The organism is Sediminicola arcticus, assembly GCF_040566695.1.
Taxonomy (GTDB): Bacteria; Bacteroidota; Bacteroidia; order Flavobacteriales; family Flavobacteriaceae; genus Sediminicola; species Sediminicola arcticus.
This window is the reverse complement of record NZ_JBEXAE010000005.1, coordinates 230,687-288,357: the sequence shown is the minus strand read 5'-3', so window position 1 is coordinate 288,357 and position 57,671 is coordinate 230,687. Positions and strand designations below refer to the sequence as shown.

Genomic DNA, 57,671 nt, shown 5'->3' with positions numbered 1-57,671 from the left:
TATCACTAACGGTATTGATAAGATTGGTTTTGGCAAATACTGCAACAGCCGGGGCAGTGGTATATAAAATAGCGATTAGCAATAGGGCCCAACCCGCTGATTTACGTGCATCCCTCACTCTTTTGACCGTGAAAAAACGTACAATAACATGTGGTAATCCTGCGGTCCCCACCATTAGGGCCAAGGTAATAGCGAACACATCTATGAGGGACTTGGAGCCATCTGTATATTCGGCAAAGCCTAATTCCGTAGAGAGTCCATTTAATTTATCTAACAAATACATTCCTGAGCCATCATTGACCATAGAACCCATTCCCAATTGGGGAATAGGATTACCCGTCATTTGTATGGAAATAAAAATAGCAGGAACCATAAAGGCAAAAATGAGAACGCAATATTGAGCCACCTGGGTATAGGTTATCCCCTTCATACCTCCCAAAACAGCATAGAAAAGAACAATAACCATCCCTATGATTACCCCAGTGGTAATATCAACTTTTAAAAACCTTGAAAACACTACGCCTACGCCTCGCATTTGTCCGGCTACATAGGTGAAAGATACAATCAAGGCACAAATTACAGCTACGATACGGGCGGTTTTGGAGTAATAGCGTTCCCCAATAAAATCTGGTACCGTAAACTTTCCAAATTTTCTGAGATAAGGAGCTAAAAGAAGTGCCAATAGTACGTATCCCCCTGTCCAACCCATAAGATAAACAGAGCCATCATATCCGGCAAACGAAATAATACCTGCCATAGATATAAATGAGGCGGCAGACATCCAATCTGCTGCCGTGGCCATGCCATTGGCTAATGGCGAAACATTCCCTCCAGCAACATAAAACTCTTTGGTAGATCCTGCCCTAGACCATATGGCTATGCCTATGTACAATGCAAAGGTTACCCCTACAATAATGTAGGTCCACAATTGTACACTCATATCCCCTTAATTTTATATTTGAGAAGTCTATTCTTCATTAAATCCATATTTTTTATCCAATTTGTTCATCAGTCTAACATATATAAAAATGAGTATGACAAACACATAAATAGATCCTTGCTGAGCAAACCAAAAACCGAGTTTAAAACCTCCCAATTTAATGGTATCTAAAGCCTCCTTAAATAGGATTCCGGCACCATAGGAAACCACGAACCATATAGACAATAAGAGTAATAAGTACCTAAGGTTTTCTTTCCAATATGCTTTTGCCTTAGCTTGTTTTTCTGACATTGATTCCTTGATTTATCAATTGATATTTTCAAATTATGGATTACTTCTGGATGTCATTTTAACATCTTAGTTGAAAAATTCTCAATTATAACATTTTAAAAATAGAGATTTAACCACTAGCAATCAACATTTTTATTGAATGGTTTTTGTCAAATAGAAGAGCATCCAACATTATCGGCAAACATATTTGACCAGTCCTATATTTCAAAATCGATAAAGCTCAATTTAAACTTGTTTGAGAATACGTATTTCATTCAAAATTATGACCTTGCCAAAAGCCTAAGGGTAACTTATGAACGTATATATAACAAGTAAATCCTTAAAACAATACCATATGAGAACATCAATCGTACTTATTGCAATAACATTGCTATCTTGGAATGCTTCTGCACAAAAAGAAGTTGCCCATGAGTTATATAAATTTTCTGAAGTGAAGGCCTATGACGGGATTACTGTAAAATTGATTAGCAGTGATGTAAACAAAGCTGTAATTACAGGAGATTACAAAAGCGAAGTAGCTTTTGTAAACAAATCTGGTCGCCTAAAAATACGTATGGAATTGGATAATTTTTTGGCTGGCCATAATACTACAGTAATGCTATACCATACTGAAACATTAGTACTATTGGACGTAAACGAAAAAGCGAAAATAGTTTCTGATGATGTTATAAGATCTGTTAGTTTAGAGATGAGGGCCCAAGAAGGAGGTGAACTACAACTTAAGGTAGAAGCTGAAAAAGTGGACGTAAAAGCCACTACAGGAGGAATAGTTTCCTTATCTGGTACTTCAAAAGTTCAAGACATTTCCGTCAATACGGGAGGGGTCGTTAAAAACGAGAGTTTAAAAACAGAACAGACAGAGGTATCTGTCAATGCTGGAGGGACAGCCAATGTAAATGCTACAGATATTGTTGATGCTAAAGTAAGAGCTGGTGGGACCATTAATATTTATGGTAACCCAAAAGAGGTTAAAGAAACCAAATTTGTAGGAGGAAATATCAATTCTATGAATTAAAATGGAATGATAAAAACAAAAGCGCCATGGATATCCATGGCGCTTTTGTTTGTATTCCTATTCCTATTGCTCCAAGCTCTCTGCTTCAAATCCTATGAGCTCTTGATCCTGGAACATTGGTGTAATTTCTATAGGGTTGCAACAGACCTCACAATCCTCCACATACGTTTGTGTGGAAATAGAGGTATCCAATAACATGGAAATTTCTTCCCAGCAATACGGACATTGAAAGAAGTGTTCAAACATATCTTTATAATTTTACGTTCAATAATTGACCCGTTAATTGCAGCAATTGTAGTTCAGCAAGTTTGGCATCGTACTTGGCTAGATTTTTATTAGTCTGGGCATTTAAAAGGTTAATCTGTGCCTGGCGAAATTCAATGGAGGTTATCCTTCCCAATTTAAATTGCTCCTCCGAACGTTCAAAATTATTTTGGTTGGTCACTACATTTTGTTCTTGAATATAATAAATACTCAACCTATTCTCATAAATGGCCAGAGCGTTTAATATATCTCTATTTACCTCCAACTCAATTTGCTTTTTGACCAATTCTTGATTGGCATAGGCTATTTTAGCATTTTTTAACCTTACTGAAGTTCCTCCACCATCAAAAAGATTCCAGGTTAGACTGGCACCAAGAGCAATATTATCTGCTGTGGAATTGATTCCTGGAAAAATAGCTCCAGATAAAAACGCAGAAGGAGCACTTTGGTTGCGATTCCACCCGTAAGTTCCCGTTAACCCAATAACAGGTAGGTATCCAGATCTACTCACTTTAATGTCGTAATCGTTAATGGCAAGACTTCTCTCAGATTGCAAAACAGCTACGTTGTTGTTTTTGGCTAGCTCTATAAATTCGTCCAATTGCAGCCTAGGGATAAACTGTACTACGGTATCCACCTTGAATCTATTGTTCAAATCCTGATTTAGGATAACATTTAAATCCCTTTTGGCATTGACCAAATTTTGATTTATGTTCAAAAGGTTAATACTGTCATTGGTGACATCGACCTGGGCATTTAATATATCCAATTGGGTATTTTGTCCATATTCGAAAGAATATTCAGCCCTTTTTATCCTATCCTGCGATATTTCTAAGGCTTGTTGTAAAACCTTTTGGTTTTCGGTAAGCCTGGCGATTTCAAAATAAACACTGAACAACTGTAAAATGGTGTTTTCTATAGTCTCACGGGCCTGTAACTCGCTCAACTGATACTGTTCCTTTAACCGCTTGTAATTATAAAACCTGCCCAGGCCGTCGAACAAAGTATAATTAACATTGATGGCAGAATTGTAACGTTGGCTTTCTGCATTATTCACAACAATGTCCGGTCTTGGACTTCCATCGTCCGAAAATTGACCTGGAAATTCGGTATTGGTATTGTTCTTATTATAGTTGGCTCCGGCAGTTCCTGTGACCGTAGGCAGATAGCCTGAGTTAAGAATTCCTGAATTATTTTCTGCAATTTCCACTATATTTTTGGCCACAACAATATTGAAATTATTTTCCAGGGTGGTAACCACAGCTTCCTCCTTGGACAATAGGTTCTCCTGTGCCATAATGTTCTGCCCGTAAACAACCGATACAATAAACAGTAGATAAAATTTCTTCATGGATCTATAAGCTCTTTTCGGTATTTTCTTCAGTACTACCGTTGTAATGAATTCCGTTTTCTGATTGATGGTGATTTTCCAGCATGTGCTTTTCCTGATCTTGTTCCTTGATCGCTCTTTCCACTTCCTCCTTGGTCACTTGTCCTCCTGTAGCCAACCACTTGGAGCCAACTTTGAACTTATTACTGAAAGCCAGGAATAATGGTAACATCAACAAGGTAAGTATCGTTGCAAAAGCAATTCCGTAGGCGATGGAAATGGCCATAGGCTTTAAAAATTGTGCTTGCCTACTCTTTTCCAAAAGTAAGGGAGCCAAACCGGCAATAGTGGTGATAGATGTTAAGAATATAGCCCTAAATCTAGATTTACCAGCTTCAAAAATAGCATCATCAAACTTCATCCCCTCTCTTAGGTTATTATTGAACTTGCCTATTAGCACTAACCCATCATTTACCATAATCCCTACCAAAGCAATAATACCCAACATGGAGAGGATATTAATGGGGAAATCATGAATCCAGTGTCCCCATGCCACAGCTGTTAAACTAAAAGGCACTAACAGTATTAATAAAAGTGGTTGGCTAAAACTCCTAAAAGTAAATGCAATGGTGATGTAGATCAACAATAAAACTGTTAGTCCTACAGATTTTAAAGAACCTAATAATTTTCCTGCCTCCCTATTCTGACCTTCATAAGAAGCAGATACCGTTGCATATTTTGATTGTATCTCCGGCATGATCTGGGTTCTGATCTCTGTCATAATATCCGTTGCACTTGTGGTCTTATCATCCTTCAAATCCGCAGATATTTGAATTTCCCTACGTCCATCTAAATGGTTGATAGCCACATCTCCCCTTTCTATGGTATATGTAGCAATTTCCTTTAAAGGAACTTTATTACCAGAAGGAGTGGTTATTCTCATTTCATCAAGGTCTGTAATGGACGACCTATTTTCACGATCATAGCGCACCCATACCCTAATCTCATCTTGTCCTCTTTGGAAACGTTGGGCCTGTGTACCAAAAAAACCAGCCCTCACCTGATTCATTATAGTCCGTAGATCCAATCCTAATAAATAGGCGTTTTCCTTGAGCTCTAAGCGTATTTCCTTAATACCCGCCGGATCATTATCAGCTACATCTTTTAAAAGGGCATTGTTCTCTAAAGCAGTTTTTAATTCCTTTTTGGCAGCCTTTAGTTCCTGAATATTATTCCCAATTAGGGAAACCGAAACAGGATCTCCCCCAAAATTCCCACCAGACCCATAGATTAGGCTTTCAACCCCTAATACGGGGCCAACCAATTCTTGCAACCTACTTGTTACCATACTAGATGGTATATTGTCCGGTCTTTCTTCTCCTGGCAATAGATTTATGACCAGAGAAGCCGCAGAAGATCCAGGACCCACCGTTCTGATCATATTTTCAAAAAGAACCTTATCCGTTCCTTTTAAATACCTTTCTGTAAGCTCTTGATTCACGATTTCAGCCTTTTCTTCGATCAGGCTAATAATAGAATCCGTAATTTTCTCATTGGTACCGTTGGGCATCAATAAAGAAACTTGTACCCGGTCACTCGCTATTGAAGGAAAAAATGCAGTCCTTATAACTCCTCCACCCACAGACCCCAGGGTAAGCACCAATGCCATTACAAAAAATGAAAATGTAAGAATTTTGTGCTTTAACGTAAATCTTAATGCAGGACCATATAAAACATCCCTCATCCAGACCATCATCTTATCCCCATAGTCGTTGATTATCCTTAATTTGGAGAATACTTTTGCAATCCCTTTTTTAGGTTTTTTATCCAAAGGCTGCAGCGCTTTGGAATGTGCTAAATGAGCTGGTAAAATAATCAAAGCTTCTACCAAGGAAACTATTAATGTAAGAATGACGATCACTGACACCTCGCTAAAGAATTCCCCAATTCGTCCATCTAAGAACAAGAATATGGAAAACGCAAGTATGGTGGTTATAATAGCTGAAACAATGGGAGGTATCACCTCCATAGTTCCATCTATGGCCGCTTGTATTGGGCTTTTACCCTTCTCGTAATGTTGGTAAATATTTTCCGCAATCACAATACCATCATCCACCAAAATACCTATTACGATAATCATTCCGAATAAGGAAAGTACATTTATGGTAACGTCAAAGAAGCCTGCAAAGATGAACATCCCTAAAAATGAAATGGGTAGACCAAAGGCCACCCAAAAAGCAAGTCTTGTGTTCAAGAATAATGAAAGGAAAATCAAAACCAAAATCATCCCCATAATAGCATTCTCGGTCAGCAATTCTGTCCTTTGGGTCAAGGTTACGGACTGATCACTGACCACATTGGCCTGAACGTTATTGTATTTTTGGTTGAACTCCTCAACATATTTCTTTACCAATTCGGCCGCAGAGATTAAATCCTCAGTATTGGTGCTGGTAATACTCACATTTACTGCCAAATTTCCATTGAAATAAGACGTGTTGGGCGTTTCTGAGAAGCGATCCCTAATAATGGCCACATCTTTCAATCTGACCGTCTGTCCGGATGCATCCGCCCTTACAATAAGATTAGACAGCTCATCCCCATAATAGGCTCTATTATTCGCCCTTATGAGATATTCTTCAGCGTCTGTCTTTATATTTCCTCCTGTCACCAAAATATTGGCATTAGCTACCGCTTGGGAAACTTCAGTAAAGGATACGTTATAGGCAAGAAGACTATTCTCATTAACCGCAATTTCAATCTCTTCTTGTGGATATCCTGAAATATTGATCTGGGAGATGCCCTCCATTGCGCGAATATCGTTCTCTATCTGCCGTCCTATTTGTTTTAAGGTGGCCAACGGCACATTATCACCACTTACTGAGAAACTAATGGTTTGTCTTACCTCTTCCAATTTAGACACAATCAAAGGCTCCATCCCAGTAGGAAACGAAGGCACCCTATCCACAGCATTCTTTACCTCGAGTAACATAAAATCTATATCCCTACCTTTCTCAATCTCTACATTGATGGTCCCACTATTTTCCCTAGAAGTAGAAGTCACCCTATCTACGCCTTGCAATCCTTTAAGGTTGTCCTCAATTTTAAGAACAATACCTTCCTCCACTTCTTGTGGTGAAGCTCCTGGATAAGCAATATTGATGGCTATATTCTTGGAATCCGATAATGGAAAGTAAGACGACTTCAATGAAAGCGCTCCTGCGATTCCAAAAACAACAACCGCAAGTATAAATACGCTAACCGCTACATGATACTTTATAAAATAAGCTATAAGACCCCTCATTATTCTTCTGTATTAGCCGTGTCCTTCAATACTTTTACCAACATACCGGCATAAGCTCCTATAACAGGCTTGGATAAGATGGTAGTTCCATTGGGTACTTCTTTTAAAACTACCTTTTTATCACTAAAAAATATAGGTTTTACATCTATCATATCCAAAATAGTATCTCTGACCACAAAGATTTTATCTCCTTCCAGTAACAGTCCTCTATCTATTTCAATGGCTTCAGCTTCTTCCTTGGTATTCAAATTCGCCTGTAGGTACATCCCCTCCTTCAAATCGGCATTGCGAACTTCTATAAATGCCCTAATCGTCTGGGATAGTTGATCTATATTACCATTGATCCTAGCAACTTTACCCATATATTTCTTACTGTTGTCTAAGTTCACTAATTCTACCTGCTCATCCAGTTTTAAAAGATCACTATAGCTTTTACTAACGGCAACCTCCAATTCATAAACGCTAGGATCAATAAACTCCCCAAGTTTCTGTCCAGAGCGCACTAGAGTACCTTCAGTGACTAGAGCATCGGTCACCACACCACTAAAAGGAGCGGTAATCCTATATTTTGAAAGTCTTTGTTCCTGATTTTTTACGTTGTAGTAATTAGTGAGTATACCCCTACCAGAAATAAAGTAACGTTCCTTTTCAGAATCCATTTGAGGTAACGAAGGTGTAGTTTTTTGTATGTCAAAATTTCTGAGATACGCCTCCCATTTTGGAAAAACCTCTGGATAATCTAAACGTAAATCGGGCATGATAGACGTAATCAAATTATACAGATTACTTTTAGAAGATTGCACACTAGCATAATACTCTTGCGCATCAATACTTATTATGGTCTGCCCAGCCATATACTTCTGTCCAGGTTTAAAAAGAACACTCCCAGATTTAAAGACTCCTTGAACTTCAGAAAAAAGTTCCACCCTTCTTTTGGCCATTAAATTACCATTGGCAGAAACTACAATGGGTACAATTCCATTTTCCACGGATTGCACTAATACCGTTTTTACTACTTTTTCGGGTATTGGTTTCTGTGTGTTTTTATTGGCGATGATTACGGAAGCAGCATAAAATGACACTGCAATTAAAAGCAATCCAAGTACAGACAGCACTATTTTTCTTGTATCCATTAAGTTAAGGCTATAATATAATTGTTGTATAGACAACAAAAGTACCCTTTAGTTTAAGCGCACTTAGTTAAATATTTCCTAAAAGCCGAATCCTAGCACATAAAAAAAGGATGCTTAACGCATCCTTCTTAACCAAACTAACTAAAATTATAATCAACTATTCATTCTCTTCATCCTCAAATTTAGAACCGGCCATTCTTGAATTATAAAAATCGACCGTTTTATATTTGGGCTTAATATAATCTTTATCGTAATCAAAAACCAAGAATTGATTGGAATCCATAATCTCCAAATTCTTGGAAGAATTAAATCTATTGTTCTGTATTTGAAAAATCTGCAGACTTACCAATTGGCCAAATTCCCTTGGAATTTCCCCTCCTAGTGTATTGTTGGCCAAGACCAGTTCTTTTAACTTTAACAAGTTACCCAATTCTGAAGGGATAGAGCCATCCAACGTATTCTCAAAAAGGCCCAATACTTCCAATTTGGCCAGATTGCCCAAGGAAGTTGGAATGGCACCTTTTAGGTTATTACTGGAAATATTCAACACCTTTAGATTACTCAGGCCTCCTATACTCTCAGGGATACTACCAGATAAGAAATTATTAAACAAGGTAAGCTCTTCCAAATTCTTCATTTTACCGATATCCAAAGGAAGCTCTCCTTTGATCCGATTCATTTCCAAACGCAACACTTTGAGTTCGGTTAACTGAACCAAACTTGTAGGGATTTCTCCACTGATCGCATTAAATGCTAAATTCAATTGGACTAAGTGGCTTAGTCTACCAATACTTTCCGGAAGTACCCCTTGCAGGTTGTTGCGGAACAAATTGATCTCTACCACCCTATCATTGACCACCTTTACCCCATACCAATTGGATACTGGCTCGTTTAGGTCCCATGTCTTGGTCCACTCATCTCCGTTGGTAGTGTTATACAGCGCTACCAGAGCTTCCCGATCATTTCGGCCAACTTCAGCAAAAACAACCAAGTTGGATGCCAATGCGAAAATCCCCAATAATAGAAAACTTTTTAAGTTACAGATTTCATTTGTTAACATCATAATCTAAATGTTTTAATTGTCATCGTCTTCGAACGTAGTCTCCGCTGTACCAGTGGTACTAGGGATAAATAAATCCTTGAACTTATTCTTTTCATATCTATCCGCCCTTTTATCTATATCCAACAGGGCTAATTGTGTATGATCCTGAGCTATATGATTTGATGTAAAGGCTTCAAAATTATTATTCTGCATCTGCAAAAGTTTCAGGTTGGGCATTGAAAAAATATGTTCTGGAAAATTACCAGTCAATTTATTTTCTGCCAAGGTCATTGCTTTTAAATTTGAAAGTTTGGCAATCCCATAGGGTACCTCGCCTTCTATTTCATTATCTGCCAATTCCAATCTTTCTAGAGATTCTAAATTTCCCACTTCAGCTGGTATCTTTCCACTTAGGTAATTGTAAGAAAGATATAACAACTTTAATACCTTCATCTTTCCAATACTGACAGGCAAATTACCAGACAGCCCATTATCGAACATCTCCATAATTACCAACTTTTCCAGATTACCAATATCCTCAGGTATTTCACCTTCCAATTTGTTTTTACCCAACCTGAGCACTTTTAATTTTCTTAGTTTGGTAATGGTTTCGGGTATCTCACCAGAAAGCGTATTAAAGGCTAAATTTAATTCCTCCAGAAAAAGGAGGTTACCTAAAGAAATTGGTAAGACCCCTTGAAGGTTGTTGTTGAACAAATTCAAAGAAACAATTTTACCACCTTCCACTTTCACTCCGTACCATTCGGTCACAGGTGAATTTAAGTCCCAAGTCACCTTCCAATGGGCTCCATTTGTACTAGTATATAAATCTGTAAGAACTTTTTTTTCCTGAGAACTAATATTGGCCGATACCAAAGGTCCATTTAACATAAGAATAACTAAAACGAAAAATGCTTGTTTCATGTAGTTTCAACTTTGATTGAATAACAAACCCTTGTAGTCTGAAATTCATAAGAATTATCCTACAAATAAAGTTTAAAAGTAGGCTAATAACAAAAATAATCGATGTAAGACAAGTGTCGTATCAATTTTTGTTGTGAAAGTACCAAAAGTTGTGGTGTAGCTTTATAGAATTTGTAGGGGATTAAGACTTTTCTGTCATTTCCTCCAGCTCCATGGTTATACCTTCCCAAAGATCCATAAGCTTTTTAAGCTCCTTTTTCTTTTTCTCATAGGTATCAAAAAAGTTCTTCTGGGCAATGGTAGCATCATAATTCATGAGAAGCTCGTGATCAATAGTGGCAATTTCCTTTTCAAGCACCCCAATAGTACTTTCGGCATTGCTCAATTTGTTTTTCAGAGACTTAATTTTTTTTTGGTCCTCAAAGGTCACTTCTTTATCCTTATTTTTTTCTTTGGCCTTTACGACTTTTTGCTTTTTTTCAATGGCCCTAAAGTCCTGTGCTTTTCGTTCTTCCAAGTAAAAATCTATATCCCCAAGGTATTCCCTAATGTTACCGTCTTTAAATTCATAGACGTTACCCGTTAATCCCTGTAGAAAATCCCTATCATGAGAAACCAGAATAAGGGTGCCTTCAAAACTTTGAAGTGCCTGTTTAAGCACATTTTTAGATTTGATATCCAAGTGATTGGTGGGTTCATCCATTACCAGTACGTTAAAAGGCTGTAATAACATTTTTGCGAGAGCCAATCTGTTTCGTTCTCCTCCAGACAAGACTCTGACGTATTTATCTACATCCTCACCTCTAAATAAAAAGGATCCCAAAATGTCCCTTACCTTGCTCCTATTCGTTTCATTGGCTGCATCAATCATGGTATTCAACACGGTCTTGCTGCCATCTAAATATTCGGCTTGGTTTTGGGCAAAATATCCAATCTGCACATTATGGCCCAATTTTATATGTCCCTCGTGGTCCAATTCTCCGACCATTATTTTTGCCAAAGTAGATTTACCTTGTCCATTCTGACCAACAAATGCGGTCTTGCTTCCCCTTTCTACCAAGAGATCAATTTGCTTCAGGACCTCGTTCTTTCCGTAATTTTTGGAAAGATTTTCGATTTCCACAACTACTTTTCCTGGGGTTACGGAAACAGGAAAACGCAAATTCATAACACTATTATCATCTTCATCCACCTCTATACGCTCAATCTTATCTAACTTTTTGATTAGAGATTGTGCCATGGAAGCCTTGGAAGCCTTGGCCCTAAATTTTTCGATCAGCTTTTCTGTCTGCTGAATCTGTTTTTCTTGGTTTTTCTGGGCGCTCATCTGCTGATCGCTGATTTCCTTGCGTAAGACCAGATATTCAGAATAGGGCTTGCTGTAATCATAAATCCGACCTAAAGAAATCTCAATGGTCCTATTAGTAACATTATCCAAGAACATCTTATCGTGGGAAACGATCACCACGGCACCAGTGTAACTCCTTAAAAATTGTTCCAACCAGATTATGGACTCTATATCCAAATGGTTGGTGGGCTCATCCAGCAGTAACACCTCATTGTTTTGCAATAAAAGTTTTGCCAACTCAATTCGCATACGCCATCCTCCTGAAAAGGTCTCGGTCTTCTTATTAAAATCTTCTCTTCTAAATCCAAGTCCTTGAAGAATTTTTTCTGTCTCTCCTTGGTAATTGTACCCCCCTAAAATTTCGTAGAGATGGGTAATATCATTTAGGTCTATGATTAATTGATTGTAACCTTCGCTTTCATAATCGGTGCGCTCTACCAACTGATGGTTAATAGTATCCAATTGAAATTCCAATTCCTTGATTTCCTTGAATGCCTGTTGGGCTTCCTCCAAGACAGATCTCCCAAGTTCAAAATCTATATCCTGTTTAAGAAATCCAATTCTAATATCCTTGTCCGAGGCGATAACACCCGTATCCGGTTCTAATTCTTTGGACAATAATTTGAGCAGGGTAGATTTACCAGCTCCATTTTTTCCAATAAGTCCTACCCTATCTCCAGCATTTAATCTAAAAGCTATTTCTTCAAACAAATATTCCCCAGCAAATGAAACAGAAAGATTATGTATATTCAGCATGTTTTGTGACCCTTGTTACTTAAATAAAAATCAATAAATTGTACCTTTGTACAAATTTTATGCAAATGTTAAAAAAAGGAAACAAACTCTACAGCATTTTAACAGGAAGTTGCCCTAAATGCCATCAAGAAAGCATGTATTTGGACCAAAATCCATATCATTTGGGTAATTTGTTGAAAATGAATGAGCGTTGTTCGCATTGCAACACCAAATATAAAATTGAACCCTCCTTTTTTTATGGGGCCATGTATGTGAGTTATGGTGTAGGTATTGCCTTTGCCGTTGCTGCTTTTGTTATTGCATTTTTATTTGTTGGCACTACTTTAGTCAATACGTTTATTGCTATTGTAGCTACCATGATTGGATTTATGCCTGTTATTATGAGATTGTCCCGAAATATCTGGATCAACCTATTTATGAAGTACGATCCGAGCGCCATTAAGAATTAATGAGATAATATTTTTTCGTAAATCGATCTATATCAATCTCCTTGGACAAGGGCACTCCTTTTTCTGCATAATTATAGAGATCAAGTGCCGTTTTTGGTGCAGTCATTACTCCTCTAGAGCCAAACCCGTTCAAAACATATACGTTCTCTTTTTCTGGATGTCTCCCTACCAAAGGTCGCCTATCAGCGACGGTTGGCCTAATGCCGGCAACATGATCCACAACCTCATAATCACATTTTAAAAAGGTGTTGAGCTTTTCCAGAAGTTCGGACTTTGCCTCGGCTGTGGGAATATTTGTTTTATCCTTCCATTTGTATGTGGCTCCAACCCGATAAAGATCATTACCCAACGGTATTATGAAAACGGAGGATTTAATGACCCTATCTTCTTTTAATTCGGGAGCCTTTATAGTCAATAATTCCCCTTTGGTACCATTAAGGGGTAAATAATTAAAGAAGGGATTGGAGCTTTGTCCATACCCGGTGGCAAACACCACATTTTTAGCTGTAAGTCCCTTATAACTAACTTGATCTATTCCAAAAACCAGTTGATCAAATAAAAAGGTTTCCTGTAGGATCAAATCTTTTTTAACCAGGTAGTTTTTATACTCTTGAAGTAATTTTTTGGTAGCAACTCGTCCAGTGTGAAGCACCTCCCCATAACCAAAAGGGGCATCTATAGCGCCATTCTTGTTCGGTAGGATCTTAGTAGATAAAAAATGGGACAGTTGTGGCTTATCGGCAGCTTCAAACCACATATTCTGTTCCTCAATGGATGCAAACCGTCTTAATACTGGCAACTTATAATCCAATTGGGTCTCTAACTTCTGCTCTAGCCTATTGTAGAATGGAATGGCTTGGTCCAATTGAGCCTTGGCATCCCATGCCAAGGTAAAACGTTTAAGGATTACCGGATTGTATAAGCCCCCAGCCACATTGGAAGAAGTTTGTGAGTCATCAGAAATCACCTTAAAAGATGTATTCCGTTCTTCTAAAACTTCACAAAATGAAATTCCTGCCAATCCTAATCCTACAACTAAGTAATCTACCATGTTGCAAAAATAAAAAAACGCCGCATGTAACATGCAGCGTTTTTATAATATGTATTGAATTGGAGTTTTATTTATAAACCTAATAGGACCACATGTCTTGTTCCCTGTCTCTTATTACCTCTTTTATACGTTGGGCTTCCAAAACTTGGAATAGAGCGTTGTCCGTGATGTAATCCTTAATAGCACGGTCTCCGTGAACATTATCCTCTTTATAAATTGTGGAATGGAACCTACGGGCATTAAGCAACATATCAAAAGATATGGGTTGTGCTGTGTTTCTTTGGTTGAAAACTTTGGCCTCATGCAAGATATCTCTTGCACTTGGGTACCATACCCAAAACAAAGGCACTTTAGCTTCGGCAAGATCCATAGATTCGTCGTCAATAAAGTTAACATCGGGTGCAACCGGAGCAATACCCAACAATCTATATTTTAATTCACCTTGACGCTTGTCAAAATACCAAATACCCTTTATTAGATATTCTTCAAGATCGGCAGCAGTAAGATTTCTCCTATTGATGTATTCCTGAGAAATTTGTTCACCAGCATTAAACTGCTCGTATCCAGAATCTGTCGTATCCACTTTTTGAAGGGTAGCCGCTAAATCTTCAAGGGTTCTTTTTTCAGTAAAGTAGGCATCGGCATAGATATCCTTCAATTTACCACTCTTGACATTTTTCATTAGAACATCATACAATGACCTCCTATCAGAACCAATACCAATGGTATCTAATGGATAGTACAAAGGAAAATTAACACGCTCATCCAAATCGATGACCTCCCAAACGGTTTTAGACCAAAGGATATCCCTATCATCTACATAACCATATTTTAATGGAGCATCATTATCATTCGCTTTTTGCGCGGCTGTTTTCTTGCCTACCTCATCGGGCATTTTGGCGTTCAGAATATTCGCCTGGGCCATCATTGAGATTGGTAACAGTGCAACAGCTCCGATTAATAAAACATTCTTCCAATTCATTTTTTATAATTTATGTATTCATTACACCTTACATGTAATTTGTCCTTTAGTGGTACACTGCTATACATATTCCAACAACATACCACTACAGGACGCTTTTTAAATTTACTAGTTTGTAAGTTCCACGACTACAGGAGAAACTTTCTTAAGTTTATAACTCTTGTTATTCGTAATATAAGCTTCAATATCAAATATTTGAACCGCGTCTCCACGACCTGCTCTTTTAAGGGCAGATTTGGCTCTATCATCAAGCTTGTTTCCGTTTACACTAACTGTAGGCTGACCTGGTACTTTAAATTTAAATCCGCTAACAGCAAGATTCAAATCAAAATCAAAATCATCCAACATAGCGCCAACAGTAGAGATTTCTAGGTTGTTCCTAGGCATTTTAACACTACCACTTTCTCCTCTTATAGAACCTTCTGGTCTTGGAATATCCTTGATCCTGAATTCTGTCTTGGAACCAACAACTTGTCCATCAGGTAATTTACCTGAAGCGTTGATAGTCACTGTTCTACCTGTCCCAGGATTCATAACGTACTTACTTCCGCTAGATCTTGAAAGACCAGGAGCATTTGCATTCACATTGTTATCTGGAATACCAGGAATAGAGATGGTAATAGGATTGGAAACCCCACGATAAACCACATTCATTTTATCTGCAGAGATTACAGCTGCATTAGGTTTTGTAATGGTTGCAAAAGTAGAGTTTACGGCTACTTCAGTAGGCTCACCGTCCTGCATGAACACTAAGTTTCCTTTGATCGTATGATCTCCAGCACTTCCAGCACTTACCAAAAGTTTTACTCTACCATCCTCGATAACAAAATCCGGACCTTCTTTTAATTTCCTACCATCCAAAGTTAAATTCACCTCGTTAGGTCTTGTAGTGGCATCCTTACGACCCAAAACAATGTTTCCTGTAAATTTCTCTCCTTGATAGTAAGCAGATTTCTCTTGCTCCAACAAGGTAGTATAGTTGGTCATAGATACCTCACTAGTTAACTGTCCTTGCAACATTGCCTTAAGGGCATCTTGCTCGGTAGACTTTATATCGGCCTGCAGGGCAGTTAGCTTGGTTAAAGATGCTATTAAAGGGAATCCTTCATAATGATACGCCAACCAATCTACTTTGATCCCATCCCTGTTTGTCACCTTACCTTTAGCATCGCCAGTTTCAAATCTTGTTTTTACAGCATCTTTAACTTCTTGCATGCTTGCTGGCAAAACGGTAGTAACTTGGTTACGGTAATCCGTGATTCTTTTCATGAATTCTTGACCTTCCTTGCCTAAGTTATCACCTTGAAAGAATTTTTGATCTAGATAATCTGTTTTGTCCATGACCTGATAATCTTTAGGGTCTTCTACACCCTCCGTCATTTCCTTTTTAAGATTTTCCAAGTAAGCAAAATACTCTTGGGATAATACCTTTATTTTCTTCGCATCTTGCAAAAGAGGTCCAAATTTTTCTTCGTTTTCGCCTGCTTTTGTTTCCAAGCCGCTCAAGAAGGCAAGGTTATTTTCTGTTGTTTTGGTATTGGACGCTTCTAACTTTTCGTTCATAAGACCGAAAGCTGCTAGTACTTCCTTACTCATGTTCAAGGCCAACATACAAATGAAGACCAAGTACATTAAGTTTACCATTTTCTGACGTGGTGATTGTTTTCCTCCTGCCATGTTTTCTAATTAGGTTTTAATTGATAATTTGATTTGGGTTAACTAGGTACGCTAATTAGTTTTTACTCATTGCAGAAAGCATTCCACCATAAACTCCGTTCAAAGAAGAAAGGTTAGTTGCCAATGAAGCCATTTGCTCCTTAAGGGCACTAGAATTTTGAACTACTTCCTCATTGATAGAAGCTTGTCTGCTTGCGCTATCCAATTGAACCTTGTAAAGACTGTTCAGTGATTCCATTTGAGCTGCTGCCTGTGACATTTCGTTAGAATATTTCTTGGTAGATTCCATAGCATCTACTGTAGGAGCAATACCTTTGGCTGCACCTTCGAAATTTTTGATGCTACTTCCCAAGCTGCTCATTAACTCTGCGTCAACACCTGCTTCTTTCAAAAGATCATCTAATTTTTTAGACAAAGATGTTTCAGCATCCTTTATTTCAGTAGATCCATTTGCTTTCCTAGCAGCTAATTCTCCACCAGACAATTCTGGATAGACTAAAGACCAATCGTATTCCTCTTCGATAGGTTCAAATGCACTGATCGCGAAAATTAATGCTTCTGTAATAAGTCCTACTGCCAATAAAAGGCCTCCAGTTAATGGACCGAATTCCCAGTGTAGAATTTTAAATAATGCACCAATAATTACGATAGATGCGCCAAGCCCATAGGCCATGTTAAATAATTTTTTTGTTGATTTTGACTGTGCCATAATAGTAAATTTAATTTTAGTTTAATGTTAAATAATAAGGATTTGGTTTATTGTTAATCACGCAGTGAATTTAATTAGTTAGTAGCATCCTGTTCTCCCATGTAGTCTTGTACGGTCCTAAAACCTATGTAACTACGGGCAGAATCCTGATATTCATAATCTCGGGTGCTCACTTGTAAGAAATAAGCAACATCTTTCCAGGATCCTCCTCGGATTACCTTTCTTCTGTTAGATGCAGAGACGGCATTTGGGTTCATTGTGGAAACAAACTCATATGAATTTGGATCATAACTGGAATTGGTCCATTCCGCCACGTTACCTGCCATATTGTAAAGGTTAAAATCATTAGGTTCAAAGGATTTTGCCTCTACAGTATATAAAGCTGTATCCGCGGCATAATCGCCTCTCTGAGGTTTAAAGTTGGCCATAAAACAACCAGTATCACTGATTACGTATGGACCACCCCAAGGATAAGTACCTCCTTCAATTCCTCCTCTTGCTGCATATTCCCATTCCGCTTCCGTAGGCAACCTAAATTGGTTAACAAATTGTTTGCTTCTGCTCTTTTGGTCGTCATTCTTAAACTTGGTCCTCCAGTTACAAAAGGCTTTTGCCTGTTGCCATGACACCCCAACTACGGGATAATCGCTGTATGCATCGTGCCAGAAATAGTCATTGTGCATGGGTTCATTATAAGAGTATTCAAAATCCTTAATCCATACGGTGGTATCAGGATAGATCTCTAACATTTCCTGTCTAACAAAATCTTTCCTATTACCAGTCTTGGAACGGGCCGCAGCCTCAATATCCATCCACTTGTAACTATACTTTAATTTCTTAACATCTATAATACGTTGACCATTATAGGATTCTTCCTCCTTTAAATACATAGAATCTACCATGATCTCTGTATAATATTCATCGGGATAATCATTGATATCCCAAACCAAGTCCTGGTCTGTGTTCAAGGCTCTACCTTCATACCCTGTCTCTCCCATACCTTGATAATTGTTCATCATGTATTTCTGGTAGGCCGACATTCTAGTAGTATCTGCATCCATGAATGCATAATCCCCGATTCCTCCATCTTCTGGTCCTAATCCCAACTCATCTGCTAGGATGGCCAATTTGGTTCTAGTAATAGAATCCTTTACCCAATCCACGAATTGACGGTATTCACTATTTGTGATTTCTGTATCATCCATGTAAAAGGAGGTTACAGTTACGGTCTTGGTCGGTGCATTTAGGGTTTGGGCCATGTCTTCTTCTGACTTACCCATGGTAAAGGCGCCCCTTGGAATCAATTCCATTCCATATGGTTTTTCCGGGTACCATTTTTTACCTTGGGCTCCAACTAATTCCCCTTTTGTTTTGGACCCACAACTTGCGAGTAAAAAAACAAATGCTATAGATAACAACAATAGCTTCTTCATACTTTAGGTTAAATTTCGATTTAAGATTGCAAACTGCAATTGCTTTTATTACTTTCTAAAACTGCTTTTTAAATAAATTATTGTATCGAAACAGTTTATACTTGAAAAAAAATTTGATTAATTAAAGCCTTTCTTATAGGCTTTAAACCACCTTTCGGGAATATTTTGATTACATGCTTCCAAATAGTCCTTTTCTGTGCATGGTAATAACGCAGGTGTCTTTGTTTTATTATGTGAAGTTAAAATTGATGGGACCTCTACCCACCACCTTTCGGTAAGATTACTTTTGTAGAATATTAAATCTTGGTCATCTGTAGGAACAATAAACTTGGTAAAGGAGTCTTTATTAAGGTAAGGAGATTCCTTTATTCTAAAATTAACCCCCTCTATAAAGTACCATATTATTTGTGATATCAACTGGAATGACTGTGCACTATTTTCAATTTCATAGATCCCAAAAAGGGAAACTTTATCACTGATTCCGGCATATCTTGCAATAGCGCATATCTCTCGTCCTGTAAATCCATTAGGAGAAAAATTATCCGATAAACCAATGTCGGCCGCTCTAATGGCTCGGGCATCCAAGCTAACAAGATCCGCATTTCTCAACACTGGTTCCGCCAAGGAGATATCAAATGCGATCTCTCCCAGACGATAGGCATCAAAAAAGAGACGCTCCATGAGATCTATTTCCTCTTGGGCATTGAAATAACTTTGATAGCCAATATTTGAAAAATTAAAAAGATTGTTAGGTTTGTCCGTAATGATTTTACTCATATATGAATTGGAGGATATGAGTTCTTCTGCATCTCCAAAATCGAACCGGCTGTCAATAGCTACTAGGTTGACCATACTTTTAATCCCATCAAAGGCCCTGTAAGTGGGGTAGGTGACGTCTTGGGTTGCACCTATTACAATAGGTATGATTTGCTCTTCTAGTAGACCTGCTACTATTTCTTTGACCACAAAATAAGTATCCTCTACCTCTTCTCCTTGTTCTACATCACCTAAATCCACTATGGTAGAGTTCCAATTACCTAACATGAGTTTGTACAGTTGGAGGCGAATGCCAGAAATATCTAAACGCCCCATTTTTTTCTCAAAAGCATTTCTGGATTCTTGTACCCCGAAAATAGCGATTGTGGCATTAGCCAAAACTGGTAGCCCTTTGCGTTCTGTATGCTTAAAAATGTTCTTTCCCAGTGCCTGAGGTGGAAGTAATTCACAATGAGCCAATACCTTATCCGCTACAGGAACCAAAAAATCAAATGCCATAATTATTTCTTCGCTTTAGGTTTGGCTTTAGCCTTTGTTTTTTTCTTTGGTGTCTTTTTTTCTATTAACGCCTTAGCATCTTCTAAGCTAATTTTGGTGGCGTCTACATCTTTTGAAAGCTCAACTTTAATTTTTCCTTTTAGGATATTGTGCCTACCCCATCTTGCCTTTTCTATGCGTATCCCTTCTTTAGGCCAATCTTGGACTAATTTATCAATTTCTTTCTGTTTTTTAGCCTCTATCAATTCAATAATATCCTCTTTGGAAAGGTTGTCGAAATCGTACTTCTTGTTTACGTTTATAAACATGCCGTCCCACTTTATAAATGGTCCGAAGCGTCCTGTACCCTTGGTCACTCCTTTTTCTTCAAAAATAGCTATAGGTGCATCGGCCAATTCCTTCTCTTGGATAAGCTCCGCTGCCCTTTCCATAGTGATATCCAAAGCACTTTCTCCTTGTGCCATAGAAACAAATGTTTTCCCAAATCTCACATAAGGTCCAAACCTACCTACATTGGCTTCCACTTCTTCCCCTTTATATACCCCCAATTTCCTGGGTAGTTTAAAAAGATCCATAGCCTCATCGAAAGAAATGGTATTTAACGAATGCTCTGGCAATAAACTTGCAAACAAGGGCTTTTCTTCCTCTTCTACTGTTCCAATCTGCACCATAGGTCCAAATCTTCCCAAACGAACAGAAACCTGCCTACCGGATTTAGGATCTTTTCCTAGAATACGTTCCCCGCTTGCGCGATCGGCATTTTCCTCTACATCGATGACATTGGGATGGAAATCCTTATAAAAATTACCCATCACCTTTTGCCAATCCTCTGCTCCAGCAGCAATCTCATCAAAATCCTCCTCTACCTTGGCAGTAAAGTTATAATCCAAAATATTCGCGAAATGATCTACCAAAAAATCGGTAACAATTATACCTATATCAGTAGGTACTAATTTTCCCTTATCTGAACCAACTTTTTCGGTGAGCTCTTTAGTCGTTAACTTATCGCCTTTAAGGACTAATTGCATATAGTTCCTTTCCGTGCCTTCGATGGCTCCTTTTTCTACATAACCCCTATTTTGGATTGTAGAAATGGTTGGGGCATAGGTAGATGGTCTTCCAATACCTAGTTCCTCTAACTTTTTTACCAAAGAGGCTTCACTATATCTATAAGGTGCTCTTGAAAAACGTTCTGTAGCTGATATATTGGTGTTGGCAAGTGCATCCCCTTCTTTCATTGCAGGTAACATTCCATCTTGCTCTTCCGGCATATCCTCATCATCGATCCCTTCCATATACACTTTTAGGAATCCATCAAATTTGATCACCTCCCCATTAGCACTGAACTCATCTTTATGGGTACTGGTACTAATTTTTACATTGGTACGCTCCAATTGGGCGTCGCTCATTTGTGAGGCCAGGGTACGTTTCCAAATTAGATCGTAAAGTTTGGATTGGTCGCGATCCAAAGAAGGCGACTGTATTTTCATGTCAGTAGGACGGATAGCCTCATGAGCCTCTTGAGCTCCTTTACTCTTGCCTGTGAAGTTTCTTACTGTACTGTATTCCTTACCATAATTACTAATAATGGCATCCTTTGCTTCTGTTAATGCCTCTTTGGATAGGTTAACACTATCCGTTCTCATATAAGTGATAAGTCCGGCTTCGTATAAACGTTGCGCCACTTGCATGGTCTTGCCAACGGAAAAATAAATTTTTCTTGAAGCTTCTTGTTGTAGGGTTGATGTGGTAAAAGGAGCTGCAGGTGATTTTTTAGCAGGCTTTTTATCTAGGTTAGCGACAGAAAAATTAGCGCCAATATTTTGTTTTAGAAATGTTTCAGCTCCTTCTTGTGATGAAAAAGTTTTATTCATTTTAGCAGAAAAAGCGATTCCTTCCTTCGTTTTAAAAACGGCAGAGATTTTAAATGAGGCTTCAGGGGAAAATCCATCAATATCCCTTTCACGTTCCACAATTAATCGCACGGCAACAGATTGTACCCTACCCGCAGAAAGTCCAGGTTTAATTTTTTTCCATAGTACAGGAGATAATTCGTACCCTACTAACCTGTCCAACACCCTTCTCGCTTGTTGGGCATTGACCAAATTATAATTTATTTCACGGGGATTCTCGATTGCCCTTTGAATAGCAGATTTGGTTATGGAGTTAAAAACAATTCTTTTGGTCTTTGCTTTATCGAGGTTCAGTTCTTCTGCCAAATGCCACGATATAGCCTCTCCCTCTCTATCCTCATCACTAGCTAACCAAATGATTTCCGCTTTTTGAGCAAGGTCCTTTAGTTTTTTTACAAGTGCCTTTTTATCGCTGTCAACAATGTATTTTGGTTTAAAACCGTTTTCAACATCAACTCCTAACTCCTTAGAAGGCAGGTCGGCAATATGTCCAAAACTGGACTCTACCTTATAATCCTTCCCTAAAAATTTCTCTATCGTTTTTGCTTTAGCAGGCGACTCTACAATTACTAAATTCTTTGCCATTCAATCTTTTTTGTTGACACAAAAGTATATCAATTTTTTTATTTAATGCTTTATACCATCATTACATATGAAAAAAGCACCCAATTCTTGATGATCAGGTAATGTTTTGGCGTCACCTTTTTACACTTTCTTAACCAAATTAATACAGACTATATATTAAGGTATACTAATATCATAAGTAATTATTCACATAACTTCTTTCATCACATAACCTCATTTTACCTAAATATATATTTTATAAAATTCTTTACTCCCTGTAAAAACTAGGCAAAAGGAAAGCCTATTATTTGAATTTTCCTTTTATATAAATGGTTCTAATCAATTTATTATTTCTCTTCCATAAATTTTACTAATGATTTTGACAAATATTTAACTGTCAAATTGTCACGATTCTTCAATTAATCCTATCTTTGCAGGCCTATTTGAGTTAAAGGCAATTACGATACCATGGAGAAGATAATAGATGAATCGGTTCAGGGTACACCCCTATCCATCGATAAAAATCAAGAGAACAAACGCAAACTTTACATAGAAAGTTATGGCTGTGCCATGAACTTTTCCGATAGTGAAATTGTAGCTTCCATTTTAGCTAATAACGGATTTAACACCACCGATATCTTAGAAGAGGCCGATCTTGTTTTGGTAAATACGTGTTCTATAAGGGAAAAAGCAGAACTTACGGTCCGCAAGCGATTAGAAAAATTCAACGCGGTAAAAAAACTAAGGCCACAAATGAAGGTTGGGGTTTTGGGTTGTATGGCAGAACGCTTGAAGACTAAATTGTTAGAGGAAGAAAAAATAGTAGATATGGTTGTAGGTCCAGATGCCTACAAGGACCTACCCAATTTAATACAAGAGATTGATGAGGGCCGAAATGCCGTAAACGTTATCCTTTCTAAAGAGGAGACCTATGGGGACATATCGCCTGTCCGTTTGCAATCAAATGGGGTTTCGGCCTTTGTTTCCATTACCCGAGGTTGCGACAATATGTGTACTTTTTGTGTTGTTCCTTTTACAAGAGGGCGCGAACGCAGTAGGGATCCCCAATCTATCTTGGAAGAGGTAGAAGACCTTTGTAACAAAGGCTTTAAGGAGATAACTCTCTTGGGACAAAATGTAGATAGCTACCTATGGTATGGCGGAGGATTGAAAAAAGATTTTGAAAACGCCAGTGATATGCAAAAGGCAACTGCGGTAAATTTCTCCAATCTTTTAGATATGGTAGCCATAGCACAACCTAAATTAAGAATTAGATTTTCCACTTCCAATCCGCAGGATATGACCTTGGACGTGATACGTGTGATGGCAAAACACAGGAATATATGCAACTACATACATTTACCAGTACAAAGTGGAAGCAACAGAATCCTAAAGGCGATGAACCGGTTGCACACCAGAGAGGAATATTTTAAACTTATAGATAATATCAGACAAATTATCCCTGAATGCTCTATATCACAAGATATGATTTCTGGATTCCCTACTGAAACTGAAGAGGATCACCAAGATACCCTCTCTCTTATGGAAAAGGTAAAATATGATTTCGGATACATGTATGCCTATTCAGAAAGACCTGGAACCTTGGCAGAACGCAAAATGGAAGATGATGTTACAGAACCTGTCAAAAAAAGAAGGTTAGCAGAGATCATTGCCATGCAACGGGAACATGGCCATTATAGAACCAAACAGCATGTAGGAAAAGTGGAGGAAGTCCTGATTGAAGGAGCCTCAAAAAAATCCGATCTGCAATGGATGGGTAGGAATACCCAGAGCACCGTTGTTGTTTTTCCCAAGGAAAATTACAAAGTTGGAGATTTTGTGAACGTAAAAATAAATGATTGTACCTCTGCCACCCTGATTGGAGAAGCCATAGGATACAGTGATAATAATTAATAATAAGGAACCATTTTAAGGTTAAATCACTTTTACCCTTCTTAAAAACCCTTATAATGAACGTATAAAAATGGAATCGGTACAAGCCATAAAACAACGATTTGAAATCATCGGGAATGATGTAAAGCTCAATAGAGCAATAGAAAAGGCCATTCAAGTGGCACCTACCGATATTTCTGTTTTGGTTACTGGAGAGAGTGGGGTTGGTAAAGAGGCAATTCCCAAGATTATACATGCCCTATCTCATAGAAAACATGCAAAATATATTGCTGTCAATTGCGGAGCCATTCCTGAAGGCACCATAGATAGTGAGCTTTTTGGCCATGAAAAAGGTGCATTTACAGGAGCAACCGCTACACGAAGTGGTTATTTTGAAGTTACTGATGGCGGGACCATTTTTTTAGATGAAGTTGGCGAACTACCGCTTACCACCCAAGTACGCCTTTTGCGGGTTTTAGAAAATGGGGAATTTCTAAAAGTAGGCTCCTCACAAGTTCAAAAAACGAATGTTCGCATCGTAGCTGCCACCAATATAAATATGTTCGAGGCCATTAAAAAAGAACGTTTCAGGGAAGATCTTTACTACAGGCTTAGTACAGTGGAAATAAATATTCCGCCCTTGAGGGACAGAAAGGAAGACATTCATTTACTTTTTAGAAAATTTGCTTCTGACTTTGGCCAGAAATACAAAATGCCAACCATTCGATTGGAAGATGATGCGGTTCAATCGCTTTTAAAATACCGCTGGCCAGGAAATATTCGTCAATTGCGAAATATTGCTGAACAAATATCGGTTTTGGAAGAACAAAGATCTATTTCATTATCTACCTTGAACGGCTATTTGCCCAATTCTAGCGGCTCCAATCTGCCTGCGGTAATTAAACAAGAACGGAAAGAGAGTGAGTTTAGTAATGAACGCGAAATTCTCTACAAAGTGCTTTTTGACATGAAGGGCGATTTAAATGATCTTAAAAAGCTAACGCTGGAATTGTTGAAAAACAATGACACCGAAAAGGTTCAGGAAGAGAACGAGAACTTGATCCGCAAAATTTATGGAAAGGAAGAAGATGAGGAAGAATTTACGGACCAAGAAGAGCAAAATAATGAAGCGGCAGTTTTAAGCCTACCAGAACCAAAAATTGAGGGTACCCCAAACAAGTCAGTTCAAGACGACAAGTATCATTTTGCTGAGGAAATAGAAGAAGAGGAAACCCTATCTTTACATGAAAAGGAAATTGAATTAATTAAAAAATCTTTGGAACGCAACAAGGGCAAACGAAAAGCAGCAGCAGCAGAATTAGGCATATCGGAACGAACCCTTTACCGAAAAATCAAACAATACAATCTATAACATGACCAGAATACTAAATTTAACAATTCTACTCATGGTTGTTTTTACCCTTCAAGGATGTGGGGTGTATAACTTTACAGGAGGAAACGTAGGAACTGCTACGACATTCCAAGTAAATTATTTTCAAAATTATGCAGCTCAAAGTCCGGGTTCTACCATTGAACCGAATTTAGATAGGGATTTCACCTTGGCACTGCAAGATCTTATCTTAAACCAGACCAGTTTGGATCTTACCACAGCTGGAGGGGATCTAATCTACGAAGGGGAAATTATTGAATATAGGGTGGCTCCCATGACAGCAACCTCAAACCAGACGGCCGCCCAAAACAGATTGACTATAGGCGTAAAAGTTCGCTTTTTTAATAAGACCAAAGAAGATTCAGATTTTGAAAAGAATTTTTCGTTCTTTTATGATTACGATGCCAACACCCTTTTAGATAGTGTAAAAGGCGAGGCACATGAAGTTATTTTTGAAAGAATAACCCAAGACATTTTTAACGCATCATTAGCCGATTGGTAGATATTAGGTATGAACGTATCGGATTTTACATTTTTATTGCAACATCCAAGCAAGGTAGTTTCCCCAGTGCAGACGAAGCAACTCGAGGACATTATTGAGGAGTACCCCTATTTTCAGGCGGCTAGGGCCATTCATCTAAAAGGGCTTAAAAATTTGAACAGTTTCAAATTTAACAATGCGCTTAAAATTACCGCTGCCCATACTACAGATAGGGATGTGCTTTTTGATTTTATTACATCCAGAGATTTTCTTCAAAATGCCATTGCAGATTCCATTTCTGGTAGAAGTCTCTCCATCAATGAACATGAGACCATTTCCGAGGAAGTTGCTGCAGACACCCCTATTGAAACAATGCTCAATGAAGAAACCGAGGACAATCCTTTACCTCAAAATGTAAAGGAGGCAGAGCAAATTTTGGACCCTGCCCTTTTTAAATCCATGGATCCCCATATTGACGAATCCATTGCAAATGCTAAAAAAGCAGCCGAAGAAAAACTGGAAATAGGCAAGCCTTTGCCCTTTACCAAAAAAGAAAAATATTCATTTATGGAATGGCTTCAACTCACCTCAGCAACTCCCATAGAAAGACAAGTAATAAAAGAGGACAACCATGACCTATCATTAGATAACAAAACTAGTTTTGAAGATGAAGATGGGAAGGCCAAAAGGAAAAAGTTCGACTTAATTGATAAGTTTATTGAAAATAATCCGAAAATTGTTCCTCGTGAGAAAATAGATAAGATAGACATTTCCGAGTCCTTAAAAATGGACAAAAATGAACTAATGACCGAGACCCTTGCCAAAGTATATTTGGAACAGAAAAAGTATAAAAAAGCAATACAGGCTTACAGGATTTTAAGTTTGAAATATCCAGAAAAAAGTAGTTTCTTTGCAGACCGAATAAAAACGGTAGAGAAAATACAAAAAGAAAACTAATAATATAATGAGTACATTTTCAATTTTCCTTATTCTTATCATTGTTGTTTGCCTTCTATTAGTGTTGGTTATTATGGTGCAAAACCCTAAAGGTGGCGGATTATCTTCCTCATTTGGCGGAGGCGGAAACCAAGTAGTTGGTGGGGTTAAAAAAACAGGAGACTTCTTGGATAAGAGTACCTGGACATTGGCAACTTTATTAATCGTCTTAATATTGTTATCTAACGTGGCCATAAAAGGTAGTCTTAGCACCAACGATTCAAAGTTATTACAAGGGGATGATATAGAAACTACAGTTCCTGAAAGTTTGCCGGAAGCTTTACCTACTGCGGATGAAGCTACTCCAGTGGAAAACAAGGAGTAAAAAACATACGATACGATACACAAAAATGCCAGCTTGAATGACAAGCTGGCATTTTTGTTTTACAATATGTCAGTTTTAAACCATTGGCATAATTTCTGCCATATAATAAACCAGCAATTTAAAATTTAAAAACTAAAAATATGTCTAAAGTAAACATCAAACCATTAGCGGATAGGGTCCTTATAGAGCCTATGGCTGCTGAAACAAAAACTGCCTCAGGTATTTATATTCCAGAGACCGCAAAAGAAAAACCACAACAAGGAAAGGTAGTAGCAGTTGGTCCTGGTACTAAAGACGACAAAATAACAGTAAAAGTTGGCGACACCGTTCTTTACGGAAAATATACCGGCACCGAATTAAAATTGGAAGGTAAGGATTACCTTATCATGCGCGAAAGTGACATTTTCGCAATTATTTAATCAACAAAAACAACTAAGAAAATGGCAAAAGATATAAAATTTGATATTGAAGCACGTGATGGCCTAAAGCGAGGTGTGGATGCCTTGGCAAACGCTGTAAAAGTAACCTTGGGACCAAAAGGTAGAAACGTTATCATCAGCAAATCCTTTGGAGCTCCTATGGTGACTAAAGATGGTGTTACCGTAGCAAAAGAAATAGAATTGGCAGATCCCCTTGAAAATATGGGAGCCCAAATGGTTAAAGAAGTTGCTTCTAAAACCAACGACCTCGCTGGTGACGGTACAACTACCGCAACAGTTCTAGCACAAGCAATTGTAAAGGAAGGGTTAAAGAATGTTGCCGCTGGAGCCAATCCAATGGATCTTAAAAGAGGAATAGACAAGGCCGTTGAAGCTATCGTTGCCGATTTGGCCAAACAGACCAAAAAAGTTGGTGATTCTTCTGAAAAAATAAAACAAATAGCTACTATTTCTGCTAATAACGATGATACCATTGGTGAGCTTATCGCCCAAGCTTTTGGAAAAGTAGGAAAAGAAGGTGTTATCACCGTAGAGGAAGCAAAAGGAACAGACACTTATGTGGATGTTGTGGAAGGAATGCAATTTGATAGAGGATACTTATCTCCATACTTTGTGACAGATTCTGAAAAGATGATGACCAATTTAGAAAATCCTTATATCCTTTTATTTGATAAGAAAATATCTTCCATGAAAGATCTTCTTCCTGTATTGGAGCCTGTAGCCCAATCTGGTAAGCCACTTTTAATTATTGCTGAAGATGTTGATGGAGAGGCATTAGCCACTTTGGTAGTAAATAAATTAAGAGGTTCTTTAAAAATTGCAGCCGTTAAGGCGCCAGGATTTGGAGACAGAAGAAAAGCCATGTTGGAAGACATCGCTATCTTAACTGGCGGTACCGTTATTTCTGAAGAAAGAGGTTTCACCTTGGAAAACGCAACTTTGGACATGCTGGGTACTTGTGAAAAAGTAACCATAGACAAGGACAATACTACAATTGTAAATGGCGCTGGTAATGCAAGCGATATTAAAACAAGGGTGAATCAGATTAAATCTCAAATTGAGAGCACAACATCTGATTATGATAAAGAAAAACTTCAGGAACGTTTGGCTAAATTGGCCGGTGGTGTAGCTGTACTATATGTAGGTGCTGCATCTGAAGTAGAAATGAAAGAGAAAAAAGACCGCGTTGATGATGCCCTACACGCCACAAGAGCAGCTGTAGAAGAAGGAATCGTTGCCGGTGGTGGAGTTGCCTTAGTACGTGCCAAAGCAGTTCTCTCTTCTGTAAAAGTAGAAAATGCAGACGAAGAAACAGGATTGCAGATTGTTGCAAGAGCTATTGAAGCGCCTTTAAGGACTATAGTAGAAAATGCAGGTGGTGAAGGATCTGTAGTGGTTGCAAAAGTATTGGAAGGCAAAGGTCATTTTGGCTACGATGCCAAAACTGAAACCTATGTAGACATGCTTAAAGCAGGTATCATAGATCCCAAGAAAGTAACCAGAGTAGCATTGGAAAATGCCGCTTCTGTTGCCGGAATGATCTTGACTACAGAATGCGCATTGGTAGATATTAAAGAAGAATCTTCTGCAGGTCCGTCAATGGGTGGAGGTATGCCAGGAATGATGTAAAAGGCTAAAACCTTAAGCATTTATTAGATAAAAAAAACGCTCTGGAATCCAGAGCGTTTTTTTATTTGTTTAATGTTTTTTGCTATCGTCCGTATTGTCTTCTCGGTAACGGCAGCAAGGATGAACTTGCTCATAGGCTTCCTTTGTAGCCTTAAGTTCTTTGGTGTCGTGGCCCACTGCCACTAAGGCTGTCTTTATTTCCATGGAGTTGGTCTTGCGCTCGTCCATTATCAAGGACAGCTGGTGCGACGGGATATCCCAAAGGGCATATTTTACCCCTGGCACCCTCAAGGCAGCTTTTTCAATACGCATTTTGCACATCTCACATTTACCATCAACCTCCATAGTCATTTTCTTATTTTTATCCTGGGCGTAAGTCGCCAAGGCAAAACATAACATTGCTATTACTAAGATTCCTTTTTTCATATTTTTTGTTTTAAGTTCATATTCAGATTCCCATTTGTAAGAAACCAAAAAGAAAATTATAATTTATATCTAAATCCGGCATAGTACATACTGCCCATGATAGGCGCATATACAATACTCGTATCAAAATAAGGGCCAAAAGGATCATCTGCACCCAATATCGCCTTATCCTGCATAAAATTAGTCAAATTCTCCCCACCAATATACATTTCAACGTGTTTGGAAAATACTTTGGTGACCTGAGCGTTCATCAAGTTATAGGGAGCTGCAGTTGCCCCCAATTGATATTCAGAAGGGTTCGTGGATGTGTTGGGCAAGCGTTGTTCCCCTACGGCATGTAACGTATAATCAAAACGCCACTGTTCCCCATTGTCTTTAGGCAAGGTAACATAACCCACGTTGGCAAAAAACCTGTTTTTAGCCTGTAAGGGTTTTTGTAAAGTACCAGAATTATAATCAGTCTTCACGTCATAATTCTTATAAGCTGCACGGACCTCCACATTCTTCACCACCTCATAATCCAGTTCTACTTGAAAGCTGTTCGCATAACTGTTCCCCTCTAAATTATAGAATGCTATTTCTTGAGGATTCTCCCAATCTACTACAATTTGGTTTTCAAAATCGGTGCGATAATAATCTACCGTAACATTCCCTTTCCTATTAAGGAGGTTAAATCCCTGTAAAAAGCTTACGCCGTAATTCCATGCCACTTCGGGATCCAATCCGTAGATGTTACCCCCTACATTACCTATATTAATCTGCCTAGAAGATCCAAATAGTTGCTGGTTTTCCGCAAAAATATTAGCTGCTCTTCTCCCCTTTCCAAAGGATCCCCTTAGGCTAGAATTTTCCCATGGTGTATATCGTGCATGAAGTCTAGGGGTGACAAAGGTACCCAACCTATTATGTGTATCCACACGAAGTCCGGCAACCAAACTCAGTTTTTCTAAATTATCATAACTGTACTCAAAAAAAGCACCCAACGAATTGTCGGTACGGCTATAATCTTGGGAGATCACAATTTCATTATAGGTATCCAAGGCGAAGGTCAATCCTGTTTTAAACTTGTGTTGGGTATTCCCTAAAATAGAATTGAAAATGGCGTTAGAATAGAGACTGTGGTGATCTATATCATATTGATTGAACCCGTAATAGGATTCTTGTTTATGCATGCTATACGATGCCTGGAAGCCCAAACTTTGAAAGGGCAGTTCCGGAAATACATACCCCAACTTTACAGAAGTATCAAAGCGACGTGTATCTATTTCTCCACCCCATGCATTAGCCGTGAATTTATCCGTATCTGGATTAAAGTCGGTTTGCCCTACCTGCTTTTGATCATTTAAAAAACGCACATTTATAAAGCTGATAAATCCAGTTTCCGGATTTTGGTACTGCCAGCGGTTCATCACGTTGATCTGATTAGCTAAAGGCACATCCAAAAATCCATCCCCATTATCATCTACGTTAGCATTTCTAAGATTGCCATGCACATAGAGTCCTGTACTCCATGTATCGGTAAGCTTTCTGTTGACATGGGTATTGATCTCATATCTACCATTTAAAGCGGCATATCCGTTTACAAACAGCTCACTATCGGTCAGCGGTTTTACCATTTCCGTATTAATCTGCCCAGATATACTCTCATAGCCATTAACCACGCTTCCCGCTCCCTTGGTAATCTGAATACTCTCTACCCAAGTTCCAGGTGTAAAAGTTAATCCGTAAGCTTGGGATGCCCCACGTACCATAGGAATATTCTCTTGCGTTATTAATAGGTATGGACTAGTAAGGCCCAGCATTTGAATCTGTTTGGTACCTGTAAGGGCATCTGTAAAATTCACATCGATAGATGGGTTGGTCTCAAAGCTTTCAGAAAGGTTACAACATGCCGCTTTAAGAAGTTCTGCACTGTTTACGGTAACCACGTTTTGTGCACTAAAAAAGGTTTTTTGCAGGGCATTCCTTTTCTGCTCCACAACTACCTCATTCAACATATTTGAAGGTTGCAAAGCGTGATGCAGTATTTTTGGACCATTGATGCTAAGCGTATCGGTCTTAAAACCTACATAACTTATAATCAATTTATTATACTCTTTGGAATAGGGAATGGAAAACAACCCCTCTTCATTTGTCATGGTACCAATCTGGGAGTTCAACCAATAGACATTGGCACCGGATAGACCTCTGTGCTTTTTATCCTCATTAGCTTCCATTACCATTCCTTCCACTTTTTCTTGGGAAAGAGATATAACAGGAAAGAACAATAAGATATATAAATAGTATTTCATTTAATTTTTTTAAATAATTGGAACAGGAAATTGAAGCCATTGGCGTTTTCAATTCCGTTTTACTTACCAACATTGATTGGGAAGAATAACGTATAATCTAAAAAAAATCAAATTAAAAAGACACGATCAAAAAGCTGCAAATCCCTGACCAGTGTAGGAGGTGAATATGTATTGTAAGATGTTACCAGCTCATCAGCAACAATAAATAAGGCGTAGGATGCATTTGATGCAATAGAAGAGAATTGCTGTACTATGGAACTATCAAAGTGGAATGTTGTTACATCATCCTGACCCACAATCACCGCTAATTCGCTGGCACAACAAGACATGTTGTTCCATTCTGTAGTTTCAGAATTTCCATTTGAAGACTGATCCATGCCACATATTTTGGCATGGTCAAAAAAAGCAATATCCACTAAAGATTTTCCACAGAAATGTAATCCTATAGTCCATGAGACCGTGGAGGCTATAAGAAACAAAACCATGATAATGGAAAATACCTTTTGAAATATTAATTTCATGGATTAAAAATACGAAATAAACTATCCGTTCTTAAAACCCCTAAAATTATTAACTAAAATTTAAATGATGACACCATGTAATTTTCAACGAAAAAAGCGGCGTAGAACTTGGAATTGAATATTTTTGCAAAAAACACCCTAATGTTAGCTACTTTAAAACCACGAGTTACATCAATAATTGACAATAAAACTAAAGATGTTAATGCCAGACTTCTAGAGATTTGCGAGCTTTTAAAAGAAAACGTTGCCCATTACGATTGGGTTGGTTTTTATTTTAAAAATGGAGACAAGAACGAATTAAAACTGGGACCCTATGCTGGTGCACCTACGGACCATACCATAATACCTTTCGGAAAAGGTATTTGTGGACAAGTGGCAGTCTCCAATCAGAATTTTGTGGTGCCGGATGTTATGGCACAGGACAACTACATTGCGTGTAGTATTACCGTTAAGGCTGAAATAGTAGTTCCCTTGTTTGTGAATGGGGAAAATATTGGGCAAATTGACATTGATTCTAATACGCCAGATCCATTTACATCAGAGGATGAACGCTTTTTGGAATTCGTAAATGAAGAAGTGGCCAAAATTCTTTAAAACTTTGGTTGTTTTGTTGATAACCTACCCCCTTTTTTAAAGGTAAAGAACTACTTTTGTGTCCTTATTCATTTCAATAGATAAGCACACAAATAATGAGTACCACAAAAAAAGCTACATCGGCCCTGATTTCAGTATTTCACAAAGACGGACTAGCGCCTATTGTACAAAAATTCAATGAACTAGGGATCACTATTTACTCAACTGGAGGGACAGAAAAGTTCATTAAAGAATTGGGAATAAAAGTAGTACCCGTTGAGGATGTAACTAGCTACCCTTCTATTTTAGGAGGTAGAGTAAAGACCCTGCACCCAAAAGTTTTCGGAGGCATCTTAAATAGACAGGATCATCAAGGTGATCAAGAACAATTGAAGGAATTTGATATTCCACAATTGGATATAGTCATTGTTGATCTTTATCCTTTTGAGAAAACGGTGGCCAGTGGAGCTTCAGAACAAGATATCATTGAAAAAATTGATATAGGTGGTATTTCTTTGATCAGGGCAGCCGCAAAAAACTTCAAGGATGTACTTTGTGTGTCCTCTATGGACGATTATAGTGAAGTACTGGATTTGATCACAGAGGGCAAAGGTAGTACTACCCTAGAGGACCGAAAGAGGTTTGCAGCCAAATCCTTCAATGTTTCCTCTCACTATGACACTGCTATCTTTAACTACTTCAATAAGAACCACGAGGAAGCAGTATTAAAAATTAGCGAGGCTAATGGACAAGTCCTACGTTATGGCGAAAACCCACATCAGAAAGGCTTCTTTTTTGGAGATTTTGATGCTATGTTTCATAAGGTACATGGAAAAGAACTTTCTTATAATAACCTTTTAGATGTAGATGCTGCAGTGAACTTAATGAACGAGTTCAAAAATGACGCCCCAACATTTGCTATATTAAAGCACAACAATGCCTGTGGACTTGCCATGAGAGATACACTTCACCAAGCTTATATGGATGCCCTTGCCGGAGATCCTGTTTCAGCCTTTGGCGGAGTATTGATTAGCAACAAGGAAATAGATAAAGCTACAGCAGAGGAAATACACCAATTGTTCTGCGAAGTGGTCATTGCGCCGTCATATGCAGCTGATGCCCTTGAAATATTGAAAGGAAAAAAGAATAGGATCATTTTAATTCAAAACGATGTTGAACTGCCCGAAAGTATGCTAAGAACCTGCTTGAATGGTGTTTTAGTTCAAGGTAGGGACAATAAAACAGATGCTATTGAAGATTTGACTTACGCTACAGAAAACAAACCATCTAAAGGTGAACTTGAAGATTTGATTTTTGCTTCAAAAATATGCAAGCATACCAAATCTAACACGATTGTTTTAGCAAAAGACAAACAATTGTTAGCTAGTGGCACTGGACAAACGTCTAGAGTCGACGCTTTAAACCAAGCAATCCACAAAGCCCAGTCTTTTAATTTTAACCTTGAGGGTTCGGTTATGGCGAGTGATGCCTTCTTCCCATTCCCAGACTGTGTTGAGATTGCAGGCAATAGCGGTGTTAAAAGTGTGATTCAACCAGGAGGTTCTATCAAGGACCAATTGAGTATAGATTATTGCAATGAAAATGGAATCGCCATGGTAATGACAGGTACTCGACATTTTAAACATTAATTTTGTTACTTTCACCGATAAAACTTACTTTTAATCCGAAACCAAATTTGTATAAATGGGATTTTTTGATTTCTTGACTGAGGAGATTGCCATAGATTTAGGAACGGCGAACACCCTTATTATTCATAACGACAAAGTAGTTGTTGATAGTCCATCTATAGTTGCTAGAGATAGGATAACGGGTAAAATAATTGCAGTTGGGAAAGAGGCCAACATGATGCAAGGAAAGACTCACGAGAACATCAAAACCATACGACCTTTAAAAGATGGCGTAATTGCCGATTTTGACGCTTCAGAAAAGATGATCAATATGTTCATCAAAAATATACCCGCCTTAAAGAAAAAATGGTTTCCACCAGCTTTGCGCATGGTTATTTGTATTCCTTCTGGAATCACGGAAGTGGAGATGCGTGCTGTTAAGGAATCGGCGGAACGGGTGAACGGTAAAGAAGTTTATTTGATACACGAGCCTATGGCGGCAGCTATTGGGATTGGATTAGACATCATGCAGCCTAAAGGCAACATGATTGTAGATATAGGAGGTGGTACTACAGAAATTGCGGTTATTGCACTTGGCGGTATCGTTTGTGACAAGTCCGTGAAAATTGCGGGTGATGTATTCACCAATGATATCATCTATTACATGCGCACCCAACATAACCTATATGTAGGGGAAAGCACAGCAGAAAACATAAAAATAACCATTGGTTCTGCTACTGAAGATCTTCAAACTCCTCCAGAAGATATGTCGGTTCAAGGAAGGGATTTATTGACTGGAAAACCAAAACAAGTACAAGTCTCGTATAGAGAAATAGCGAAAGCATTGGACAAGTCCATTTTAAGAGTAGAAGACGCTGTTATGGAGACCCTCTCACAAACACCACCAGAATTGGCGGCGGATATCTATAATACTGGAATATACATGGCCGGTGGAGGCTCTATGTTAAGAGGATTGGACAAAAGGCTATCACAAAAAACAGATTTACCGGTTTACATAGCTGAAGATCCATTAAGGGCGGTAGTACGAGGGACTGGGATTGCGTTGAAAAATTTGGAACGATATAAAAGTATCCTGATCAAATAAGTAAGACAAAAAGCGTACGGAAGTCATTTTTTCATTAGGAAGAACCCTATGTGGATGGTCATATTTGTAACCCATCAAAATAGATAAAGTGAATGCAACAGATTATTCGATTTATAATACGATATAAAATCTTATTGCTTTATGTCTTGTTATTAACATTTGCCTTTACACTTACCGTTCAATCACATTCCTTTCACAAGTCGCGATTTTTAAATTCTGCCAATAGTTTTACTGGAGGCATATACCAGACCACCAACAACTTTACCTCCTATTTTGGCCTTGGAACAGAAAATCAAAAACTTTTGGAGGAAAACAAACGACTACACAGTATACTTTTTAATCTTAAAGTTCCTGAAGCAATAGAATTGGATACCACCAATAACACCTATATCTTAACCTCTGCCAGAGTTGTCAAAAACAGCTTTTCGAATCCTAGAAATTATATCACCATCAACAAAGGAAAAGTAGACGGATTAAAACAGGATATGGGGGTAATTACCTCTACGGGTATTTTGGGGATCATAGAAAACACGTCCAAACATTTTGCAATTGTACAAAGTATCTTGAATACCAAATCTAACATCAACGCCAAAATTAAGAATACTGATCGTTTTGGTTCCTTGATTTGGAATGCAAAAAAGTTTAACGTTGTGCAACTAGTTGATATTCCTAGGTTAGTACCCTTAAAGATTGGTGATACTATAGTAACGGGCGCAAGCTCTAGCATATTCCCAGAAAACATTCCCATAGGGACCATTAAATCTTTCGACTTAACAACCTCTAAAAGCTATTACAGCATTGATGTTGATCTTTTTAATGATATGACCAATATTAAAAACGTGTACATCATCAACAACATAGATAAACCTGAGATATTACAATTGGAATCTAATTTAGAAAATGACCAGTAAATACTACTTTATAAATATCGTTCGCTTTCTTCTACTTGTATTTTTTCAGGTACTCGTCTTTAATAACCTAAATTTCTTTGGATATATAAACCCAATGGTTTATATTCTTTTTATATTCTGGTATCCCATAAAAGAAAACAGGACTCTTTTTCTTTTGTTAAGTTTCTTTTTAGGGCTTACCATAGATCTTTTTTCGGACACTATGGCGATACACACGGCCTCCGTTATAACCATTGCCTTTTTAAGACCAAGTATTATGCGATTTTGCTTTGGCGTGAATTATGAATTTCAAAGTTTTAAACTTTCTAATAGCACTAAGGCACAACAAATTACATTTATTGCGTTATTAATACTAATACATCATATTGTATTCTTTTCACTAGAAATTTTCAGTTTCTCCAATTTACTGATAATTTTGAAAAAAGTAGGATCAACCAGCTCCGTAACACTGTTGGTTTGTTTATTGATTAGTTCACTATTTAGCACCAAAAAGAATGAATAAATTTCTTCTTTCCGCCATCATTATTCTTATAGGATTTACCTTTATTGGTAGACTTTCCTATCTCCAGGTATTTAATAACACTAAAGAAAAAGTATCTGAAGATGTGGCGGTTAAGGCCATATATGATTATCCAGAAAGGGGTTACATCTATGATAGAAATGGAGAGCTATTGGTAGCCAATCAACCTGCCTATGACGTTATGGTCATTCCCAAAGATGTAAAACCCTTGGACACTTTGGAATTCTGTAACCTTTTAGGGCTTGAAAAAGAGCAATTCATAAAAAATTTAAACAAAGCCAAAATATATTCCCCAAGACTTCCCTCTGTTCTAGTGCATCAATTATCTAAGGAAGACTATGCGCGTCTTCAAGAAAAAATGAGGAAATATGACGGTTTCTATATTCAGAAAAGATCATTGCGCTACTATGACACCGCTAGCGGAGCTAACGTGTTGGGATATATCAGTGAGGTAAATGAAAGAGACCTTGCTAACAACCCCTATTACAAACAAGGAGAGTTGTTAGGAAAAACTGGGATAGAAAAAGAATATGAAGATATTCTAAGAGGTAAAAAAGGGGTGAAATACATTCAAAAAGACCGTTTTAATAGAGATATTGGACCGTATAAAAATGGAATATTGGATACCTTACCCGAGCAGGGAAAAGAAATTCACGTAACCATAGATAAGAAACTTCAGGAATACGGAGAGCTTTTAATGCATGGAAAGCACGGTGGTATAGTTGCTATTGAACCCAGTACAGGAGAAATTTTAGCGCTCATATCAGGTCCTACATATGACCCTGCCTTATTAGTAGGTAGAGAGCGATCTAAAAATTATACGGAACTATATTATGATTCTATCTCCAAGCCCACCTACGATAGAAGCCTTCTGGCTGAAACCTCTCCAGGTTCGCCCTTTAAAATATTAAACGCCCTTGTTGCCCTGCAGGAAGGTGCTATTACACCAGACACTAAAATAATGTGTTACCATGGGTTTTATGTAGGTAGCACAAAAAGAGGGTGCCACTGTGGAGGTGGCATGAGAGATATGACTTCAGGAATTTATAATTCCTGTAACGCCTATTTTGCTGGTACTTTTAGGAAAATTTACGAACAATTCCCAACGACGGACGAAGGTATGGATGTATGGGAAAAACATATGAAGAGCTTTGGCCTTGGAGATTTTCTTGGGTATGATCTTCCAACCGGTAAAAGAGGAAGAATTCCTAGTAAAGAATATTACGATAAGTGGTATGGCGATAATCGTTGGTCTTCTTCCTATATTATTTCCAATTCTATAGGACAGGGTGAAGTTTCGGCTACTCCTATTCAATTGGCCAATATGACAGCAGCCATTGCCAATAGAGGCTTTTACTACACACCTCACGTACTTAAGAAAATTGAGGACAAGGATATTAGCATCCCGGAGTTTACCCAAGCAAAACAAACTACCATAGATAGGAAACACTTTGATCCTGTTGTGAATGGAATGGCCCTAGTGTACAAACAGGGAACGGCTAGCAGGTTACAAATACCTGGAATTGAAATTGCGGGAAAAACTGGAACCGTTGAGAATTTTACAAGAATTGACGGTGTAAAAACACAACTAACGGATCATTCTGTCTTTATAGCCTTTGCGCCAGTAGAAAATCCCAAAATCGCAATAGCTGTATATATAGAACATGGTTATTTTGGCTCTAGATATGCAGGACATATTGCTTCCTTGTTAATAGAAAAATACCTCAAAGGAGAAATCACAAGAACAGATCTAGAAAAAAGAATGTTAGAGAAAACACTGGAAGCAGAATATGCCAAACCTCATAGCGGCCAACCTTTTATAATAAACGAGCGTGTCTGGTAAAAGCATCCTAAAACGTATAGATTGGTTAACCGTTTTAATCTATTTCTTACTGATAGGCATCGGATGGATCAACATCTACTCTAGCACCTATTCAGAAGAAAACAAGGCCCTGTTAGATTTTAGCACCCTTTATGGCAAACAGCTCTTTTTTATTTTTATAAGTATCTTTTCTATTATTATTATACTCGGGATTGAGGCAGACTTTTACGAACGCTTTTCCAGTGTTATTTATATTATTTCCCTCATCTTATTAGTTGGTCTCTTTGTTTTTGGTAAAACCATAGCTGGAGCAACTTCTTGGTACGATCTTGGTTTTTTCAACCTACAGCCTTCTGAGTTGGCAAAAGTGGGTGCAGCCTTAGCTCTAGCTAAATATTTGAGTGACATTCAGACCGATATAAAACGAGGTAAAGATCAATTTTACGCCTTTTTAATCATTTTGATACCGGCTATACTTGTTATCCCACAACCAGATCCCGGAAGTGCTCTGGTATTCTTTGCCTTAATTTTTGTGCTATTTCGAGAAGGTCTACCTCTTTATTATTTGAGCATTCTATTTTTGGTCATCCTAGTCTTTATAACCACCCTGATGTTCGGCACTATATGGGTAGGTATAGTGCTGGGTATAGTAATTGCATTATTCTTTTTGTTGAAAAAGAAATCTTTCAGGGTTCCCGCAATGCCCATCCTAATCTTTTTTGTCATTGCTATTGTATTATCCCTTTCGGTAAACTTCGTTTTTAATAGTGTTTTCGAACAAAGGCATAGGGATCGTTTTAGTCTTTGGCTGAGATTGGAAAAAGACCCTATTAAATTAGAGGAGATCAACAAAACAATTGGATATAATACCTATCAATCAGAAAAAGCTATTGAATCTGGAGGTTTCTTTGGTAAGGGCTTTATGGAAGGCACCAGAACCAAAGGTGACTTTGTACCCGAACAACATACCGATTATATTTTTAGCACTGTGGGTGAGGAATGGGGATTTTTAGGAACCTCCGTGGTCATTATTTTATTTACAGGACTTTTTCTGCGATTGGTATATCTCTCTGAACGACAAAAAAGTGGATTTAACCGTATGTATGGCTATGGAATAATCTCTATCCTACTAATACACTATTTCATCAATATAGGTATGGTCATAGGTGTTCTACCAACAATAGGCATTCCCTTGCCATTCTTTAGCTACGGAGGATCTGGTCTATTATTTTTTACAACACTATTATTTATCTTTTTAAAGCTAGATTCGAATAGGTTGAACGAGTGGAATTAAAATTTCCATCCTTTTAGTATAACGTCTTTCTCAAAACGATCTTCCCGATTATCTGGGAGTTTTTCAAAAAAATCAATTCCTGTTAACCTTTCCAAACTATCCACGGGGACCAAAAAATTTTTCAAAGGGAAACTACTATCCTCATGGGGCAATAGAAATGCTAAAACCTCTAAGTTTTCAACGTCTCCTTTAGCAATAACTTTATAGAAATACCTAGGAACTGCTACGTCTTCGCTTCCAATTGCTTTAAGCCCACTTTGCAATATCCCTCCAGTTATCACATACACCGTATTATAAGTTTTAGTCCAATACCTTACCTTTTGCTCCAACCTATTCCAAACGCCAGCATTAAACTCCTTCTCTTGGGGACTAATATTACTGGTATAAAAGGTTTGGTTGTATGCAGATTCAGAAAATCGCATATCTCCAGCCGGACATAGGTGTCCCCTATCAAAACCCGATCCCCTATAATTCTTCGAATCTGCAGATCTGGTACTTACCATGGAATCCTCAATAAAATGAGGTCGTTTTCTGTTATCATAGGTAAGGTAAGTTTTATTCATCTCATAGGCCACCCACTCCGCCTGTTCATATTGCTCGCTATAAGATAATGAATAATAAGTATGTTCTACAATCACATTAGTTGTGGAAGAAGGAAATAGGAGCTCCATCTTTGGATTCAATTTTTTTACATGATTCTTTTCTTCAAAGGTTTCAGTCACGTAAAAATTTTCAAAAAGCCAGAAAGCTATCACCAAGACAATGAGTAAAAGGGAATAAATATTTCGTTTTTTCATAAGGCACTTCTAATCGAATACACCATTTCCTTACTACAAAAATAAAAAGCCCGGAATAAACCGAGCCTTTCTATTATTAGAATAAAATAAAATTATCCTTTGACACTCGCCAATTTAGTGTCTTTAATACTGTTAGACTTTAAATCTTGTAAAACATTTATAGCCTCCTCTACATAAACATCCTTGGACAAATCTTGGTGCCAACGATCTCTTTTTTCCTTTAACACCTCATCCTGGGTAAACAATTCCTTTTCGTATTTAAGAGATTCAAATGACAAATGGGTGTCATATTCATTAATCGTCTTAAAGTATTGCGATTTCTTCTTCATCTTTTCCTCTTCACTTTTGTACATGCCATAATTAAGAGAAATTACATTTTCATCTTGTTGTTGTTTCAACCACTTAGCGTTTTCCTCAATTAATTTTATTTGGGAATTAAGGGCCATTCTGGAGGCACTGTTCGATATAGTCTGCTCGTAATCTATATAGCCTTCCCAAGGTTTATAGTCTGCTGCTGAAATCTTGTCCCAAGGCAAAGGATTTTGCTGATCTCTTTCCCCTAAATCAATATAGCTATATCTGTCTGGAACAACCACATCACTCTTAACGCCTTCCAATTGGGTAGATCCTCCATTAATTCTATAAAATTTCTGGGTAGTCAATTTAATGGCTCCAAGATCGCCGTGTTCATTGCTTCTTACAATATTGTCTAAAGGAATTACATTCTGAACGGTTCCTTTTCCAAAAGTTTGTTTGCTTCCAATAACAATGGCTCTTTTATAATCTTGCATGGCTGCAGCTAAAATTTCGGAGGCTGAAGCTGACAGCTCATTAACTAATATAACCAAGGGTCCATCCCATTGTATGCGTTCATCTTTATCGTCATATACTTCTTTGCGCTGCCCTGAAGACCTTACTTGAACGATTGGCCCATCTTTTATAAATAGTCCGGCCATCTCCACGACAGTCTTTAAAGACCCTCCTCCGTTGTCTCTAAGATCTAATATTAATCCTTCTGCACCTTCTTGCTTTAAACGCTCTACTTCTTTGGCAACATCGGATGCAGCGTTTCTATTGTTATAGTCTTCAAAATCGACATAAAACTTAGGTAGGTTGATCAACCCAAATTTCTGGTCACCTTTTTTAACCGTGGCAGATTTAGCATAAGATTCCTCTAGTTCCACAACATCACGTGTCAAAGAAATTATTTCCATGGAACCGTCAACCTTTTTAACCGTCAGGTTTACAATAGTACCTTTTGGTCCTTTGATGAATTTGATGGCATCATCAAGTCGCATTCCAATAATATCCACTGGTGGCTCACCTTCTTGACCAACTTTTAGTATTTCGTCCCCTACTTCCAAACGCTTGTCTCTCCAAACTGGGCCTCCTGAGATAATTTCCACAATGGTAGTCTCATCTTTACGTTTTTGCAAACGGGCACCGATCCCTTCAAATTTACCAGACATGCTCACATCAAACTTTTCTTTATCCTCAGGAGCAAAATAATAGGTATGGGGATCAAACTCATCCACTATAGTATTGATATACTGAACAAACCAATCTTTGCGCTCTAATTCATCTACAAAGTCATAAAATTCATCCAAAGTGTTTTGTGTGGAAGCTCTAGCTTCAGATTCAATCTCTTTAATTGATTTTACCTCGTAACTAGCATCTTTAGACTTCTTTTCTTCCTGATCGGTTAATTTAGAATCATAAGAGCCAAGCGTAGCGTATTTCAATTGCTTTCTCCATCGTTCCTTCAATTCACCCTTTGAATTCGCAAAAGGTTGCTTGTCATAATCGATGTTTATTTCTTCATTAGAATTATAATCGAAAGGCTCTGAAAGCACGTCTTTATAGATACCCTTGGCTTCTTGCATACGTTCTATTAACCTTTCATGTACTAAATCAAAAAAACTGATATCTGTATTTTTGATTTGATCGTCTATTTGAAACTTATATTTTTCAAACTCGTGGATATCCTTTTCCAAAAAATATCTTTTTGTCGGATCTATTACATTGATAAAATCTTCAAAAACTTCAACCGAAAAATCATCGTTAATATCCTTAGGTTGATAATGCCCTTTTTCCAAAACGTAAGTAATAAGATCCAATAACAATTTATCCTTATCACTGTTCTCAAAAGATTTATTGGTAAAACTGCAGGAGGCTACAGCTATAAGCATCACCAATAATGCAAAAGCTAATTTATTTTTCATATTCGATTCCTTTTTTTTTGATATTTTATTCCATCTTAGTAGGCAAAATAAATAAGCACAAGGCCAATATATATGAGCTATCTGACATAGTATGGAAACCTCTAAGGTACTGAAAAAACCATGCCGCAATGTTCTGTATCCATTAAATTTTTGTTAAACGCCATCAAAGACTTTTCCTAATGAAAAACGTATTTTTGCACCATAAATTATAATTTATGAAAAAACCTTTAATTCTTGTCACCAACGATGATGGCATAACCGCACCTGGTTTAAGAGCCTTGGTAAGATATATGAATGAGATTGGAGATGTTATTGTTGTGGCACCAGATAGCCCACAATCTGGCATGGGACATGCAATTACCCTAGACAATACGTTGTACTCAAAAAGGGTCACCATAGATAAAGAAAATGGAGCAACAGAAGAATATAGTTGTAGCGGTACTCCTGCAGATTGTGTGAAACTAGCTTTACAGGAACTACTGCACAGAAAACCAGATATCTGCGTCAGCGGTATCAATCACGGATCTAATTCCTCTATTAATGTCATTTATTCTGGGACAATGAGCGCCGCTATTGAAGCAGGGATAGAAGGCATACCGGCCATAGGGTTTTCATTATGCGACTTTTCATGGGAAGCTAACTTTGAAAAAACCGGAGATGCCATTAAAAAAATAGTTAGGGAAGCTTTAGAAAAAGGCATGCCACAGGGAGTTGTATTGAATGTAAACATCCCCAAATTAGAAGGAAAGGAATATAAAGGAATTAAGATTTCTAGACAGGCAAGAGCCAATTGGAAAGAAAAATTTGACAAGAGGATTAGCCCCATGGGCAAAGAATACTATTGGCTTACAGGGGAGTTTGAATTGTTAGACAAAGGTGAGGACACAGATGAATGGGCTTTGGCCAATGATTACATATCTGTAGTACCCACACAATTTGATCTTACAGCACACCACGCCATACAAAACCTTAATAATTGGAACTTGAATGAATAAAAAAGAAATTATCATTGGCTTTTTAGTTGGTATTATTGCCAATATCATAGGCACCTTGGCCTATATAGTCCTATTCTCCGAATTGAGTATTCCGGAAACCTTTATGGCTGCTGTAGAACAGGAGCATATTGGTAGTCTGTTAGCGCTAGGTGCCATTTTGAACCTTATTGCCTTTTTTGGCTTTCTAAAGTTAAATAGGGACCAAAGAGCCAGAGGGGTTCTAATAGCTACCTTATTAACCGCTTTAATTATCCTTTATTACAAAATGTTTTAACGGAACAATTTAAAACAAACAAATGAAATATTACATCATTGCCGGTGAAGCCTCAGGAGACCTCCACGGTTCTAATCTTATAAAGGCCCTTAAAAAAAAGGACACCAACATAGAGGTCCGGTGCTGGGGTGGTGATCTAATGCAAAACGCAGGGGGAGACCTGGTAAAACATTATAAGGAAATGGCCTTTATGGGATTCCTAGAGGTCTTAAGCAATATCAATACCATTTTCAAAAATATAAAATTTTGTAAAGTGGATATCCTGAAATTTAAGCCCGACGAGCTTATTTTTATTGACTATTCCGGTTTTAACCTTAGGATTGCCAAATGGGCCAAGGAGAATAATATTAAAACAAATTACTATATAGCTCCTCAAATATGGGCCTCTAGAGAGGGAAGAATTGAGAAAATTAAAAGGGATATAGATGCCATGTATGTCATTTTACCTTTCGAAAAGGAGTTCTACGAACAAAAACATGATTTTCCTGTCAATTTTGTGGGCCATCCCCTAATAGATGCCATTGGAGAGAAAAAAATACCAGACGAAAATAATTTTAGGAAAGTCAATCAATTAGACCCTACTAAACCTATAGTAGCTCTATTACCGGGAAGTAGAAAACAAGAGGTTCAGAAGATGCTTTCTATAATGTTGTCTGTCACCAAGTCCTTTCCAAATTATCAATTTGTAATTGCAGGAGCACCAAGCTTAGATATTCCATTTTATGAACCTTTCCTTAAGGATCCACATGTTGGGTTTGTCAATAATAGAACTTATGACCTATTAGGTCTTGCCCATGCCGCCCTAGTTACCAGTGGTACGGCTACTTTAGAGACGGCATTATTTAAGGTTCCTCAGGTAGTATGCTACAAAGCAAATTGGATTTCCTATCAAATTGCTAAAAGGATCATTACCTTGGATTACATTTCTCTGGTGAATTTAATTATGAAAAAAGAGGTAGTGAAAGAGTTGATACAGGACGACCTTACTACTGAAAATTTAACATCGGAATTGTTAAAAATATTGGATGATAAGAAGCGAAAAATGATCTTTGATTCCTACGAGGATCTCGAAAATAAATTGGGGGGAATAGGTGCTAGCGAGAAAACTGCTAGGCTTATTTTAGAAAATGCTTAAATTTGATAAGCAACCCATAGAAAGTAAACAACCAACATTCAAAATAATGATTCGTAAAGTAGCTTATATAGCCTTGCTATTTTTAATTGCCAGTTGTGGTTCTTCTAAGTCAACCACTGTAGCTCATGTTGAGCGAAGAGTTACTGTACCAAGAAACGTTGCTGAGGTGCCTAATTCAAAGGAGGATATTTCTATAAGTAACAGTACCGAAATGGCTGACGCCAGATCAGAAGCTTCCTTTAATTTTGCTGATAGAATCATTAATACAGCTATGGAGTATTCAGGGGTTAGGTATAAATATGGCGGCACTTCTAAAGAAGGACTAGACTGTTCAGGTTTGATGTTGATCTCATTTGGGGAGCATAATTACAATTTACCTAGATCGTCTTCCCTGATGGCCGAAGAGGGTAAAAAGGTCAGATTGAACGACGTGGCAAAAGGAGACTTATTATTTTTTTGCACCGGTAGGCGCAATAGAAAAATAAACCATGTGGGATTGGTAGTTACCAAAGAAGGAGATGAAATTAAATTTATTCACTCTTCTACCTCTAGAGGTGTTATTGTTTCTTCCTTAAGAGAAGGCTATTGGAACAGTGCTTTTGTAAAAGCCACCCGTGTTCTTTAGGTAAAATTCAGTTAAACTTTCTCTGTTCCTGATCATCGGGATTCTTTTAGGGTACTTTTTGCAAACAACACCAAGTATCCCATTCTGCTGCACCCTTATTTCGATTTTACTGCTTGGAGTCATTTTCGTTAAATCAGGCAAAGTCAATTCTGACATTTTTGGAATCCTAGCAGCTAGTACAACACTTAGTATTGGTTTTTTGGCTGTGACCATGGCACAACCAAAAAATCACCATGACCATTATTCCAGCATCTCAGATTCTGGTTCCCACCTATATCTTTTGCAAATACAAGAGGTACTAAAATCAAATACCTTCTCTGATAACTATATCGCCTCGGTCATTAAAATAGACCATAAACGTAGTAGTGGAAAGATCTTTTTATCCTCAAAAATAGATGCTTTAGGACCAAAATTAAAACCAGACCAACATATTACCTATTACGGATCATATTCTGCCACAGACAATCCTTTAAATCCACATCAGTTTAGTTACAAAAACTATCTAAATACGTTGGGCATTTACGATCGCATGCAATTGGAGCCCGACCGTATTGAAATAAAAAATAAATCACTTACCACTCCCTATGGCTGGGCATTCAAGATTCGAGAATATATCACTGAAAAATTAAAAAAGGCGCAAATAGGTCGAAAAGAATTAAGTATCATCCAAACCCTTTTATTAGGCCAACGCACAGATATCTCTTAGGACACCTACACTAATTATGTCAATGCAGGTGCCATTCATATTTTGGCCGTATCAGGACTTCACATCGGTATCTTATTACTGATCCTACAATATATTTTAGCACCCTTAAAGCGATTTAAACACGGGCAAACCTTACAATTGATACTAATCCTCTCCATTCTTTGGAGCTATGCCTTGCTTGCTGGTTTCTCTGCCTCAACGGATAGTACTGTAAAATGGCCGGTTATTCAAACGGAATAAAGTAAAAGCCCCATGTCCCACAAAATCTTCGTTTTGAAGGATTTTCAATAACAATGACATGATAATGATTATTTTTCACTACGTTTTACTCGGTGATATTGTCCGTACCACACCATGATAGATGTCACATTGGTTGGTTGATTTTCATTCAAATGATTTTAATTGTTCTAATAACAATTGTCCAGAATCAATATTATTTTGGATATGAAAATGTTGTATTCGGCAAGAAAAAGAAAGCGGCATAAATAAATCTAAATATTCAGTTCGTTTATTCCATATACGCTCAAATACTATATTGTTTGGTTTTTTTTCAAATTCTGACGATAATGATTGAAATAGAATCTCGGGGTTTTCATTTATAAAAGGATATTGCCAAGAATCCCTCGCTCTATTCGTAAGTTCCATTGGATGCATTCGATAATTATTAGCAATTTTTTTTACATCATTGAAATATATAAATAGTGCATCTATAAGCTGTTGGTTTCTAATGAGTTTGAGTTCACCTGACTGAACTAATTGAGTCCATGTTATAGGCTCACTATACCACGAACTAATATCACCTGCTGAGTTAAAATCATTTATATACTGTAGAGAATCACGCAAGATTGAAGAATTAGATTGCCAAACTATTATTATTCTATTAAGAGATTTTTCTTTACTAATAAATTGATCTCTTACGTTTTTATAATAATCAATTTCATCACTTAATTCCTTAGCAAGCCTATCTATATAATCCTTCTCTGTAGCTCGTTCGGTTCTGTTGGTATTCCAATCATTGACTTGCAAGGCAATCAAAATCCCAACTACCACAAGTACAATCTCACCAATCGCATACCTCATGTATTTCAAAGGCTTGTTATCATCAGCAAGTTTCTTGCGGATTTTACGGAAGAAATTTATCATGTGAAGTATTGGTTGGTGGTTACCTTAACAAGGTACTGAAATATTTTATTCCAATAATTTGTATTCTATTAGACTTACCATATAAGTGATGTTATACCAGTAATTGTTAGTTACCTTTTTGCTCTAACTACATCAATAGTCAGAGCAGTGAGCATGTCTCCTTTTTAGCATATGCCATGTTTCTAAACAGACCCACGAATACGTATAATATACTGGCATTATCTTTATTTTTCATCCTTTTGATAGATCCCATGTTTCTTTTTCAAGTAGGGTTTCAGATGAGCTATTTAGCCTTTTTTGATATCCTTTGGGTTTATCCAATATTGTAGAAATTTTAGTTACCCAATAATCTACTTCTCAAAAAAACTTGGCAATTGATGAGCGTAAGCATAGCAGCTCAATTGGGTGTGCTTCCCATATCCCTATTTTATTTTCATCAATTTCCAGGGCTATTCTTTCTATCAAATTTGACTATAATACCTTTTTTAGGAATTATACTAGGTGTGGGTATCATAGTAATTATTCTGGCGTTAACCAACCTCTTCCTTATTTCAATAGCCGTTTTTTATACTAAAATGATTACGGTTCTGAACTTAATTGTAGGGTGGATCAGCACTCAGGAAAGCTTTATTTTTAGAAACATTTCCTTTGATACCCTACAAGTGTTTTTGGGCTATACACTTTTAGCATGCCTCTTCATCTTTCTAACAAAACGCACCCTTAAAAGATTACTTGTTATTATGGCTCTTGTGATTTGTTTTCAATCCTATCTTATCTATGCAAATTACTCAAGCCGGAGCAAAGAAGAAATCATCCTTATGCATCAAACAAAAAATACGATTTCTTTTCATCGGGTAGGGAACAATTTATCAATTAGCACTTTAAATAAAAATAAGGTGATGTCCCTGAAAGAGGATTACGTGACCGCTGAACGTATTGAAACGATAAACCATCACCCAATACAAAATGAAATGTCTTACAGGAACAACAAGTATATATTGTAGATAGTTTGGGAATCTATCCTCCTGAGGGATACCAACCAGATTTGATAGTATTAACACAATCTCCTAAACTGAATTTAGAACGATTGATTCCATAAAACCAAACCGCATTATCGCAGACGGCAGTAATTACAGGAATGATGTACTACGTTGGAAGCAGACGTGTCAACAAAAAAAAATCCCCTTTCACTATACTGGTGAAAAGGGAGCTTTTTATTTTAATTTAAAAGATTAATGCTAATGTACATTCCCCATTAATTTTTTGATTAAAGGAGAAGCTATAAGTACAATTATACCTGCCCCTACAGCGTACTCTGCAATCAGTTGAAATCCATCTGTGTAAACAGCAAGGGTTTCAAACCCACCAACATTTTTATCAGTACTTTCTATCGCTAATTTTTTACCAATAAAGCCAACCACTTGGAACGCGAATGCAGATGACAGGAACCAAACTCCCATCATAAATGCCACTATTCTCTTTGGGGAGAGATCTGTAATTTTAGATAGACCAACCGGAGACATAAAAAGCTCTCCAACGGAAAGCAAAAAGTACATCAATAATAAATAAGCAAAAGGGACAAGACCATTTGTATTGGCACTAGCGCCACTTACCGCCAAAATATAAAAACTGACACCTGCAAACAAGAGTCCCAATCCAAATTTGTAGGGTGTCCTCGGATTCAGATTCCTTTTGTTAAGGAAGGTCCACATCAAAGAAATAGGAATTGCCAAAATGATAATAAACATTGAGTTTAAAGAATTAGTTTGAGCAGCTGACATTAAATCCAATTCCACATTTCTTGCCGCAAACAAAGTAATAACACTTCCAGAAAGCTCATGGAAACCCCAAAAAATAGTCATAAAAAAGGTGATTAGAACTGCTACGAATAGCTTTTTACGTTCCTCCAAGGTGGCCTGGTACATAATATAGCCCAAATAAGCCAAAATGGTCACTCCAATACCCTTGAAAATTACATTAACGATATTCTGATCACCAAAAAAAGTACCTTCAACCCCTAAAGATTTATAAGCAGATAAGATATAGGCTATCAATGGAGCAGAAAGAACGGCCAAAACAGGAATAAGAACACCTTGTTTTACACCTAATACCTTCTTTTTCATTACTTCCTTATTGGGAGGCATACCCCTATCCCCAAAAACGTTCTTGCGAATACCGCTCCAAAAAAAGATAAGTCCGGTTAACATACCTATTCCTGCCAAACCAAATCCGTAGTGCCAACCGTAGCTATAGGCAAGCCAACCGCATAATAGTGGGGCTACCCATCCTCCAATATTAATTCCCATATAGAATATGGTAAAACCAGAATCCTTACGCACATCTCCTTCTTCATATAAAGAGCCTACAAATGTTGAAATATTAGGTTTAAAAAAGCCATTTCCCACAATAATTAAGGAAAGTGCTAAATAAAAAGCAATATCGTTTTCAATTGCCAAAACGAAATGGCCTATAGACATTAATATCCCCCCAAGAAAAATAGAGTTCCGCATTCCTAAAATTTGATCGGAAATACGTCCTCCAATAACTGTTGATGCATACACAAGGGATCCATAGGAAGCATAAACGGCCGCCGTAGCAAAATCCCGTTCGGCCAAGGCCTCAAAAATAACCTCTACCATGTAGAGGGTCAATAAAGCACGCATACCATAAAAGCTAAAACGCTCCCACAGTTCAGCAAAAAATAAGTAGAACAATCCCTTGGGATGTCCAAAAAGTTGTTGCTGTTCGCTTGGTTTGATGGTATCTGACATATAAGTTGTTTTGGTTAAAGGTTCTCTTTAATGAAGTTGGTCATTTTCGTATACAGGTGCAGTCTGGTGTTGCCTCCGTAAATACCGTGGTTTTTATCCGGATAAATGGCCCAGTCGAACTCTTTGTTCGCCTGTACCAAGGCTTCTATCATGCGCATGGAGTTTTGTACATGAACATTGTCGTCACCTGATCCATGTACCAATAAATATTTACCCTTTAGTAATTCCGGATAATTAAATGGTGAATTATCATCATACCCGCTTGGGTTTTCCGCAGGGGTTTTCATAAATCGCTCTGTATAAATAGTGTCGTAGAAACTCCAAGAAGTTACCGGAGCTACGGCGATTGCCATTTCAAATACATCATTTCCCTTAAGCAAACAATTAGTAGACATAAAACCCCCATAACTCCAACCCCAAATCCCGGTGCGGTTTTCATCTATATAAGAAAGGTCGCTCAATGTTTGGGCTGCTGTAATCTGGTCTTCAACCTCATATTTCCCTAATTCCAATTGGGTCACTTTTTTAAAATCTCTTCCTTTCAATCCGGTACCCCTGCCATCTACACAAGCAATGATATACCCCTCAGCAGCTAGCATCTGGTACCAATAATCATTGGAAGCCATCCACCTATTGGAAACGGACTGTGACCCTGGCCCACTGTATTGAAACATCAACAATGGATATTGCTTGTTTGCATCGAAATCCTGTGGTTTGATCATCCACATATTAAGATCGTTACCGTTGACCGAAAGGGTTGAAAACTCCTTTGGACTTATTACATAGTCCTCCAACTTCTTTAGAAGGGCTTTATTATCTTTGATTTTCTTTACTTCCTTTCCTGACTGGGCCTTATGTAAGGTATATTCCGGAGGGGTTGTAGCACTAGAAAAAGTATTGATAAAATACGTAAAATCAGCACTAAAAGAGGCATAGCTTTGTCCTGTTTTCTCGGTCAATCTTTTTTTGCTTTTCCCATTGCTGTTAATACTGTAAACATCTCTATTGATAGATCCATTTTCTGTGGACTGGTAATAGATCTTATCTGCTTTCTTATCATAACCATAATAGTTGGTTACTTCCCAAGTTCCTTTAGTAACCTGGTTCTTTAGCTTTCCTTTGGAATCATAAAGATACAAGTGGTTGTACCCATCCTTTTCACTGCTCCATATAAAACTGTCATCGGCTAAAAAAGTAAGGTTGTCAGTAATATCAACATAGGCATCATCTTGCTCCTCTAAAAGTAGGGATACGTTTTTATTAGTAGCATTTACTGATAATAGTTTTAATTGATCTTGGTGACGGTTCAATGTTTGAACGCTCAAATAATTAGCATTGTTCATCCATTTTATACGTGGGATGTAATAGGCATTTCCCAAATCTATCATGACCACCTTAGCTGATGCAACGTCATAGAGGTGCAATGAAACTAAGGCATTATTCTCTCCTGCCTTTGGGTATTTAAATTCATTTCGACTTGGATATAACTCTGAACCGTACATATCCATTGAAAATTCTGGCACCTCTGTTTCGTCAAAACGCATGAAGGCAATCTTGGTGCCGTTGGAATTCCATTCAAAGGCACGTACAAATCCAAATTCTTCTTCGTATACCCAATCGGTCACCCCATTGATGATCTGATTTTTAACTCCATCCGAAGTAACCTGTGCCGTAGTTTTATCGGCTACATTGAACACAAATAAATTATTGTTTTGCATATAAGCTACTTTAACACCATCTGGTGATAAAGTTGGCTCTTGAATTTTTGTATCAGCTATATTAATAATGGATTTAGATGCAACATCGTACAAATAGAAAATACCTAAAGTAGAACGCCTAAAAATGGGTTCTATCTCTGTTGCCAATAAGATTTTACTTTCATCTTGACTAAATTCATAAGATGTAAAATATGGAATATTCGCACTATCAGCAGATGAAACAATTGTCTCCAACTTTTCCAAGGTCGCATAAGAATATTTGTCGATCGAGGAAGATTTTGTGGCACCTATATTGTTAAGTATGGTATATTCGGTTCCGCTATTCATGGATCTAAGCACATCCATGCCCTCTGTGTTGAACTCACCATTCCAAATTTCTTCTAGTGGAATTTGCTTATTTTGGGCCGTTCCGACCATTATAAAACCTAAAATAAATAAGAGTAATACGGGTAGTCTTTTCATTAATTTTCAAAAATTGTTTAAAACACCCAAGTTTACTAATAATTTCACAAAGAAATAAACTTTGTTCCTAAATAATCACAACTTTAGAATAGTAGTTGTACTTGACTATAAGAACCTTCCGATTATTGTGTTTATCACTATCTTTGACCTTCAGATTAAATAATTACAGATGGCGCCCGTAGAAGGATTCTCAAAGCTTACCAAAGAAGAAAAAATTGAATGGATTTCTAATAAATACACCCATAATTCTAAAGAAACCAAGGCGACGATTAAACGGTATTGGAATACGGACAAAGAACTGCAAAAGTTACATGACGAGTTTATAGAAAACACCATCACCAACTTTTATGTACCACTAGGCATTGCGCCAAATTTTTTAATAAATGACAAACTATATGTGATACCTATGGCCATTGAAGAGAGCTCTGTGGTGGCTGCAGCGAGTAAAGCTGCTAAATTTTGGCTTCACAGAGGTGGATTTAAGACTAAGGTATTAGGAACCGAAAAAATAGGTCAGGTTCACTTTATGTATAAGGGGGATGACCAAAAATTGGAATACTTCTTCAATGCTATAAAACCCAAACTCATAGAGGAAACTATACCAATAACCAAAAACATGACCAAAAGGGGTGGCGGCATAACCAACATCCTTTTGCGGAATAAGAGCAAAGATCTTAAAGATTACTATCAACTTCATTGCACCTTCGAAACCTTAGATGCTATGGGTGCTAATTTCATTAATTCCTGTTTGGAACAATTGGCACTGACTCTTAAAAGAGAAGCACTAGAATATTCGGGTTTTAATGAGGAAGAGAAGAATATAGAGATTGTAATGAGCATTCTCTCCAATTATGTGCCCAACTGTTTGGTAAGAGCAGAGGTCAGTTGTCCTATTAATGAGCTGAAGGAAGGTAATGAAATTTCATCTATTGAGTTCGCAGAAAAAATGGTCCGTGCCGTTAACATAGCCAAGGTGGAGCCTTTCAGGGCGGTTACCCACAACAAAGGAATCATGAATGGGATTGATGCGGTGGTTCTAGCTACCGGAAACGACTTCCGGGCAGTTGAAGCCGGGATCCATGCCTATGCTTCCAAAGATGGGCAATATACAAGTCTGACCCATGCTTCAATTGAAAATGATGTCTTTAAATTTTGGTTAGAAATACCATTGGCATTAGGAACGGTAGGCGGATTAACGAGCTTACACCCCTTAGCAAAAATGGCTTTGGACATTTTAGATAGGCCCTCCGCAAAGGAATTAATGCAATTGGTAGCAGTTGCTGGTTTGGCACAAAATTTTGCAGCGGTAAGATCCTTGGTAACTACTGGTATACAACAAGGGCATATGAAAATGCACCTGATGAATATTTTAAACCAGATGCAGGCCACAGAATCAGAGAAAAATACCTTGGTAGATCACTTTAGAAAACACACTGTTACCCATAGTGCAGTGGTAGATGCAATACAGACATTACGAAAGGTGTAATGAAACAACACTACTATAGCAATGGTAAATTATTAATTTCAGGCGAATACGCCGTGCTAGATGGTGCTCTAAGTTTAGCCGTGCCTACTAAATACGGTCAAGCCCTATCGGTCTCCACTATTGAGGGTAACAATATCATCTGGAAGAGCTATACCAGCAATGAAGAAATCTGGTTTGAAACAATTTTTGATCCTCTTGAAGTTTTAAATAACCAGCCAAGTTCAAAAACCAAAACAGCTACAGCTAAAAGTTCTGTTAGGGAAACATTACTTCGTATACTTTCGGAGGCCCATTATTTAAATCCTAATTTTCTAAACAGCACCAATGGGCTTCTGGTAGAGAGCCACTTAAATTTTCCTAGGGATTGGGGATTGGGCTCTTCCTCTACCCTTATCAACAACATAGCCCAATGGGCACAAGTAGACCCTTTTAAACTACTATGGGGTGCATTTTCTGGGAGCGGGTATGATATTGCATGTGCACAACACAAAACACCTATACTATACCGCTTAGACAATCTTAAGCCTATCGTGGAAGAAGCACTATTTAATCCACCTTTTAAAGACCAGCTATACTTTGTTCATCTTAACCAGAAACAAAATAGTCGCGAGGGCATTACCCAATATCGGGAAACACAGTTTGACCTCCCAAATTTAATCTCTGAAGTAGGACAAATTACCGAAAAACTAATACGCTGTAAGGAACTACAGGAATTTAATTCATTAATAAATCAACACGAGCTATTAATAGCAGCCGCCCTACAAATAGAAACAGTAAAAACAAAATTATTTCCAGACTTCCTCGGAAATATTAAAAGTCTTGGAGCATGGGGAGGCGATTTTGTTTTGGCCACTGGCTCAGAAGAGACTAAATCGTATTTCAGCAAAAAAGGGTTTCATACCATTATTCCCTATTCCGAGATGATTCTTTAATATAAAAAAGCCTCCCAATGGGAGGCTTTTTTATATGTTGAATTCATACCTGATTAGTAGAAGATAGATCTTTTATCCTCAATAACTGCCGCTTCTTTTAAAGCTGCAAATACAGCGGTACTCACCTTTGATTCGTTAGCAGTCTTTACATTATCTGCATAGGTGCTGTAATTATCCAATTTAGCAGCTTCCTCCTTATTGGTTACCTTAACCATAAATACTCCTGTTTCCCCCTTAATTAATCCAGAAGTCTTTCCATTGTCCATGGCGAATGCCCTACCTACTACCAATGACTCTCTTCCTGCACCAGGAATGGTAGGTGCTTGCATAGTAAGAGCTGACGCTCTCGACATACTTACATTGTTATCCCTAGCCAAAGCATCAATGGATTTACCTTTATTGGCCTCCATAATTAGTTCTGCTTTTTTATCTTTTCTTATTTTAGGAAGTACAATCACGGATGCATCTTCTGGAGACATAAGTCCTTCTTTGTAGGTAGCTGTTAATTGAACAACTGCATAACCGTTATTAATATTGAAACGCTTGATATCACCAACTTTGGTGTCCCCGTTAAATGCCCATTGTACAACTGGTCTTTGAGCAGATAATCCAGGAAGGCTCTCATCCATTGCCTTTATTTTGTTCACAGGTCTTACTACATAATCACTAGATTTTGCCAAAGCTGCAAAAGTCTCTTTAGAATCAGCAGTTTCCATTTCAAATTTAGTGGCATTTGTAAATAATTTGTTCGTTGTTTCCTCTGAAGGCTCTATTTCCCTTGCTAAGGTTGCAATTCTATAAATATCCTGTTTGTCATCTACCTTTACGATGTGAAAACCAAATTCTGTTTCCACAAGTCCAATATAGCCCACTGGATTATTAAAAGCAACCTCATTAAATTTTTCGGTCATTACACCTTCTTGGAAATACCCAAGATCTCCTCCTCTTGGAGCAGAAGGTCCGTCTGATTTGTCTCTGGCTAATTCAGCAAAAACAACTCCATCCTTTTTAGCTTCTAGAAGGAGTTCCTTAGCTTCCTTTTCCGCTTCTTCCTTAGTTCTTTGAACTTCTGGATTGGCCCTTTCAGCCCCGGCAAAAGAAATTAGGATATGGCTGGCCTTCACAGTACCATTTGGTTTTTTGTTGACCATTTTAGAAAACTTAAAGAAATTCCCATCTCTGTAAGGTCCATATATTCCTCCATTGGCTAAGTTGATCAATGTATCCGAAAATTTAGCTGGTAAATCATTTTTTGCTTTGTAAATAGTATCAAACTTCAAATCTGAATTCCTATCCAAAAAAGCAGCCAAGTCCGTGCTCTTTCTGAAACCAACAATAGTGTCGTTAGAATCCTTAGACGTGTTGTATTCCACAGTATCGTCCAATAATTTAACAATCTCTTCCTTTACCGCATTTTCATCTTCTAAAGATGCTTTCTCTTCAAAATACACAAAACGAATATCCCTAGACTCCTCTTGTTTGAAATCCTTTTTATGGGCAGAGATATAACTTTCAATCTCTTTCTTACTTACCTGAATGGTACTATCCGAAATTGAAGTATAAGGTACACGTACAAAACTTAAGTCTACCTTATCGTTGGCCAATTTATATTCAAACTCTCCTTCTTTCAAGGTTGCTCCAACACCTGCTCTTACCAAATTGAAATAAGTCTGTTCTTTTGCCATTTGGATGATAGCCTTTTCTTCTTGCAACCAAATCTCATATTGAGCTGGATTATTTGCTTTAAGGTCAGCTATAAACTC

Annotated in this window: 48 protein-coding genes and 2 pseudogenes (2 of these 50 running past the window's edge); 25 read left to right on the top strand and 25 right to left on the bottom strand. The window is 37.7% G+C overall.

From position 1 onward, the window contains the following. Both ABXZ36_RS12180 and ABXZ36_RS12175 read right to left on the bottom strand, forming a co-directional pair. On the bottom strand, window positions 1-940 hold the 5' portion of the coding sequence (locus ABXZ36_RS12180) for a sodium:solute symporter family protein (protein WP_354615946.1). The gene continues 773 nt to the left of window position 1, outside the view; the window shows 940 of its 1,713 coding nt (coding positions 1-940); the start codon lies at window positions 938-940; its stop codon lies beyond the left edge, outside the window. Between the two features lie 27 nt (window positions 941-967). Next, a complete protein-coding gene (locus tag ABXZ36_RS12175; protein ID WP_354615945.1) occupies window positions 968-1,231 on the bottom strand; it encodes a DUF4212 domain-containing protein in 264 nt (87 codons plus the stop codon). 334 nt (window positions 1,232-1,565) lie between these two features. On the opposite strand from ABXZ36_RS12175, the gene ABXZ36_RS12170 reads away from it, so the two are divergent. Continuing rightward, window positions 1,566-2,246, top strand: a complete 681-nt coding sequence (locus ABXZ36_RS12170) for a head GIN domain-containing protein (protein WP_354615944.1) — start codon at window positions 1,566-1,568, stop codon at window positions 2,244-2,246. A gap of 63 nt (window positions 2,247-2,309) precedes the next feature. Here ABXZ36_RS12170 and ABXZ36_RS12165 read toward each other — a convergent pair whose 3' ends face one another. The 7 genes from ABXZ36_RS12165 to ABXZ36_RS12135 form a co-directional block, all read right to left on the bottom strand. Then, window positions 2,310-2,492 carry a CPXCG motif-containing cysteine-rich protein gene (locus ABXZ36_RS12165; protein ID WP_354615943.1) on the bottom strand — a complete coding sequence of 61 codons (183 nt, stop codon included), beginning with the start codon at window positions 2,490-2,492 and terminating at the stop codon, window positions 2,310-2,312. Between the two features lie 4 nt (window positions 2,493-2,496). Continuing rightward, on the bottom strand, window positions 2,497-3,861 hold the full coding sequence (locus tag ABXZ36_RS12160) for a TolC family protein (RefSeq protein WP_354615942.1): 1,365 nt from the start codon (window positions 3,859-3,861) through the stop codon (window positions 2,497-2,499). Between the two features lie 4 nt (window positions 3,862-3,865). Next, entirely contained in the window at window positions 3,866-7,141 is a 3,276-nt protein-coding gene (locus ABXZ36_RS12155) for an efflux RND transporter permease subunit (protein ID WP_354615941.1), read from the bottom strand. Then, a complete protein-coding gene (locus ABXZ36_RS12150; protein ID WP_354615940.1) occupies window positions 7,141-8,274 on the bottom strand; it encodes an efflux RND transporter periplasmic adaptor subunit in 1,134 nt (377 codons plus the stop codon). Before ABXZ36_RS12150 ends, ABXZ36_RS12155 begins: the two co-directional genes overlap by 1 nt. 157 nt (window positions 8,275-8,431) lie before the next feature. Next, window positions 8,432-9,337 carry a leucine-rich repeat domain-containing protein gene (locus ABXZ36_RS12145; protein WP_354615939.1) on the bottom strand — a complete coding sequence of 302 codons (906 nt, stop codon included), beginning with the start codon at window positions 9,335-9,337 and terminating at the stop codon, window positions 8,432-8,434. 12 nt (window positions 9,338-9,349) lie between these two features. After that, the gene (locus ABXZ36_RS12140; protein ID WP_354615938.1) at window positions 9,350-10,240 is read right to left on the bottom strand and encodes a hypothetical protein; all 891 of its coding nucleotides are present in this window, start codon (window positions 10,238-10,240) and stop codon (window positions 9,350-9,352) included. Between the two features lie 181 nt (window positions 10,241-10,421). Further along, window positions 10,422-12,344, bottom strand: coding sequence for an ABC-F family ATP-binding cassette domain-containing protein (locus ABXZ36_RS12135; protein WP_354615937.1), 1,923 nt, complete (start codon window positions 12,342-12,344; stop codon window positions 10,422-10,424). 65 nt (window positions 12,345-12,409) lie between these two features. On the opposite strand from ABXZ36_RS12135, the gene ABXZ36_RS12130 reads away from it, so the two are divergent. Next, window positions 12,410-12,793 (top strand): DUF983 domain-containing protein, encoded by a 384-nt coding sequence (locus tag ABXZ36_RS12130; RefSeq protein WP_354615936.1) that lies wholly within the window; start codon window positions 12,410-12,412, stop codon window positions 12,791-12,793. On the opposite strand, the gene ABXZ36_RS12125 is transcribed toward ABXZ36_RS12130, so the two are convergent. From ABXZ36_RS12125 to topA, 7 genes are all read right to left on the bottom strand, one after another. Continuing rightward, the gene (locus tag ABXZ36_RS12125; RefSeq protein WP_354615935.1) at window positions 12,783-13,844 is read right to left on the bottom strand and encodes an NAD(P)/FAD-dependent oxidoreductase; all 1,062 of its coding nucleotides are present in this window, start codon (window positions 13,842-13,844) and stop codon (window positions 12,783-12,785) included. The genes ABXZ36_RS12130 and ABXZ36_RS12125 overlap by 11 nt on opposite strands. A 79-nt stretch (window positions 13,845-13,923) precedes the next feature. Continuing rightward, on the bottom strand, window positions 13,924-14,826 hold the full coding sequence (gene porN, locus ABXZ36_RS12120; RefSeq protein WP_354615934.1) for a type IX secretion system ring subunit PorN/GldN: 903 nt from the start codon (window positions 14,824-14,826) through the stop codon (window positions 13,924-13,926). 108 nt (window positions 14,827-14,934) lie between these two features. Next, complete coding sequence (gene porM, locus ABXZ36_RS12115; protein WP_354615933.1) at window positions 14,935-16,503, bottom strand: type IX secretion system motor protein PorM/GldM; 1,569 nt, start codon at window positions 16,501-16,503, stop codon at window positions 14,935-14,937. A 55-nt stretch (window positions 16,504-16,558) separates the two neighbouring features. Then, the gene (porL, locus tag ABXZ36_RS12110) at window positions 16,559-17,212 is read right to left on the bottom strand and encodes a type IX secretion system motor protein PorL/GldL (protein ID WP_354615932.1); all 654 of its coding nucleotides are present in this window, start codon (window positions 17,210-17,212) and stop codon (window positions 16,559-16,561) included. A gap of 74 nt (window positions 17,213-17,286) precedes the next feature. Further along, on the bottom strand, window positions 17,287-18,645 hold the full coding sequence (gene porK / locus ABXZ36_RS12105) for a T9SS ring complex lipoprotein PorK/GldK (protein ID WP_354615931.1): 1,359 nt from the start codon (window positions 18,643-18,645) through the stop codon (window positions 17,287-17,289). A 117-nt stretch (window positions 18,646-18,762) separates the two neighbouring features. Next, window positions 18,763-19,920: a formimidoylglutamase gene (locus tag ABXZ36_RS12100; RefSeq protein WP_354615930.1), complete on the bottom strand. Its 1,158-nt coding sequence runs from the start codon at window positions 19,918-19,920 to the stop codon at window positions 18,763-18,765. 2 nt (window positions 19,921-19,922) lie between these two features. Then, entirely contained in the window at window positions 19,923-22,418 is a 2,496-nt protein-coding gene (topA, locus tag ABXZ36_RS12095; RefSeq protein ID WP_354615929.1) for a type I DNA topoisomerase, read from the bottom strand. 447 nt (window positions 22,419-22,865) lie between these two features. Here topA and miaB point away from each other — a divergent pair, with 447 nt between their 5' ends. From miaB to groL, 7 genes are all read left to right on the top strand, one after another. Then, a complete protein-coding gene (gene miaB / locus ABXZ36_RS12090) occupies window positions 22,866-24,311 on the top strand; it encodes a tRNA (N6-isopentenyl adenosine(37)-C2)-methylthiotransferase MiaB (RefSeq protein ID WP_354615928.1) in 1,446 nt (481 codons plus the stop codon). A 70-nt stretch (window positions 24,312-24,381) separates the two neighbouring features. After that, entirely contained in the window at window positions 24,382-25,662 is a 1,281-nt protein-coding gene (locus tag ABXZ36_RS12085) for a sigma 54-interacting transcriptional regulator (RefSeq protein ID WP_354615927.1), read from the top strand. Window position 25,663: 1 nt separating this feature from the next. Beyond that, entirely contained in the window at window positions 25,664-26,182 is a 519-nt protein-coding gene (lptE, locus tag ABXZ36_RS12080) for an LPS assembly lipoprotein LptE (protein ID WP_354615926.1), read from the top strand. 9 nt (window positions 26,183-26,191) lie between these two features. Next, window positions 26,192-27,118 carry a DUF8458 domain-containing protein gene (locus ABXZ36_RS12075; RefSeq protein WP_354615925.1) on the top strand — a complete coding sequence of 309 codons (927 nt, stop codon included), beginning with the start codon at window positions 26,192-26,194 and terminating at the stop codon, window positions 27,116-27,118. Between the two features lie 7 nt (window positions 27,119-27,125). Continuing rightward, complete coding sequence (secG, locus tag ABXZ36_RS12070) at window positions 27,126-27,482, top strand: preprotein translocase subunit SecG (protein WP_354615924.1); 357 nt, start codon at window positions 27,126-27,128, stop codon at window positions 27,480-27,482. Between the two features lie 140 nt (window positions 27,483-27,622). Next, window positions 27,623-27,901: a co-chaperone GroES gene (locus ABXZ36_RS12065; RefSeq protein WP_354615923.1), complete on the top strand. Its 279-nt coding sequence runs from the start codon at window positions 27,623-27,625 to the stop codon at window positions 27,899-27,901. 21 nt (window positions 27,902-27,922) lie between these two features. After that, window positions 27,923-29,551: a chaperonin GroEL gene (gene groL, locus ABXZ36_RS12060; RefSeq protein WP_354615922.1), complete on the top strand. Its 1,629-nt coding sequence runs from the start codon at window positions 27,923-27,925 to the stop codon at window positions 29,549-29,551. A 69-nt stretch (window positions 29,552-29,620) separates the two neighbouring features. Here the strand turns inward: groL and ABXZ36_RS12055 are convergent, their stop codons facing one another. From ABXZ36_RS12055 to ABXZ36_RS12045, 3 genes are all read right to left on the bottom strand, one after another. Then, window positions 29,621-29,977, bottom strand: coding sequence for a heavy-metal-associated domain-containing protein (locus ABXZ36_RS12055; protein WP_354615921.1), 357 nt, complete (start codon window positions 29,975-29,977; stop codon window positions 29,621-29,623). A gap of 56 nt (window positions 29,978-30,033) precedes the next feature. Beyond that, window positions 30,034-32,268 carry a TonB-dependent receptor gene (locus tag ABXZ36_RS12050; RefSeq protein ID WP_354615920.1) on the bottom strand — a complete coding sequence of 745 codons (2,235 nt, stop codon included), beginning with the start codon at window positions 32,266-32,268 and terminating at the stop codon, window positions 30,034-30,036. Between the two features lie 107 nt (window positions 32,269-32,375). Next, on the bottom strand, window positions 32,376-32,789 hold the full coding sequence (locus ABXZ36_RS12045; RefSeq protein WP_354615919.1) for an HYC_CC_PP family protein: 414 nt from the start codon (window positions 32,787-32,789) through the stop codon (window positions 32,376-32,378). A 141-nt stretch (window positions 32,790-32,930) separates the two neighbouring features. On the opposite strand from ABXZ36_RS12045, the gene ABXZ36_RS12040 reads away from it, so the two are divergent. The 6 genes from ABXZ36_RS12040 to rodA all read left to right on the top strand — a co-directional run bounded on the left by ABXZ36_RS12040 (window position 32,931) and on the right by rodA (window position 40,642). After that, window positions 32,931-33,383 carry a GAF domain-containing protein gene (locus ABXZ36_RS12040; RefSeq protein WP_354615918.1) on the top strand — a complete coding sequence of 151 codons (453 nt, stop codon included), beginning with the start codon at window positions 32,931-32,933 and terminating at the stop codon, window positions 33,381-33,383. A 95-nt stretch (window positions 33,384-33,478) separates the two neighbouring features. Next, window positions 33,479-35,011: a bifunctional phosphoribosylaminoimidazolecarboxamide formyltransferase/IMP cyclohydrolase gene (gene purH / locus ABXZ36_RS12035; RefSeq protein ID WP_354615917.1), complete on the top strand. Its 1,533-nt coding sequence runs from the start codon at window positions 33,479-33,481 to the stop codon at window positions 35,009-35,011. Between the two features lie 55 nt (window positions 35,012-35,066). Continuing rightward, complete coding sequence (locus tag ABXZ36_RS12030) at window positions 35,067-36,095, top strand: rod shape-determining protein (protein ID WP_354615916.1); 1,029 nt, start codon at window positions 35,067-35,069, stop codon at window positions 36,093-36,095. Window positions 36,096-36,187: 92 nt separating this feature from the next. Next, window positions 36,188-37,006, top strand: coding sequence for a rod shape-determining protein MreC (gene mreC, locus ABXZ36_RS12025; RefSeq protein WP_354615915.1), 819 nt, complete (start codon window positions 36,188-36,190; stop codon window positions 37,004-37,006). A 494-nt stretch (window positions 37,007-37,500) separates the two neighbouring features. After that, the gene (mrdA, locus tag ABXZ36_RS12020; RefSeq protein ID WP_354615914.1) at window positions 37,501-39,369 is read left to right on the top strand and encodes a penicillin-binding protein 2; all 1,869 of its coding nucleotides are present in this window, start codon (window positions 37,501-37,503) and stop codon (window positions 39,367-39,369) included. Beyond that, complete coding sequence (gene rodA / locus ABXZ36_RS12015; protein ID WP_354615913.1) at window positions 39,359-40,642, top strand: rod shape-determining protein RodA; 1,284 nt, start codon at window positions 39,359-39,361, stop codon at window positions 40,640-40,642. The genes mrdA and rodA overlap by 11 nt, the downstream gene beginning before the upstream one ends. On the opposite strand, the gene ABXZ36_RS12010 is transcribed toward rodA, so the two are convergent. After that, window positions 40,639-41,439 carry a DNA/RNA non-specific endonuclease gene (locus tag ABXZ36_RS12010; RefSeq protein ID WP_354615912.1) on the bottom strand — a complete coding sequence of 267 codons (801 nt, stop codon included), beginning with the start codon at window positions 41,437-41,439 and terminating at the stop codon, window positions 40,639-40,641. The genes rodA and ABXZ36_RS12010 overlap by 4 nt on opposite strands. Before the next feature lie 92 nt (window positions 41,440-41,531). After that, entirely contained in the window at window positions 41,532-43,661 is a 2,130-nt protein-coding gene (locus ABXZ36_RS12005; RefSeq protein WP_354615911.1) for a carboxy terminal-processing peptidase, read from the bottom strand. 215 nt (window positions 43,662-43,876) lie between these two features. Here ABXZ36_RS12005 and surE point away from each other — a divergent pair, with 215 nt between their 5' ends. The 6 genes and pseudogenes from surE to ABXZ36_RS11975 all read left to right on the top strand — a co-directional run. Continuing rightward, window positions 43,877-44,656, top strand: a complete 780-nt coding sequence (gene surE / locus ABXZ36_RS12000; RefSeq protein ID WP_354615910.1) for a 5'/3'-nucleotidase SurE — start codon at window positions 43,877-43,879, stop codon at window positions 44,654-44,656. After that, the gene (locus ABXZ36_RS11995) at window positions 44,649-44,930 is read left to right on the top strand and encodes a hypothetical protein (protein WP_354615909.1); all 282 of its coding nucleotides are present in this window, start codon (window positions 44,649-44,651) and stop codon (window positions 44,928-44,930) included. The genes surE and ABXZ36_RS11995 overlap by 8 nt, the downstream gene beginning before the upstream one ends. A gap of 22 nt (window positions 44,931-44,952) precedes the next feature. Beyond that, window positions 44,953-46,065, top strand: a complete 1,113-nt coding sequence (gene lpxB, locus ABXZ36_RS11990) for a lipid-A-disaccharide synthase (RefSeq protein ID WP_354615908.1) — start codon at window positions 44,953-44,955, stop codon at window positions 46,063-46,065. A 46-nt stretch (window positions 46,066-46,111) separates the two neighbouring features. Beyond that, the gene (locus ABXZ36_RS11985; RefSeq protein ID WP_354615907.1) at window positions 46,112-46,690 is read left to right on the top strand and encodes a C40 family peptidase; all 579 of its coding nucleotides are present in this window, start codon (window positions 46,112-46,114) and stop codon (window positions 46,688-46,690) included. 58 nt (window positions 46,691-46,748) lie between these two features. Further along, on the top strand, window positions 46,749-47,396 hold the full coding sequence (locus ABXZ36_RS11980) for a ComEC/Rec2 family competence protein (RefSeq protein ID WP_354615906.1): 648 nt from the start codon (window positions 46,749-46,751) through the stop codon (window positions 47,394-47,396). Between the two features lie 15 nt (window positions 47,397-47,411). Then, window positions 47,412-47,636, top strand: a pseudogene (locus ABXZ36_RS11975) (ComEC/Rec2 family competence protein); the annotation flags it as partial. Between the two features lie 144 nt (window positions 47,637-47,780). Here the strand turns inward: ABXZ36_RS11975 and ABXZ36_RS11970 are convergent. Then, window positions 47,781-48,539: a hypothetical protein gene (locus ABXZ36_RS11970; protein ID WP_354615905.1), complete on the bottom strand. Its 759-nt coding sequence runs from the start codon at window positions 48,537-48,539 to the stop codon at window positions 47,781-47,783. A gap of 131 nt (window positions 48,540-48,670) precedes the next feature. Here ABXZ36_RS11970 and ABXZ36_RS11965 point away from each other — a divergent pair. Continuing rightward, window positions 48,671-49,543: pseudogene (locus tag ABXZ36_RS11965) on the top strand (ComEC/Rec2 family competence protein). Window positions 49,544-49,625: 82 nt separating this feature from the next. Further along, complete coding sequence (locus ABXZ36_RS15825; protein WP_494338224.1) at window positions 49,626-49,775, top strand: hypothetical protein; 150 nt, start codon at window positions 49,626-49,628, stop codon at window positions 49,773-49,775. A gap of 2 nt (window positions 49,776-49,777) precedes the next feature. Here ABXZ36_RS15825 and ABXZ36_RS11960 read toward each other — a convergent pair whose 3' ends face one another. Continuing rightward, window positions 49,778-51,310, bottom strand: a complete 1,533-nt coding sequence (locus tag ABXZ36_RS11960) for a peptide MFS transporter (protein WP_354615904.1) — start codon at window positions 51,308-51,310, stop codon at window positions 49,778-49,780. Window positions 51,311-51,324: 14 nt separating this feature from the next. Further along, on the bottom strand, window positions 51,325-53,490 hold the full coding sequence (locus ABXZ36_RS11955) for a S9 family peptidase (protein WP_354615903.1): 2,166 nt from the start codon (window positions 53,488-53,490) through the stop codon (window positions 51,325-51,327). 169 nt (window positions 53,491-53,659) lie between these two features. Here ABXZ36_RS11955 and ABXZ36_RS11950 point away from each other — a divergent pair, with 169 nt between their 5' ends. Further along, on the top strand, window positions 53,660-54,976 hold the full coding sequence (locus ABXZ36_RS11950) for a hydroxymethylglutaryl-CoA reductase, degradative (protein ID WP_354615902.1): 1,317 nt from the start codon (window positions 53,660-53,662) through the stop codon (window positions 54,974-54,976). Beyond that, complete coding sequence (locus ABXZ36_RS11945) at window positions 54,976-55,908, top strand: GYDIA family GHMP kinase (RefSeq protein ID WP_354615901.1); 933 nt, start codon at window positions 54,976-54,978, stop codon at window positions 55,906-55,908. The genes ABXZ36_RS11950 and ABXZ36_RS11945 overlap by 1 nt, the downstream gene beginning before the upstream one ends. A gap of 53 nt (window positions 55,909-55,961) precedes the next feature. Here the strand turns inward: ABXZ36_RS11945 and ABXZ36_RS11940 are convergent, their stop codons facing one another. Further along, on the bottom strand, window positions 55,962-57,671 hold the 3' portion of the coding sequence (locus ABXZ36_RS11940) for a peptidylprolyl isomerase (protein ID WP_354615900.1). The gene runs 411 nt beyond the window's last position; 1,710 of the gene's 2,121 nt are visible here — the last part of the coding sequence; its start codon lies beyond the right edge, outside the window — the gene reads right to left on this strand; it ends in the stop codon at window positions 55,962-55,964.

Bases quoted from the DNA above. Each gene is read 5' to 3' on its own strand.
- ABXZ36_RS12175 (WP_354615945.1), bottom strand. From the start codon at position 1,231: ATGTCAGAAAAACAAGCTAAGGCAAAAGCATATTGGAAAGAAAACCTT.
- ABXZ36_RS12170 (WP_354615944.1), top strand. From the start codon at position 1,566: ATGAGAACATCAATCGTACTTATTGCAATAACATTGCTATCTTGGAAT.
- ABXZ36_RS12165 (WP_354615943.1), bottom strand. From the start codon at position 2,492: ATGTTTGAACACTTCTTTCAATGTCCGTATTGCTGGGAAGAAATTTCC.
- ABXZ36_RS12160 (WP_354615942.1), bottom strand. From the start codon at position 3,861: ATGAAGAAATTTTATCTACTGTTTATTGTATCGGTTGTTTACGGGCAG.
- ABXZ36_RS12155 (WP_354615941.1), bottom strand. From the start codon at position 7,141: ATGAGGGGTCTTATAGCTTATTTTATAAAGTATCATGTAGCGGTTAGC.
- ABXZ36_RS12150 (WP_354615940.1), bottom strand. From the start codon at position 8,274: ATGGATACAAGAAAAATAGTGCTGTCTGTACTTGGATTGCTTTTAATT.
- ABXZ36_RS12145 (WP_354615939.1), bottom strand. From the start codon at position 9,337: ATGATGTTAACAAATGAAATCTGTAACTTAAAAAGTTTTCTATTATTG.
- ABXZ36_RS12140 (WP_354615938.1), bottom strand. From the start codon at position 10,240: ATGAAACAAGCATTTTTCGTTTTAGTTATTCTTATGTTAAATGGACCT.
- ABXZ36_RS12135 (WP_354615937.1), bottom strand. From the start codon at position 12,344: ATGCTGAATATACATAATCTTTCTGTTTCATTTGCTGGGGAATATTTG.
- ABXZ36_RS12130 (WP_354615936.1), top strand. From the start codon at position 12,410: ATGTTAAAAAAAGGAAACAAACTCTACAGCATTTTAACAGGAAGTTGC.
- ABXZ36_RS12125 (WP_354615935.1), bottom strand. From the start codon at position 13,844: ATGGTAGATTACTTAGTTGTAGGATTAGGATTGGCAGGAATTTCATTT.
- porN (WP_354615934.1), bottom strand. From the start codon at position 14,826: ATGAATTGGAAGAATGTTTTATTAATCGGAGCTGTTGCACTGTTACCA.
- porM (WP_354615933.1), bottom strand. From the start codon at position 16,503: ATGGCAGGAGGAAAACAATCACCACGTCAGAAAATGGTAAACTTAATG.
- porL (WP_354615932.1), bottom strand. From the start codon at position 17,212: ATGGCACAGTCAAAATCAACAAAAAAATTATTTAACATGGCCTATGGG.
- porK (WP_354615931.1), bottom strand. From the start codon at position 18,645: ATGAAGAAGCTATTGTTGTTATCTATAGCATTTGTTTTTTTACTCGCA.
- ABXZ36_RS12100 (WP_354615930.1), bottom strand. From the start codon at position 19,920: ATGGCATTTGATTTTTTGGTTCCTGTAGCGGATAAGGTATTGGCTCAT.
- topA (WP_354615929.1), bottom strand. From the start codon at position 22,418: ATGGCAAAGAATTTAGTAATTGTAGAGTCGCCTGCTAAAGCAAAAACG.
- miaB (WP_354615928.1), top strand. From the start codon at position 22,866: ATGGAGAAGATAATAGATGAATCGGTTCAGGGTACACCCCTATCCATC.
- ABXZ36_RS12085 (WP_354615927.1), top strand. From the start codon at position 24,382: ATGGAATCGGTACAAGCCATAAAACAACGATTTGAAATCATCGGGAAT.
- lptE (WP_354615926.1), top strand. From the start codon at position 25,664: ATGACCAGAATACTAAATTTAACAATTCTACTCATGGTTGTTTTTACC.
- ABXZ36_RS12075 (WP_354615925.1), top strand. From the start codon at position 26,192: ATGAACGTATCGGATTTTACATTTTTATTGCAACATCCAAGCAAGGTA.
- secG (WP_354615924.1), top strand. From the start codon at position 27,126: ATGAGTACATTTTCAATTTTCCTTATTCTTATCATTGTTGTTTGCCTT.
- ABXZ36_RS12065 (WP_354615923.1), top strand. From the start codon at position 27,623: ATGTCTAAAGTAAACATCAAACCATTAGCGGATAGGGTCCTTATAGAG.
- groL (WP_354615922.1), top strand. From the start codon at position 27,923: ATGGCAAAAGATATAAAATTTGATATTGAAGCACGTGATGGCCTAAAG.
- ABXZ36_RS12055 (WP_354615921.1), bottom strand. From the start codon at position 29,977: ATGAAAAAAGGAATCTTAGTAATAGCAATGTTATGTTTTGCCTTGGCG.
- ABXZ36_RS12050 (WP_354615920.1), bottom strand. From the start codon at position 32,268: ATGAAATACTATTTATATATCTTATTGTTCTTTCCTGTTATATCTCTT.
- ABXZ36_RS12045 (WP_354615919.1), bottom strand. From the start codon at position 32,789: ATGAAATTAATATTTCAAAAGGTATTTTCCATTATCATGGTTTTGTTT.
- ABXZ36_RS12040 (WP_354615918.1), top strand. From the start codon at position 32,931: ATGTTAGCTACTTTAAAACCACGAGTTACATCAATAATTGACAATAAA.
- purH (WP_354615917.1), top strand. From the start codon at position 33,479: ATGAGTACCACAAAAAAAGCTACATCGGCCCTGATTTCAGTATTTCAC.
- ABXZ36_RS12030 (WP_354615916.1), top strand. From the start codon at position 35,067: ATGGGATTTTTTGATTTCTTGACTGAGGAGATTGCCATAGATTTAGGA.
- mreC (WP_354615915.1), top strand. From the start codon at position 36,188: ATGCAACAGATTATTCGATTTATAATACGATATAAAATCTTATTGCTT.
- mrdA (WP_354615914.1), top strand. From the start codon at position 37,501: ATGAATAAATTTCTTCTTTCCGCCATCATTATTCTTATAGGATTTACC.
- ABXZ36_RS12010 (WP_354615912.1), bottom strand. From the start codon at position 41,439: ATGAAAAAACGAAATATTTATTCCCTTTTACTCATTGTCTTGGTGATA.
- ABXZ36_RS12005 (WP_354615911.1), bottom strand. From the start codon at position 43,661: ATGAAAAATAAATTAGCTTTTGCATTATTGGTGATGCTTATAGCTGTA.
- surE (WP_354615910.1), top strand. From the start codon at position 43,877: ATGAAAAAACCTTTAATTCTTGTCACCAACGATGATGGCATAACCGCA.
- ABXZ36_RS11995 (WP_354615909.1), top strand. From the start codon at position 44,649: ATGAATAAAAAAGAAATTATCATTGGCTTTTTAGTTGGTATTATTGCC.
- lpxB (WP_354615908.1), top strand. From the start codon at position 44,953: ATGAAATATTACATCATTGCCGGTGAAGCCTCAGGAGACCTCCACGGT.
- ABXZ36_RS11985 (WP_354615907.1), top strand. From the start codon at position 46,112: ATGATTCGTAAAGTAGCTTATATAGCCTTGCTATTTTTAATTGCCAGT.
- ABXZ36_RS11970 (WP_354615905.1), bottom strand. From the start codon at position 48,539: ATGATAAATTTCTTCCGTAAAATCCGCAAGAAACTTGCTGATGATAAC.
- ABXZ36_RS11960 (WP_354615904.1), bottom strand. From the start codon at position 51,310: ATGTCAGATACCATCAAACCAAGCGAACAGCAACAACTTTTTGGACAT.
- ABXZ36_RS11955 (WP_354615903.1), bottom strand. From the start codon at position 53,490: ATGAAAAGACTACCCGTATTACTCTTATTTATTTTAGGTTTTATAATG.
- ABXZ36_RS11950 (WP_354615902.1), top strand. From the start codon at position 53,660: ATGGCGCCCGTAGAAGGATTCTCAAAGCTTACCAAAGAAGAAAAAATT.
- ABXZ36_RS11945 (WP_354615901.1), top strand. From the start codon at position 54,976: ATGAAACAACACTACTATAGCAATGGTAAATTATTAATTTCAGGCGAA.